Annotated in this window: 45 protein-coding genes and 1 pseudogene (1 of these 46 running past the window's edge); 25 read left to right on the top strand and 21 right to left on the bottom strand. The window is 72.5% G+C overall.

The genetic code is table 11. The annotated features are described in order from the left end of the window. From ACCP09_RS01270 to ACCP09_RS01250, 5 genes and pseudogenes are all read left to right on the top strand, one after another. Positions 1 to 554: pseudogene (locus tag ACCP09_RS01270) on the top strand (glutamate synthase subunit alpha); the annotation flags it as partial. Continuing rightward, the gene (locus tag ACCP09_RS01265; protein WP_378333947.1) at positions 547 to 2,055 is read left to right on the top strand and encodes a glutamate synthase subunit beta; all 1,509 of its coding nucleotides are present in this window, start codon (positions 547 to 549) and stop codon (positions 2,053 to 2,055) included. The pseudogene ACCP09_RS01270 and the gene ACCP09_RS01265, both read left to right, overlap by 8 nt. A 134-nt stretch (positions 2,056 to 2,189) precedes the next feature. Beyond that, complete coding sequence (locus ACCP09_RS01260; protein ID WP_378363391.1) at positions 2,190 to 3,119, top strand: trypsin-like serine peptidase; 930 nt, start codon at positions 2,190 to 2,192, stop codon at positions 3,117 to 3,119. 40 nt (positions 3,120 to 3,159) lie between these two features. After that, positions 3,160 to 3,693 (top strand): GNAT family N-acetyltransferase, encoded by a 534-nt coding sequence (locus ACCP09_RS01255; RefSeq protein WP_433742590.1) that lies wholly within the window; start codon positions 3,160 to 3,162, stop codon positions 3,691 to 3,693. Between the two features lie 223 nt (positions 3,694 to 3,916). Continuing rightward, the gene (locus tag ACCP09_RS01250) at positions 3,917 to 5,308 is read left to right on the top strand and encodes a class II 3-deoxy-7-phosphoheptulonate synthase (protein WP_026153352.1); all 1,392 of its coding nucleotides are present in this window, start codon (positions 3,917 to 3,919) and stop codon (positions 5,306 to 5,308) included. Positions 5,309 to 5,536: 228 nt separating this feature from the next. Here the strand turns inward: ACCP09_RS01250 and ACCP09_RS01245 are convergent, their stop codons facing one another. From ACCP09_RS01245 to pknB, 3 genes are all read right to left on the bottom strand, one after another. Beyond that, complete coding sequence (locus ACCP09_RS01245; protein WP_123685397.1) at positions 5,537 to 6,115, bottom strand: 2'-5' RNA ligase family protein; 579 nt, start codon at positions 6,113 to 6,115, stop codon at positions 5,537 to 5,539. A gap of 32 nt (positions 6,116 to 6,147) precedes the next feature. After that, positions 6,148 to 7,467: a wax ester/triacylglycerol synthase family O-acyltransferase gene (locus ACCP09_RS01240; RefSeq protein ID WP_433742586.1), complete on the bottom strand. Its 1,320-nt coding sequence runs from the start codon at positions 7,465 to 7,467 to the stop codon at positions 6,148 to 6,150. 167 nt (positions 7,468 to 7,634) lie between these two features. Further along, the gene (gene pknB, locus ACCP09_RS01235; protein ID WP_123685398.1) at positions 7,635 to 9,629 is read right to left on the bottom strand and encodes a Stk1 family PASTA domain-containing Ser/Thr kinase; all 1,995 of its coding nucleotides are present in this window, start codon (positions 9,627 to 9,629) and stop codon (positions 7,635 to 7,637) included. 125 nt (positions 9,630 to 9,754) lie between these two features. On the opposite strand from pknB, the gene ACCP09_RS01230 reads away from it, so the two are divergent. Next, positions 9,755 to 10,123 carry an Rv2175c family DNA-binding protein gene (locus tag ACCP09_RS01230; RefSeq protein WP_017983985.1) on the top strand — a complete coding sequence of 123 codons (369 nt, stop codon included), beginning with the start codon at positions 9,755 to 9,757 and terminating at the stop codon, positions 10,121 to 10,123. A 45-nt stretch (positions 10,124 to 10,168) separates the two neighbouring features. On the opposite strand, the gene ACCP09_RS01225 is transcribed toward ACCP09_RS01230, so the two are convergent. Together ACCP09_RS01225 and ACCP09_RS01220 are read right to left on the bottom strand one after the other, a co-directional pair. Next, positions 10,169 to 10,954: an LLM class F420-dependent oxidoreductase gene (locus ACCP09_RS01225; protein WP_433742583.1), complete on the bottom strand. Its 786-nt coding sequence runs from the start codon at positions 10,952 to 10,954 to the stop codon at positions 10,169 to 10,171. A 109-nt stretch (positions 10,955 to 11,063) separates the two neighbouring features. Next, on the bottom strand, positions 11,064 to 12,134 hold the full coding sequence (locus ACCP09_RS01220) for a polyprenyl synthetase family protein (RefSeq protein WP_027934850.1): 1,071 nt from the start codon (positions 12,132 to 12,134) through the stop codon (positions 11,064 to 11,066). 78 nt (positions 12,135 to 12,212) lie between these two features. Between ACCP09_RS01220 and ACCP09_RS01215 the strand changes: the two genes are divergently transcribed. Next, positions 12,213 to 13,007, top strand: coding sequence for a PIG-L family deacetylase (locus ACCP09_RS01215; RefSeq protein ID WP_027934851.1), 795 nt, complete (start codon positions 12,213 to 12,215; stop codon positions 13,005 to 13,007). Here ACCP09_RS01215 and ACCP09_RS01210 read toward each other — a convergent pair. Continuing rightward, complete coding sequence (locus ACCP09_RS01210) at positions 13,004 to 13,441, bottom strand: VOC family protein (RefSeq protein ID WP_027934852.1); 438 nt, start codon at positions 13,439 to 13,441, stop codon at positions 13,004 to 13,006. The two genes, ACCP09_RS01215 and ACCP09_RS01210, sit on opposite strands and share 4 nt — an antisense overlap. A 9-nt stretch (positions 13,442 to 13,450) precedes the next feature. On the opposite strand from ACCP09_RS01210, the gene ACCP09_RS01205 reads away from it, so the two are divergent. Continuing rightward, positions 13,451 to 14,203: a helix-turn-helix domain-containing protein gene (locus ACCP09_RS01205; RefSeq protein ID WP_433742580.1), complete on the top strand. Its 753-nt coding sequence runs from the start codon at positions 13,451 to 13,453 to the stop codon at positions 14,201 to 14,203. A 40-nt stretch (positions 14,204 to 14,243) separates the two neighbouring features. Here ACCP09_RS01205 and ACCP09_RS01200 read toward each other — a convergent pair whose 3' ends face one another. After that, the gene (locus ACCP09_RS01200; protein WP_027934854.1) at positions 14,244 to 14,801 is read right to left on the bottom strand and encodes a helix-turn-helix domain-containing protein; all 558 of its coding nucleotides are present in this window, start codon (positions 14,799 to 14,801) and stop codon (positions 14,244 to 14,246) included. Between the two features lie 69 nt (positions 14,802 to 14,870). Between ACCP09_RS01200 and ACCP09_RS01195 the strand changes: the two genes are divergently transcribed. Together ACCP09_RS01195 and ACCP09_RS01190 are read left to right on the top strand one after the other, a co-directional pair. Beyond that, a complete protein-coding gene (locus tag ACCP09_RS01195; protein ID WP_378333956.1) occupies positions 14,871 to 15,533 on the top strand; it encodes an AzlC family ABC transporter permease in 663 nt (220 codons plus the stop codon). Next, on the top strand, positions 15,530 to 15,841 hold the full coding sequence (locus tag ACCP09_RS01190) for an AzlD domain-containing protein (RefSeq protein WP_027934856.1): 312 nt from the start codon (positions 15,530 to 15,532) through the stop codon (positions 15,839 to 15,841). Before ACCP09_RS01195 ends, ACCP09_RS01190 begins: the two co-directional genes overlap by 4 nt. Here the strand turns inward: ACCP09_RS01190 and ACCP09_RS01185 are convergent. Further along, a complete protein-coding gene (locus ACCP09_RS01185) occupies positions 15,838 to 16,590 on the bottom strand; it encodes a group II truncated hemoglobin (protein ID WP_433742577.1) in 753 nt (250 codons plus the stop codon). The two genes, ACCP09_RS01190 and ACCP09_RS01185, sit on opposite strands and share 4 nt — an antisense overlap. Before the next feature lie 53 nt (positions 16,591 to 16,643). Between ACCP09_RS01185 and ACCP09_RS01180 the strand changes: the two genes are divergently transcribed. Continuing rightward, positions 16,644 to 16,991, top strand: coding sequence for a winged helix-turn-helix transcriptional regulator (locus ACCP09_RS01180; protein ID WP_400991195.1), 348 nt, complete (start codon positions 16,644 to 16,646; stop codon positions 16,989 to 16,991). Positions 16,992 to 17,013: 22 nt separating this feature from the next. On the opposite strand, the gene ACCP09_RS01175 is transcribed toward ACCP09_RS01180, so the two are convergent. Next, on the bottom strand, positions 17,014 to 17,868 hold the full coding sequence (locus ACCP09_RS01175) for a LysR family transcriptional regulator (protein WP_208722416.1): 855 nt from the start codon (positions 17,866 to 17,868) through the stop codon (positions 17,014 to 17,016). Between the two features lie 84 nt (positions 17,869 to 17,952). Between ACCP09_RS01175 and ACCP09_RS01170 the strand changes: the two genes are divergently transcribed. The 4 genes from ACCP09_RS01170 to ACCP09_RS01155 all read left to right on the top strand — a co-directional run bounded on the left by ACCP09_RS01170 (position 17,953) and on the right by ACCP09_RS01155 (position 22,829). Further along, the gene (locus tag ACCP09_RS01170; RefSeq protein WP_378363397.1) at positions 17,953 to 18,960 is read left to right on the top strand and encodes a bile acid:sodium symporter family protein; all 1,008 of its coding nucleotides are present in this window, start codon (positions 17,953 to 17,955) and stop codon (positions 18,958 to 18,960) included. Between the two features lie 59 nt (positions 18,961 to 19,019). Beyond that, positions 19,020 to 19,904, top strand: a complete 885-nt coding sequence (locus tag ACCP09_RS01165; RefSeq protein WP_017983972.1) for a methylenetetrahydrofolate reductase — start codon at positions 19,020 to 19,022, stop codon at positions 19,902 to 19,904. 31 nt (positions 19,905 to 19,935) lie between these two features. Then, on the top strand, positions 19,936 to 21,597 hold the full coding sequence (locus ACCP09_RS01160; protein ID WP_433742573.1) for a DUF885 domain-containing protein: 1,662 nt from the start codon (positions 19,936 to 19,938) through the stop codon (positions 21,595 to 21,597). Between the two features lie 338 nt (positions 21,598 to 21,935). After that, a complete protein-coding gene (locus tag ACCP09_RS01155; protein WP_027934862.1) occupies positions 21,936 to 22,829 on the top strand; it encodes a DMT family transporter in 894 nt (297 codons plus the stop codon). On the opposite strand, the gene ACCP09_RS01150 is transcribed toward ACCP09_RS01155, so the two are convergent. Then, positions 22,814 to 23,383: a GNAT family N-acetyltransferase gene (locus ACCP09_RS01150; protein WP_027934863.1), complete on the bottom strand. Its 570-nt coding sequence runs from the start codon at positions 23,381 to 23,383 to the stop codon at positions 22,814 to 22,816. The two genes, ACCP09_RS01155 and ACCP09_RS01150, sit on opposite strands and share 16 nt — an antisense overlap. Beyond that, entirely contained in the window at positions 23,380 to 23,880 is a 501-nt protein-coding gene (locus ACCP09_RS01145) for a YbaK/EbsC family protein (protein WP_020419640.1), read from the bottom strand. The genes ACCP09_RS01150 and ACCP09_RS01145 overlap by 4 nt, the downstream gene beginning before the upstream one ends. A gap of 170 nt (positions 23,881 to 24,050) precedes the next feature. Between ACCP09_RS01145 and ACCP09_RS01140 the strand changes: the two genes are divergently transcribed. Further along, the gene (locus tag ACCP09_RS01140) at positions 24,051 to 24,635 is read left to right on the top strand and encodes a DUF5134 domain-containing protein (protein WP_400991192.1); all 585 of its coding nucleotides are present in this window, start codon (positions 24,051 to 24,053) and stop codon (positions 24,633 to 24,635) included. Between the two features lie 43 nt (positions 24,636 to 24,678). Then, positions 24,679 to 25,581 (top strand): DUF2268 domain-containing protein, encoded by a 903-nt coding sequence (locus ACCP09_RS01135; RefSeq protein ID WP_123685411.1) that lies wholly within the window; start codon positions 24,679 to 24,681, stop codon positions 25,579 to 25,581. Here the strand turns inward: ACCP09_RS01135 and ACCP09_RS01130 are convergent. Continuing rightward, entirely contained in the window at positions 25,550 to 26,098 is a 549-nt protein-coding gene (locus ACCP09_RS01130) for a copper resistance CopC family protein (protein WP_433742569.1), read from the bottom strand. The two genes, ACCP09_RS01135 and ACCP09_RS01130, sit on opposite strands and share 32 nt — an antisense overlap. A 421-nt stretch (positions 26,099 to 26,519) precedes the next feature. Between ACCP09_RS01130 and ACCP09_RS01125 the strand changes: the two genes are divergently transcribed. The 4 genes from ACCP09_RS01125 to ACCP09_RS01110 all read left to right on the top strand — a co-directional run bounded on the left by ACCP09_RS01125 (position 26,520) and on the right by ACCP09_RS01110 (position 29,759). Continuing rightward, positions 26,520 to 27,032: an SAV_6107 family HEPN domain-containing protein gene (locus ACCP09_RS01125; RefSeq protein ID WP_123685413.1), complete on the top strand. Its 513-nt coding sequence runs from the start codon at positions 26,520 to 26,522 to the stop codon at positions 27,030 to 27,032. Then, positions 27,029 to 27,793 carry a maleylpyruvate isomerase family mycothiol-dependent enzyme gene (locus tag ACCP09_RS01120; protein WP_378333967.1) on the top strand — a complete coding sequence of 255 codons (765 nt, stop codon included), beginning with the start codon at positions 27,029 to 27,031 and terminating at the stop codon, positions 27,791 to 27,793. Before ACCP09_RS01125 ends, ACCP09_RS01120 begins: the two co-directional genes overlap by 4 nt. Positions 27,794 to 27,836: 43 nt before the next feature. Beyond that, the gene (locus ACCP09_RS01115; protein WP_027934870.1) at positions 27,837 to 28,565 is read left to right on the top strand and encodes a VOC family protein; all 729 of its coding nucleotides are present in this window, start codon (positions 27,837 to 27,839) and stop codon (positions 28,563 to 28,565) included. 117 nt (positions 28,566 to 28,682) lie between these two features. Further along, positions 28,683 to 29,759 carry a GNAT family N-acetyltransferase gene (locus ACCP09_RS01110; RefSeq protein ID WP_433742599.1) on the top strand — a complete coding sequence of 359 codons (1,077 nt, stop codon included), beginning with the start codon at positions 28,683 to 28,685 and terminating at the stop codon, positions 29,757 to 29,759. A 180-nt stretch (positions 29,760 to 29,939) separates the two neighbouring features. On the opposite strand, the gene def is transcribed toward ACCP09_RS01110, so the two are convergent. Both def and ACCP09_RS01100 read right to left on the bottom strand, forming a co-directional pair. Next, positions 29,940 to 30,440 (bottom strand): peptide deformylase, encoded by a 501-nt coding sequence (gene def, locus ACCP09_RS01105; protein WP_017983961.1) that lies wholly within the window; start codon positions 30,438 to 30,440, stop codon positions 29,940 to 29,942. Between the two features lie 81 nt (positions 30,441 to 30,521). Continuing rightward, positions 30,522 to 35,138 carry an ATP-dependent helicase gene (locus tag ACCP09_RS01100; RefSeq protein ID WP_433742565.1) on the bottom strand — a complete coding sequence of 1,539 codons (4,617 nt, stop codon included), beginning with the start codon at positions 35,136 to 35,138 and terminating at the stop codon, positions 30,522 to 30,524. Between the two features lie 112 nt (positions 35,139 to 35,250). Here ACCP09_RS01100 and ACCP09_RS01095 point away from each other — a divergent pair, with 112 nt between their 5' ends. Continuing rightward, positions 35,251 to 37,101, top strand: a complete 1,851-nt coding sequence (locus tag ACCP09_RS01095) for an Hsp70 family protein (protein ID WP_433742563.1) — start codon at positions 35,251 to 35,253, stop codon at positions 37,099 to 37,101. Here the strand turns inward: ACCP09_RS01095 and ACCP09_RS01090 are convergent, their stop codons facing one another. Next, the gene (locus tag ACCP09_RS01090; RefSeq protein ID WP_267283917.1) at positions 37,102 to 37,227 is read right to left on the bottom strand and encodes a hypothetical protein; all 126 of its coding nucleotides are present in this window, start codon (positions 37,225 to 37,227) and stop codon (positions 37,102 to 37,104) included. A 42-nt stretch (positions 37,228 to 37,269) separates the two neighbouring features. Here ACCP09_RS01090 and ACCP09_RS01085 point away from each other — a divergent pair, with 42 nt between their 5' ends. The 3 genes from ACCP09_RS01085 to ACCP09_RS01075 all read left to right on the top strand — a co-directional run bounded on the left by ACCP09_RS01085 (position 37,270) and on the right by ACCP09_RS01075 (position 39,249). Continuing rightward, a complete protein-coding gene (locus ACCP09_RS01085; RefSeq protein WP_017983957.1) occupies positions 37,270 to 37,464 on the top strand; it encodes a DUF3046 domain-containing protein in 195 nt (64 codons plus the stop codon). Positions 37,465 to 37,668: 204 nt separating this feature from the next. After that, the gene (gene recA, locus ACCP09_RS01080; RefSeq protein ID WP_017983956.1) at positions 37,669 to 38,709 is read left to right on the top strand and encodes a recombinase RecA; all 1,041 of its coding nucleotides are present in this window, start codon (positions 37,669 to 37,671) and stop codon (positions 38,707 to 38,709) included. 3 nt (positions 38,710 to 38,712) lie between these two features. Then, positions 38,713 to 39,249: a regulatory protein RecX gene (locus ACCP09_RS01075; protein ID WP_020419628.1), complete on the top strand. Its 537-nt coding sequence runs from the start codon at positions 38,713 to 38,715 to the stop codon at positions 39,247 to 39,249. A 218-nt stretch (positions 39,250 to 39,467) separates the two neighbouring features. Here the strand turns inward: ACCP09_RS01075 and ACCP09_RS01070 are convergent, their stop codons facing one another. The 6 genes from ACCP09_RS01070 to edd all read right to left on the bottom strand — a co-directional run. Beyond that, positions 39,468 to 39,728, bottom strand: coding sequence for a transposase (locus ACCP09_RS01070; RefSeq protein WP_433742560.1), 261 nt, complete (start codon positions 39,726 to 39,728; stop codon positions 39,468 to 39,470). Between the two features lie 291 nt (positions 39,729 to 40,019). Further along, positions 40,020 to 41,105 carry a pyridoxal phosphate-dependent aminotransferase gene (locus ACCP09_RS01065; protein WP_433742558.1) on the bottom strand — a complete coding sequence of 362 codons (1,086 nt, stop codon included), beginning with the start codon at positions 41,103 to 41,105 and terminating at the stop codon, positions 40,020 to 40,022. Next, on the bottom strand, positions 41,023 to 42,540 hold the full coding sequence (locus ACCP09_RS01060; RefSeq protein WP_433742556.1) for a PLP-dependent aminotransferase family protein: 1,518 nt from the start codon (positions 42,538 to 42,540) through the stop codon (positions 41,023 to 41,025). The genes ACCP09_RS01065 and ACCP09_RS01060 overlap by 83 nt, the downstream gene beginning before the upstream one ends. A gap of 10 nt (positions 42,541 to 42,550) precedes the next feature. Continuing rightward, positions 42,551 to 43,987 (bottom strand): lipase maturation factor family protein, encoded by a 1,437-nt coding sequence (locus ACCP09_RS01055; protein WP_433742554.1) that lies wholly within the window; start codon positions 43,985 to 43,987, stop codon positions 42,551 to 42,553. A 211-nt stretch (positions 43,988 to 44,198) separates the two neighbouring features. Further along, a complete protein-coding gene (gene eda, locus ACCP09_RS01050) occupies positions 44,199 to 44,822 on the bottom strand; it encodes a bifunctional 4-hydroxy-2-oxoglutarate aldolase/2-dehydro-3-deoxy-phosphogluconate aldolase (protein ID WP_378333976.1) in 624 nt (207 codons plus the stop codon). Between the two features lie 8 nt (positions 44,823 to 44,830). Continuing rightward, positions 44,831 to 46,078: the 3' portion of a phosphogluconate dehydratase gene (gene edd / locus ACCP09_RS01045; protein WP_123685423.1), read on the bottom strand. 621 nt of this gene lie beyond the right edge of the window; 1,248 of the gene's 1,869 nt are visible here — the last part of the coding sequence; the start codon falls outside the window, past its right edge; the stop codon is at positions 44,831 to 44,833.

The following is a 46,078-nucleotide window of genomic DNA, read 5'->3' as shown; positions in this document are numbered from 1 at the left end:
GCCGCATCATCGTGCGGCCGCACCCGGACGCGACGTTCGCCGCCGAACGTCAGGTCATCGCCGGCAACACGCTGGCCTACGGCGCCACCGCGGGGGAGATGTTCCTGCGCGGGCACGTGGGCGAGCGGTTCTGCGTACGCAACTCGGGCGCCACCGTCGTCGCCGAGGGCGTGGGCGACCACGCCTTCGAATACATGACCGGTGGCCGTGCCGTGGTGCTCGGTCCGACCGGCCGCAACCTCGCCGCGGGCATGTCCGGCGGTATCGGCTACGTCCTCGACCTCGACGAGGGCAGCGTCAACCGCGAGATGGTCGAGCTGCTCCCGCTCGAGCCGGAGGATCTGAACTGGTTGAAGGACATCGTGACCCGTCACCACGAACTCACCCGCTCGGCGGTCGCCGCGTCGCTGCTCGGCGACTGGCCGCGCCGGTCGGCGAGCTTCACGAAGGTCATGCCGCGCGACTACAGGCGCGTGCTGGAGGCGACCAAGGCCGCGAAGGCCGCAGGCCGCGACGTCGACGAGGCGATCATGGAGGTGGCGTCTCGTGGCTGACCCCAAGGGCTTCCTGAAGTACGAGCGGGTCGAGCCGCCCAAGCGCCCCAAGGAGCACCGCGCCGAGGACTGGCGCGAGGTCTACGTCGACCTCGAACCGGCCGAGCGCGACCAGCAGGTGCGCACCCAGGCCACCCGCTGCATGGACTGCGGCATCCCGTTCTGCCACTCGGCCGGTTCCGGATGCCCGCTGGGCAACCTGATCCCGGAATGGAACGACCTGGTGCGCCGCGGTGACTGGACCGCGGCCAGCGACCGGCTGCACGCCACCAACAACTTCCCGGAGTTCACCGGGAAGCTGTGCCCGGCGCCGTGCGAGGCGGGCTGCACGCTGTCCATCTCGCCGCTGTCCGGCGGGCCGGTCGCGATCAAGCGCGTCGAGGCGACGATCGCGGAGAAGTCGTGGGAGCTGGGCCTGGCCCAGCCGCAGGTCGCCGAGGTGGCCAGCGGTCAGCGCGTCGCCGTGGTCGGGTCCGGCCCGGCCGGGCTCGCCGCCGCCCAGCAGCTCACCCGCGCCGGGCACGACGTGACGGTCTTCGAGCGGGACGACCGGCTCGGCGGGCTGCTCCGCTACGGCATCCCCGAGTTCAAGATGGAGAAGAAGCACCTCGACAAGCGCCTGGCCCAGCTCAAGAAGGAGGGCACGCAGTTCGTCACGGGCTGCGAGGTGGGCGTCGACATCACCGTCGAGGAGCTTCGGGCGCGCTACGACGCGGTCGTGCTCGCCGTCGGCGCGCTGCGCGGCCGCGACGACACCACCACGCCCGGCCGGGAGCTCAAGGGCATCCACCTGGCGATGGAGCACCTGGTGCCGGCCAACAAGCAGTGCGAGGGCGACGGCCCGTCGCCGATCCACGCGCACGGCAAGCACGTGGTGATCATCGGCGGCGGTGACACCGGCGCCGACTCCTACGGCACCGCGATCCGCCAGGGCGCGGCCTCGGTGGTCCAGCTGGACCAGTACCCGATGCCGCCGACGACCCGCGACGACGAGCGGTCGCCGTGGCCGACGTGGCCGTACGTGCTGCGCACCTACCCGGCGCACGAGGAGGGCGGCGAGCGGAAGTTCGGCGTCGCCGTGCGGCGGTTCGTGGGCGACGAGAACGGGCACGTCCGCGCGATCGAGCTGCAGCAGGTCAAGGTCGTGAAGGACCCGGAGACCGGGCGCCGCGAGGTGCTGCCGGTGTCGGACGAGATCGAGGAGATCCCGGCCGACCTGGTGCTGTTCGCCATCGGATTCGAGGGCGTGGAGCACATGCGGCTGCTCGACGACCTGGGCATCCAGCTGACCCGGCGCGGCACCATCTCGTGCGGCCCGGACTGGCAGACCGAGGCCCCTGGCGTGTTCGTCTGCGGTGACGCCCACCGCGGCGCCTCGCTGGTCGTGTGGGCGATCGCGGAGGGCCGCTCGGTGGCCAACGCCGTCGACGCCTATCTGACCGGCGCGTCGGACCTGCCCGCCCCGGTGCACCCGACGGCTCTGCCGCTCGCTGTGGTGTAACTCTCCGGGTAACGCAACCAAATAACGCGCATCGGCCGTTCGGGCTCACCCTGGGCCCGAACGGCCGATTGTTCACCCCGTCGCACCCGCCTAACTTTCGGTGACAACGGATCGACCGGCAGACGGGTGGCGTCATGAAGCGAACAGGTATCCGGGCACTGGTCCTCGCGGCGGTCGCCGCGGTCACCACGGCAGTGTTCAACGCGCCCGCCACGGCGGCGCCCGGCCCGGCGGTCCACGTCCACGGCGCCGGTGCCGCGGAGTACTGGACGCCGGAGAAGATGCGCTCCGCCAAGCCGCTCGACGGCCTGGTGACCGCCGCGCGGGACCTCAGCGCCGACGTCCGCGCCGCGGTGCCGCGCCTGCTCCCGTCGCGGACCTCGAAGGTCAGCACCGGCGACCCGTGGACCGGCGGCGGCGCGGTCACGCACACCGCGGGACGGGTGTTCTTCACCTTCAACGGTTCCCCGGCCTCCTGCAGCGGGGACGCGGTGACCAGCGCCAACCGCAGCGTCGTCATCACCGCCGGGCACTGCGTGAAGTACCAGGGCAGCTGGCACACCAACTGGGTCTTCGTGCCGGGCTACGACAACGGCAACGCCCCGTACGGCGAGTGGGCGGCCACCACGACCCTCACCACGCCGCAGTGGCAGGCGAGCGAGGACCTCAACTACGACGTCGGCGCCGCGGTCGTCGCCCCGCTCAACGGCCAGTACCTCACCGATGTCGTCGGTTCGCAGGGCATCGCGTTCAACCAGCCGCGCGGCCAGGCGATGTACAGCTTCGGCTACCCGGCCGAGCCGCCGTACGACGGCAGCGAGCTGACCTACTGCGCCGGCCGGACCTTCAACGACACGTTCGGCAGCAACGACCTCGGAATGCGCTGCAACATGACCGGTGGCTCCAGCGGCGGCCCGTGGTTCCTCAGCTTCAACGAGGCGACCGGGACCGGCATCCAGAACTCGGTGAACAGCTTCGGCTACACGTTCCTGCCCGGCGTGATGTTCGGCCCGTACTTCGGCGCGGACGCCGAGGCGCTCTACAACGCGGCGGCCGCGCGCTAATCGGTTGCCGCGGGCCCGGCCGGTCGGATAAGAAGCCCGCATGCTGAAGGGCGAGAAGGTCGGGCTGCGGGCCCGGTACGACGAGGACATCCCGATCCTGCGGACCGAGCTCTACGACGACGTCGTCAACGGTTCCCGGGCCGAAAGCCGGCCGTGGCGGCCGATCTCGCCGAGCTCGAAGGACCAGCGGCTGCACGTCGACGACAGCGTGACGGACCACGTCCCGTTCTCGGTCGTCGAGCTGGCGGGCGACACGCTGATCGGCACCGCGACGCTGTGGGGGATTGACACCCACCACCGGTCCGCGCACGTCGGGCTTGGGCTGCTGCCGTCCGCGCGCGGCAAGGGTTACGGCAGCGACGTGGTCGCGGTGCTGTGCCACTACGGCTTCGTGGTGCGCGGCCTGCAGCGGCTGCAGATCGAGACGCTGGCGGACAACTTCGCGATGCTGCGCGCGGCCGAGCGGAACGGCTTCGTGCGGGAGGGCGTGCTGCGCAAGTCGGCGTGGGTGATGGGCGAGTTCCTGGACGAGGTGCTCCTGGGACTCCTCGCCCACGAGTGGAAGGCGCGCTAGGGCTTCCTGTCGATGGCCCGAGTCCGGACGCGGCGATCGACACCGGGGCGGGCCAGCTGCGGACGGCCGCCCACGACGGCGCCCCACCCGGGACTCGCGCCGGGGAGCGTGGGACTCGCGGGCGGGACGGCGAGTTCAGCACTCGGGCGCGCGAGTTCCACGTTCGGGGTGGCCCCCGCCACCTCGGGGCGGATCGTCCCAGCGCACCCCATATCCTGGGGTGGTGAACTGGACCGTGGACGTGCCCGTCGACACCCTTCCCGAGCTGCCGCCCCTGCCGCCGGAACTGCGTGCCCGGCTGGACGACGCCCTGTCCCGCCCCGCCGCCCAGCAGCCGGAGTGGCCCGACGCCGACGCGGTCGGCCGGGTCCGCCACCTGCTCGAGGCCGTGCCGCCCATCACCGTGCCCGCCGAGATCGACCGGCTCCAGGACCGCCTCGCCATGGTCGCCCGCGGCGAGGCCTTCCTGCTCCAGGGCGGTGACTGCGCCGAGACGTTCGAGTCCAACACCGAGCCGCACATCCGCGCCAACCTGCGCACGCTCCTGCAGATGGCCGTCGTCCTCACCTACGGCGCCAGCCTGCCCGTCGTGAAGGTCGGGCGCATCGCAGGCCAGTACGCCAAGCCGCGCTCCAACAGCACCGACGCGCTCGGCCTGCCCGTCTACCGCGGCGACATCGTCAACTCGCTCGTCGCCAAGCCCGAGCTGCGCGTCCCCGACCCGGGCCGCATGATCCGCGCCTACGCCAACTCCGGCGCGGCGATGAACCTGGTCCGCGCCCTCACCGGCGCCGGCATGGCCGACCTCGCCCAGGTGCACGACTGGAACAAGGACTTCGTGCGCACCTCGCCCGCCGGCGAGCGCTACGAGGCGCTGGCCGGTGAGATCGACCGCGGCCTGCGGTTCATGTCCGCCTGCGGCGTCAGCGACACCTCGCTGCACTCCACCGAGATCTTCGCCAGCCACGAGGCCCTGCTGCTCGACTACGAGCGCGCCATGCTGCGGATGGACAACGCCAACGCGGCCAACCCGAAGCTGTACAACCTCTCGTCGCACTTCCTGTGGATCGGCGAGCGCACCCGCCAGCTCGACGGCGCCCACATCGCCCTCGCCGAACTGCTGGCCAACCCCATCGGCGTCAAGATCGGCCCGACCACCACGCCCGAGCAGGCCGTGGAGTACGTCGAACGCCTCGACCCGCGCAACCAGCCCGGCCGCGTCACCCTCATCTCCCGCATGGGCAACGGCAAGGTCCGCGACGTCCTGCCGGCCATCGTGGAAAAGGTCGAGGCCACCGGCCACAAGGTCATCTGGCAGTGCGACCCGATGCACGGCAACACGCACGAGTCGTCCAGCGGCTACAAGACCCGCCACTTCGACCGCATCATCGACGAGGTCCAGGGCTTCTTCGAGGTGCACCACAAGCTCGGCAGCTACCCCGGCGGCATCCACATCGAGCTCACCGGCGAGGACGTCACCGAGTGCCTCGGCGGGGCGCAGGAGATCTCCGACTCCGACCTCGCCGGGCGGTACGAGACGGCCTGTGATCCGCGGCTGAACACGCAGCAGTCGCTGGAGTTGGCGTTCCTGGTGGCTGAGATGTTGCGGGGCTGACGCTACGCGGGTTTTTCAATCGCCGGCTTCGCTTCGCTACGCCCCGATTGAGCCCTCCCGAACCCGATCTTTCAGTGTTCGGTTGCCGAGACACCGCGTCAAGGCGGGAAAGCGTGCCTTGACCCGGTGGCTCGGCAACCGATTTGGCTGGGGATCGGGTTGCGGGAGGGGGCTGGCTCGGGGCGTGGTTGTCTTGCGTTGCCGGCCGGCGGTTCTGGTGCTGCGTTTTCAAGAAGCGAAGTAGTCTTCGGCGGCTTCCCTCGGGCGCTGTAGCGGTGCGGGCAGCTCGAAGGTCGCCACCGTGCGCCACGGGCCGTGTTCGTCCTCGCCCGCCACCAGGTGCACGCGGTCGATCCAGGCCCGCACCGGGAGCGCCGCGGCCAGTTCCGCCGCCGCGCGCCGCCGGGTGTGGGCGTCGCCCGTGCGGTGGTCCACCACCGTCAGGTGGGGGACCGTGTCGGGGTGCTCGCCGCCGTAGGGCGGGTGCGCCGGGAAACGTTCGCACACCGCCTGCGTCAGCGCCCGGAAGTGCTCGTCCGGCTCCGGCGCCAGCCACACCACCTCCGAGCCGAACCACCCGACCTGCGAAAACTCGCACTCGAACGCCTCGATGCCGACCAGCGCGGCCTCCAGATCGGCCACCGTCCCGGCGTCGATGTCCCGCGGCGCGACGAACGGGTACAGCACGGTCACGTGCGCCGGCACGGTCCGTCGATGCCGGGTGACCAGGTGGTCCGTCTCGGGGACGGGGACGACGATGGCACTCTTCGTGGCACGGCGAAGCCACTGCGCGTCGGGGACCGGCATGGCTTCATCATGACTGAAACCGCGCCGGATGTTTAGATCGACCGCTCGTACAGAGCAGCGGCCGACTTCAGCACGGCGTCCCGCAGCGAACCGGTGTCGGACACCGCGTCGCCGTTCATTTGCAGTCCGATGTGGACGTGGTCGGCGTACGTGGCCGCCGCGATGCCCACCGCGTGCCGCGGCGCCAGCGGCACGAACGGGTAGATCTCGCACAACCGCGCGCCGTCCAGGGTCAGATCCAGCTTCGGCAGCGGCACGTTCGTGATCACGGTGTCGAACAGGGCCCCCGCGGCCTTCCCGGCCACCTTCGTCGCCAGCCGGTGCAGCCCCGGCGGCAACCGGTCGGCCAGCACCGGCAGCGCACCCGCCCCGCGCTGCGGCCCCGCCGCCTTGTTCCGGTTCATCGACCAGCGGATCTCCCGCAACCGCCGCACGGGATCGTCCAGGTGCACCGGCAGATCGCACAGATAACCGGACAACTGGTTCGCGCCCCAGCCACCCTCACGCGCCCGCATGCTCACCGGGATCAGAGCCCGCAACGTGCGCGCGTCCGGGCGCTGCCCGCGGTTGATCATCCACTCCCGCAGCGCGCCGGCCAGGACGGCGAGCACCACGTCGTTGGGCGTGCCGCCGTGCGTGCCGCGGATGGTGCGGATGTCGGCGAGCGGCAACCGGACGAACCCGAGCCGTCGGCTGGCCGAATCCGGCGCCCCCAACGGGGAGAACGGGTACGGCCGCGCGGCACGCAGGACCGCCGACGCGATCGCCGCGTTCTCCCCGGCCTGGCTGACCGCCTCCACGACCCCGTCCCGCAGTGCCGCCAGCGGCGAACGGGGATCGGCCGGCCGGTCGGCCGCCTCGATGAGCATGCGGGTGATCGGCAGCTCGTCCAGCAGCCCGGCGGCCACCGCGAACGCCCCCGCGCCGTCGGTGAACGCGTGGTGCAGCTTGAGCAGCAGCGCGAACCGGCCGTCCGCCAGGCCGGTCACCACGTGCAGGTCCCACAGCGGCCGGTCCATCGGCAGCGGCTGCTCCATCCACTCGGCCGCGTGCGTGGCGAGCGGATCGTCGGCGTAGAACCCGGTCAGCCGGTGCACCTGGATGTGCCGGCGCGGATCGAATTCCGGGTCCTCCACCCAGGTCGCTCCCCCCGGCGGGAACAACGACGAGCGGAACCGCTGGCGCAGGCGCGGGATACGTCTCGCGCGCCCGGCGAGCAAATCGGCCACCCGATGCGGGTCAACGGGTGCATCCGGTTGGAAGATCACCGCTGCCCCCATGTGCATGGGGGTCGATTCCCCTTCCAGGCAAAGGAAAGCCACGTCCAGCCCACTGAGCTGACGGCCAGCCATAGACGACCCCTCTACGGTCGGTGACATCGGGATTGCCTGCTACTTGAGCAAACGGACGTGACGAAACGGTAGTCCATTTGTTTCGGCAGCGCTAACGGCTCCCAATTCTCACTCGAATGGGGTACTGGTCCTTTGTGGACGTGAAATCGCGTGGATCTCCTTGTCGATCAAGGAAATACTTGCAATTTCACCTTTTTGCCGCGTTCGACGTGCTCGCCGGGCTGGGGATCCTGGCCGACGACGATGGAGAAGTTCCGCGTGCGGCCCTTGACCTCGGCCTGCAGGCCGGCGTCGGTGAGCAGCTGGATCGCGTCCTGCACCGGGCGTCCGAGCACGGACGGGACCTGGACCGCGGTGGAGGTGAACACGCCGACCCGCTTGTCGCCATGGCCGTCGATGGTGGTCCCTGCTGCCGGAGTGGTGCGGGTGACGCTGCCGCTCGGCACGTCCGCGGAGAACTCGGTGCCGGCATCGTAGGGCTCGAATCCGGCCTCCCTCAACCGCTGGAAGGCCTCATTCCGGCTCAACCCGACGACGCTGGGCACCGGCGACGGCGGCGGGCCCTGCGACAGGCCGATCCGCACCGGCGAGCCGATGGTGAGCTGCGTTCCGGGCTTCGGGTCGACCACGAGCACCTTCCCGGCGGGCACCGTACTGCTGTAGGTGTCGATGCTCTCGTCCCGCCGGGGCGTGAGCCCGGCCGCCTTCACGGCCGCCTCCGCCTGCGCCAGCTCGGTGCCCGGGCTGATGTCGGGCACCGTCGGCCGGCCCGAGGACAACACCAGGGTGACCGAGCTGCTCTTCTGCACCGACGTCCCGGCCTGCGGATCGCTGCCGATCGCCTTGCCCGCCGCGACGGTGTCGCTGAACTGGCGGGTCACGGTCACCGACAGGCCGGCGTCGTGCAGCGTCTTCTCCGCCGTGGCCTGGTCCAGGCCGGCCACCGGCGGGATCGCGATCGAGTCGGCGGCGTCCTCGCCGACGCTGAACCACCACACCCCGGTGCCGACCAGCGCCACCACCAGCGTGGCGATGACCGCCCACAGCACGACCGGGCGGCGCTGGACGAACGTCTTCAGGTCCTCGCGCGGCGGCGCGGGCGGGGGCGGCGGCACGGGCGCGGCCTGCGGGCGGACCATCGCGCGGGTGCCGCGCGGGCCTGCGATCGGGTCCGTGGTCGCGACCGGCGAGAACGCGGGCACGGTCTTCTCCGGGTCCACCGACGGGGCGGGCGCGGCAGGCGGGGCGGGCACCTCCTTCGGCGGCAGCACCGGGATCGGCGCGGGCGCGATGCCCAGCGCCGCCCGCACGCGGCGCAACTCCTGCAGGAACGCGGCGGCGTCGGCCGGCCGCGCTTCCGGGTCGCGCCGCGTGGCGCGCAGCACCAGGTCGTCCAGCACCGCGGGCAGACCGGGCTCGACCGTGCTGGGCGCCGGGACGTCGTCGTTCACGTGCCGGTAGGCGACCGAGATGGCGGTGTCGCCGGTGTAGGGCACCTGGCCGGTGAGCATCTCGTAGAGCACGATGCCCGCCGAGTAGACGTCGCCGCGCTCGCCCGCCATGCCGGTCGTGACCTGCTCGGGCGCCAGGTAGGAGACGGTGCCCAGGATGATGCTCGAACTGGTGGTGCCCGCGCTCGCGACGGCCCGCACGAGGCCGAAGTCGGCGACTTTCACCACCCCGGTCGGCGGGTGGCCGGTGGCGCCGATCAGCACGTTCTCCGGCTTCACGTCGCGGTGCACCAGGCCGGCCTGGTGCGCGGCCGACAACGCGGCGAGCATCTGCTCGGCCACGCTCAGCGCCAGCGGCACGTCGAGCTTGCCCCGCTGGTCCAGCAGATCGCGCAGCGTTCCGCCGTCGACCAGCTCCATCACGAGGAACACGTGCGAGCGGTCGCCTGCCACGTCGACGCCCTGGTCGTGCACCGTGACCACGTTCGGGTGGTGCAGCTTCGCGGCCAGCCGTGCCTCGCGCTCGAAGCGCTCGACGAACGACCGGTCGTCGGCGAAGCGCGGGTCCATGATCTTGATGGCGACCGGACGGTCCAGCCTCGTGTCCGACCCCCGGTAGACGGCCGACATGCCGCCCCGCGCGAGGAGGCCGTCGACCCGGTAACGCCGCTCCAGGAGCGTCCCGGCCAGGCTGGTTTCCGTGCTCGTCACGCGCCCGATCGTACGGACTTTGCCGGAGTCGGTGGAGCCGCCCCGGGACTGCCGTGGTTGAGCTTTCGTTACGCCGTTCGCGCGACATTGCGGACAACCAGGCCTGATGTGGCACCCTGTCTTGCGTGAGTGCGATCCCAGTCGCTGATGACATCCTCGACGCCGACGTGGCCGTGCTGTCGCTGGCGCAAGTGGCGGAGCAGATCGGCCTGTCGGTGAACAAGGTCCGGCAGCTGCTCCGGGACGGTCAGCTGCTCGCCGTGCGGCGCGACGGCGACCTGATGGTCCCGGCCGACTTCTTCGTCGGCGGGCAGCCGGTGAAGGGGCTGACCGGACTGCTGACGGTGCTCGCCGACGCCGGGTTCAGCCGCACCGAGATGCTGCGCTGGCTCTACGAGGCGGACGAGACGCTGCCCGGCAGCACCCCGATCAACGCCCTGCGCACCAACCACGGCACGGAGGTGAAGCGCCGCGCCCAGGCCATGGCGTTCTAGCGAAGAGGCGGGTGCGGAGTCGCACCCGCCTCCGCCCGGCAGGTGTCAGCCGTTCTGCGCGTCGCGCCAGGAGATCCACTTCTTCAGCAGGCCCAGGTCGTAGTCGGGGCCGCCGACGCCGACGGTGAACAGGCTCACGCCCAGCCCCCGCAGCTTCGGGCCCAGCTCGTCCGGCTCGCCCTGCACACCGGTGGAGATCTCGATCTCGCCGGCGTCGCGGCCGACGTCCGCGCAGTGCTGCTTCAGGATCCCGACCTTGCGCTCGACGGTCTCCGGGTCGCCGAAGCCGTGCCAGATGTCGGCGTGCTTCGCGACCAGCTTCAGCGTCTTCTTCTCGCCGCCGCCGCCGATCAGCACCGGGATCTTGCGGGTGGGCGCCGGGTTGAGCTTGTCCAGCCGCGACTCGATGCGCGGCAGCGCCTCGGCCAGGTCGTCCAGCCTGCCGCCCGCGGTGCCGAACTCGTAGCCGTACTCGTCGTAGTCCTTCTCGAACCAGCCGGAGCCGATGCCGAGGATCAGACGGCCGTCGCTGATGTGGTCGACCGTGCGCGCCATGTCGGCGAGCAGCTCGGGGTTGCGGTAGCTGTTGCAGGTGACCAGCGCGCCGATCTCGACCCGCGACGTCGACTCCGCCCAGGCGCCGAGCATGGTCCAGCACTCGAAGTGCTTGCCGTCGGGGTCGCCGTACAACGGGTAGAAGTGGTCCCAGTTGAAGATGATGTCGACGCCGAGGTCTTCGGCGGCGGAGGCGGTTTCGCGGATGGTCCGGTAGTCGGCGTGCTGCGGCTGGAGCTGCAGCCCGATCCGGATCGGCCTGGTGGTGTCGGTCATACCGCCAGCCTAGCCACACCCGGGACACCCGCGCAGTGTGGCGGAAGTGCTTGCCCCGCATGGACTTCCACCTGGATCGCGCTCCAGGTGGAAGTCCACTGTGTACCGGTCAGAAGGTGCGCTGAGTGGCGAGCTCGGCCAGCTCGGCGAGCCGGGTCGCCGCGGGTTCGGCCAGGCGGGCGCGCTCCAGCGCGGCCAGCGCGGTGCCGGTGAGCGCGGTGATCCGCTGCTCGACCGCGTCCACGGCGCCGACCTCGGTCAGCGTCCGGCGCACCCGGTCCACCTCGTCGTCGGCGAGGTCGGCGCCGATCGCGTCGGCGATGAGCTTGTGCTGCTCCGGGTCCTCGGCCAGCTGCAGGCCCAGCGCGACCAGCAGCGTGCGCTTGCCCTCGCGCAGGTCGTCGCCCGCCGGCTTGCCGGTGACCGACGGGTCGCCGAACACGCCGAGCAGGTCGTCCCGCAGCTGGAACGCCACGCCGAGGTCGTCGCCGAACTCGCGCAGCGTCGCGATGCGCTGCTCGTCCGCGCCTGCCAGCGCGGCGCCCAGGTGCAGCGGGCGCTGCACGGTGTAGGCGGCGGTCTTGAGGCGCGACACCCGCAGCGCGGCCTCCGGCGAGGTGTCGCCGGTGGCCTGCGTGCGCACGTCCAGGTACTGGCCGGCGAGCACCTCGGTGCGCATGGCGCGCCACGCCGGGCGCGCGGCGTCGAGGGTCGCGGCGGGCAGCGGGGCGCTGTTGAACATGTCGTCCGCCCAGGCCAGCGCCAGGTCGCCGATCAGCACCGACGCGGCCAGGCCGAACGTCTCGGGTGCGCCGAGCCAGCCGTTCGCCCGGTGCTCGCGGGCGTAGGAGACGTGCACGGTGGGGCGGCCGCGGCGCGAGTCGGAGGAGTCGATGAGGTCGTCGTGGATCAACGCGCACGCCTGCACCAGTTCGAGGCTGGCCACGGCCCGCAGCACGCCCTCGGCGTCGGGGCCCTCCGGGTCGCCGCCCGCGCCGCGCCACGCCCACCACGCGAACGTCGGCCGCAGCCGCTTGCCGCCGCCGAGCACGAAACCGGTCAGCGTGTCGACGCCGGAGCCGAACGCCGGCTGGGCCGCCCGGACGGCCGCGCCCGCCTCGGTGAGGAACGCGGCCAGGTGGCGTTCCAGGTGTTGGGGCAGGTCGGCGTCGAAGTCCATGCGCCTATCGTCGACGACATGCCCAAGGCGCGCTTGGCGGGGTGGCCGCGATGTGATCGGCGCCCGTAGGCTCGGTTCGTGGCGACCTTGGTGACGTTTCACGCCCATCCCGACGACGAGTGCATCGCCTGCGGCGGGATCATGCGCAAGGCCTTCGAGGAGGGGCACCGGGTCGTGCTCGTCGTCGCGACCCGTGGCGAGCACGGCGAGGTCCCGCCGGGCTTCCTCGCCGACGACGAGCCGCTGTGGCGGCGCCGGGTCGAGGAGACCAGGGCGGCGGCCGAGATCCTCGGCGCGAAACGGCTGGAGTTCCTCGGCTACACCGATTCCGGGATGATGGGCACGCCGGAGAACGACCTGCCCGGCTCGTTCTGGCGGGCGCCGGTGGAGGAGGCGGCGGCGAAGCTCGCCGCGATCCTGCGCGAGGAGCGGGCGGACGTGCTGACCGTCTACGACGACAACGGCACCTACGGCCACCCGGACCACATCCAGGTGCACCGCGTCGGGATGCGCGCGGCCGAGCTCGCCGGCACGCCACGGGTGTACCAGAGCACGGTCAACACCGACCACATGCGGGCCGGCCTGGCGGAGTTCGCCGCGCGGGCCGCCGAGTCCGGCATCAAGATCCCCGGGGTCGAAAATCTCGGCGAGCTGGGCAAGCCGGCCGCGGAGATCACCGCCGCGGTCGACGTGCGGCCGTGGCTGAACGTCAAGCGCGCGGCGATGCGCGCGCACGCCAGCCAGATCAGCGAGCAGTCCCTGTTCCTGGCGATGCCCGAGGACGCGTTCACCCACGCCTTCGGCACCGAGTGGTTCATCCGCGCGGGCCAGGGGCCGGGCATCACCGAGACCGACCTGATGGCGGGGCTCTAGGACTCCACCAGGCCGAGCCGCACCCGGCCGTCCGGGTCGACCGACCACGCCGGGTTGTGCGCGACCTCCCAGATCAGCCCGTTCGGGTCGCGGAAGTGGCCGTGGTAGCCGCCGAACGCGGCCTGCTGGCCGGCCTTCACGATCTCCGCGCCGGCCCCGGCGGCCTTCGCGAGGCAGCGGTCGACCTCGTCCGGGCTGCCCACGTTGTGCGACAACGTCAGCCCGGCCGGCCCGGTGATGTCGGTGCTGTTCATGTCGGCGGCGAACTTCACCGCGTCGAACAGCCCGAGCGTGACGCCGGGGGCGATCTGGAAGAACAGGATTTCGCCCGGCACGTCCAGCAACGGCTGCCAGCCCAGCCCGGTCACGTAGAACGCCCTGGCGGCGTCGGTGTCCCGGGTCGCCACCGTGATGAAGTGCACGCCTTGTTCCATACTCGGAGCATGGCAGCCGCGCCCGGGGACGGCTTGAACGAAACGGACACCTACCGCGAACAGGTGGGTTCCGGCGTCGTGCGGTGCTGGTGGGCGCAGCGGGCGCCGGGCGAGTACGTGCAGCGGGTGGTGCCGGACGCGGCGGCGGACGTGATCGTGGCGTCGACCGGCGCGGCCTGCCTGGTGGGGCCCACGCTGGCGCCCGCGTTGCACCAGTTGCCACCCGGCGCGGAGCTGCGCGGGCTGCGGCTGCGGACCGAGGCGATCGCGGCGGTGCTGGGCTTGCCGGGCCACGAGGTGCGGGACGCGGTGGTGCCGTTGGGCGCGGTGCTGCCGGACGCGGCCGCCCGGACGGTCGCGGAATCGGTGTGGCGCGGCGCTTTCCCCTCGGCGCTGCGTCCGCGGCCGGGTGATCCGCGGGTGCGGCACGCGGTGAGCCGGATCTGGCGGGGCGCGCCGCTGGACTCGGTGGCGGACGAGGTGTCGCTGACGGGCCGCCAGTTGCGCCGGCTGTTCACCGAGCACGTCGGCCTCGGGCCCAAGGCGCTGCAGCGGATCGTGCGGTTCCAGCGTTTCCTGCGCAGCGCGGACGCCGTGCGCCCGTCGTCGCTGGCGGACTCCGCGGCGGCCGCCGGCTACGCCGACCAGGCCCACCTGACGCGCGAGACGCGCGACCTGGCCGGGGTGACGCCCACGGTGCTGATCCGGGAACGCCACGGCCTGGCGACGCCGGACGCCGCGGGCGCGATGGCCGTCTTCTGACGCGGCGGGAGGAGCCGCTCGTCCGTCGTCGAACCGGGCACTACGTGTGCTCGGAGACCAGCACCGCGCGGGTGCCCGGCTCCAGGGCCTGGAAGATGTGCTCCACGTCGCCCGGGTAGGCGATGTAGTCCCCGGGGGCGAGTTCCACCGGCTCGTCCACCAGGCCGACCAGGGCCCGGCCCGAGCTGAGCACCACGTGCTCCACCACGCCGGGCATGTGCGGGTCGGAGCGGCGCGGCGTGCCCGGCTCGGCCGCGATGCGGAAGATGTCGCGGCGCGCGTTCGGCGGGCAGGACGCCACGAGTGTCGCCACGTAGTCCGAGCGCTCCGAGTAGAACGTGGGCCCCTCGTCGGCGCGGATGACCTGCACCTGCGGCCGCACCGGCTCGACCAGCCGCGCGAACGGCACGTCGAGCACCACACTGAGCGCCCACAGCGTCTCCACGCTCGGATTGCCGCTGCCGGATTCCAGCTGGGACAACGTCGATTTGGCGATGCCCGCCCGCTTGGCGACCTCGCTCAGGGACAGCCCGGTGCGGGCGCGTTCCCGTCGCAGGGAGGCTGCGATGACGTCCAGTGGTGCGCCGCGCTCGGCCATGCGTGTTCGCTCCAGAAGTCCGGTTGTTCGCCTTGACGAACGCTTTGTCGGTGTTCAGTATGGAAGGTGATGCGTACGATATACCGAACACTCGACCGTCGCCTGCTGCGCGACGTCGCCCTGGTGGCGCTGGCCGACGGGGTCGTCGGCGTCTCCTACGGCGCCATCAGCACCGGCTCCGGCTTCGGCGCGTGGCTGCCGGTGGTGATGTCGCTGGTGGTGTTCGCAGGCGCCGCCCAGTTCCTGTTCGTCGGGCTGGTGGCCGCGGGCGGCAGCCCGTTCGCGGCGGCGGTCGCCGGGCTGCTGGTCAACAGCAGGCACCTGCCGTTCGGCATGGCGGTCAGCGAGGTGCTCGGCCGCCGCGGGCGCATCCTGGGCAGCCACCTGATGACGGACGAGAACGTGGCGTTCGCACTGGCGCAGGAGGACGCCGCACGCCGTCGCGCCGCCTACTGGGCCTGCGGGATCGGCATCTTCGTGTGCTGGAACGTGGGCGTGCTCGCGGGGGCCTTCGCGGGCACGGTCATCGGCGACACCGACGCGTTCGGTCTGGACGCCGCCTTCCCGGCCGTGCTGCTCGCGCTGGTGCTGCCGTCGCTCAAGGACCGCGACACCCGCCACGCGGCGGTGGCCGGCGCGGCGGTCGCGCTCGCGGCCACCCCGTTCCTGCCCGCGGGACTGCCGGTGCTGCTCGCGCTGGCCGGCGTGCTGGTGCTGGTGGTGCGGCGATGACCCTGCTGATCGCGATCGCGGTGCTCGCCGTGGGCACCTTCGCGTTCCGGTTCGCCGGGCCGGTTCTGCAGTCGAGGATCCAGCTCTCGGCCAGGGTGCAGAACCTGATGGCGGTCTCGGCGACGGTCCTGCTGGTCGCCGTCGTGGCGACGGGCGCACTCGCGGAGGGCCACGGCTTCGCCGGGTTCGCCCGCCCGATCGGCGTTGCCGTCGGCGGCGTGCTCGCCTGGCGGAAGGCGCCGTTCCTGGTGGTGGTCGTCGCCGCGGCGGCGGTCACCGCGCTGCTGAGGCTGGCCGGCGTGCCCTAGCCCTGCCAGGGACGCACCGAACCCCAGCGCCAGACCGGCATCGGCTCGTCGGCGGCGGGGCGCGCGCCGGGACGCGAGAAGAACACCGCCAGCCGCGTGCCCCACTCCAGGTAGGCGACGAACGCGGAGCGGAACTCCGGGTCCGACGGCAGGCCCACCTCGTCCGCGGTCTCCAGCAGGAGGCCGATCCAGCGGCGGCGCTGCTCCTCGGTGATCGCCTTGCCGAGGTGCTTCGACACCATGTGGCGGTGACCGCCGCGGTGCGTGCTGTAGTCCTTCGGGCCGCCGAACACCTCGCCGACCCACTGCGCGACGTGCTTCGCGTGCTCGGGGTCCATGCCGGCGAACAGCGGCGCGAGCAGGTCGTCCGCGGGCACTTTCTGGTAGAACGCGGTGAACAGCTTCTCGAACGCCTCGGCGCCGCCCGCCCACTCGTACAGGCTCGGCAGGGGACTGCCGATGTCGACGGGTTCGTAGTGGCGCATTTCCTCGATGGCGTCGACGAAGCCGCGGACCTCGGCGAAGAAGGGCGGGAAGTGCGGGCCCTTCCGGAAACCGGTCAGGTGCGCGTCCGCGGAGGTCCAGGTGAGCCGGACGACGTAGCACTCCGGTTCGTCCACGCAGCGGGTCATCTCGAAGTCGTGGCACTCGGGAGCGGCGGCCAGATGCGCGGAGGCGCGCCGGTAGGCGTCCTCGAACTCCGCGCCCTGCCCGGCGGGAATCCGGTAGCGGATGTATTCGGTGAGCACCGGTCAAGTCGAGCACCTGTGCCGTGGCCCGGCAAGTACGTACTTTGTGGTGCGTGAACACGATCCGCACGCGCTACCACTGCCCGGTCGAACTCGCCGTCGACGTCATCGGCGGCAAGTGGGCCGTGGTGGTGCTGGCGTACTTGAAGGAGCGCGACCACCGGTACGGCGAGCTGCGCAGGCGCATGCCGGGCATCAGCGAGAAGGTGCTGACGACGCGGTTGCGGGAGCTGGAGGCGGCCGGGCTGGTGGAGAGGTCCGTGCAGGACGGCGCGATCCGGTCCGTCACCTACCGCCTGTCCGCGGAGGGCGCGGAGCTGGCCCCGGCGCTGCAGATCCTGCACGACTGGGGACAGCGCCGGGCGCAGCGGGAGGGGGTGCGCATCGAACCGGCCGGGTAGCGGCGGCTCCGGAAGTCCGGGCCTAACCGTGCAGCCGGCTCGCCTCCGCGCGGATCGCTTCCGACAGGGCCGCGGTGGGGCCCCTTGGCGTGGCCGACCGGGTGGTCAGCAGGAACTGCACCTCGCCCGGATCGGGCAGTCCGTGGCCGGCCGGGAGTTCCACCAGTCCGGCCGGGATCAGGCTCCGGGCGAACACCACGACGCCGAGGCCGGCGAGCGCCGCCGCGCGCAGGCCGTTCAGGCTGCCGCTCGTGCAGACGATCCGCCACGGCTTTCCGTTGTCCTGCAACGACTCCAGCGCCCTGGCGCGGGTGATGCTCGGCGGCGGGTAGGCGATCAGCGGCACCGGCGCGCCGGGCTCCAGCTCGAACCCCTCGCGCCCCACCCACACCAGCGGGTCCGTCCACAACGGACTTCCTGTCTCGTCGCCCGCGCGCCGCTTGCCCAGCACCAGGTCCAGCTCGCCCGCGCGCAGCTTCTCGTGCAGCACACCGGACAGATCCACGGTCAGTTCGAGGTCGACCAGCGGGTGCAGCCGCCGGAACTCGCGCAGAATCTCCGGCAGCGGCCCGACCACGAAGTCCTCCGACGCGCCGAACCGCACCCGGCCGCGCAACTCCGGCCCGGCGAAGTAGGCCAACGCCCGCTCGATGTCCTCCAGGATCGTCCCGGCGAACCCGATCATCGCCTCGCCGTCCGGCGTCAGCGACACCGAATGCGTGTCGCGCAGCAGGAGTTGCTGCGAGGTCGCCTCTTCGAGCTTGCGCACGTGCTGGCTCACCGTCGACTGCCGCAGCCCGAGCCGCTGCCCGGCGCGCGTGAAGCTGCGGGTCTCGGCCACCGTCAGGAACGTCCGCAACCACACGGGATCGAGCACACCGGCCTCCATCGCGAATCGCGATAGCAGTTATGCCCTTCATCATACTTCACAATCGGCGCAGCACGGCGGACCATCGGGAGCGTGAAAAGTCCCGCCGCGCTCCTCGCCAAGCTCCGCATCGACCCGTTCATCATCGGCATTCTCGCCGCGGTCGGGATCGCCTGCCTGGTGCCGGCGCGCGGCCAGGGCGCGGAGATCGCGTCCTGGGTCACCTCGATCGGCGTCGGCGCGTTGTTCTTCCTCTACGGCGCGCGCCTGTCCACCGCAGAGGCCGTGGCCGGCTTCAAGCACTGGCGGTTGCACCTGGTGATCCTGGCCACGACGTTCGTGGTGTTCCCGCTGCTCGGCCTGACCACGAAGCTGCTCGTGCCGTCCGTGCTGACCCCCGCGCTGGCCGCCGGTGTGATCTTCCTGTGCACGCTGCCCTCGACGGTCAACTCCTCGATCGCGTTCACCTCGATCGCCAAGGGCAACGTGGCCGCCGCCATCTGCGCCGCGTCGTTCTCCAGCCTGCTGGGCATCGTCGTCACGCCGCTGCTGGTCGGCCTGCTGCTGCACAGCACCGGCAACGGCTTCTCGCTCGACGCGGTCACCTCGATCGTGCTGCAGCTGCTCGTGCCGTTCGTCGCCGGGCAGATCGCGCGCCGCTGGATCGGCGGGTTCATTACGCGTCACAAGAAGGTTCTCGGCCGTGCCGACCGCACCGTGATTCTGATGGTCGTCTACGCGGCGTTCAGCGAGGGCGTCGTGGCCGGGATCTGGCACCAGCTGACCCCGCTCGCGCTCGGCGGGCTGGTGGTCGTCAACCTCGCGTTGTTCTACGTCGTGTTCTGGACCCTCAAACTGGTCACGCCGAAGCTGGGCTTCGGCCGTGCGGACCGCGTGGCGATCATCTTCGCCGGGTCGAAGAAGAGCCTCGCCAGCGGACTGCCGATGGCCGCGGTCCTGTTCCCGGCGCAGACGGTCGGCCTGATCGTGCTGCCGCTGATGCTGTTCCACCAGGCCCAGCTCATGATCTGCGCGGTGCTGGCCAGGCGGTGGGGCGCCAAGGCCGATGCGGACCAACCCGCTGCGGCCGCGGTGCGTTAGCCGTTCCCAGGTGGCGGACCTCATTTCCCACCTTTCGGACACCGGTTACCATTGCCCGCATGACGTCGGTGATCGAGCGCCTGCGAGGGGAGTCCCCGGCGTTCTCCATTGAGTTCTTCCCGCCCCGCGACGCGGCCGACGAGGCCGTGCTGTGGCGGTCGATCCGCGAGCTGGAGCCGCTGGACCCCGCCTACATGTCGATCACCTACGGCGCGGGCGGGTCGAGCCGGGACGGCACGATCCGCAGCATCGCGCGGGTGGCGACCGAGACCACGCTGGTGCCGATGGCGCACCTGACCGCGGTGGACCACTCCGTCGCCGAGCTGCGCAACGTCATCGGCTGGTACGCGGCCGTCGGCGTGCGCAACATCCTCGCGCTGCGCGGCGACCCGCCCGGCGACCCGTACGGCGAGTGGGTGCCGCACCCGCAGGGCCTGAGCTACGCCGAGGAGCTGGTCGCGCTCGTCCGCTCGCTGGGCGACTTCTGCGTCGGCGTCTCCGCGTTTCCCTACGGCCACCCGCGCTCGCTCGACCTGGACACCGACACGAAGTACCTGGTGCGCAAGTTCCGCGCGGGCGCCGACTTCGGCATCGCCCAGCTGTTCTTCGAGGCCGAGGACTTCCTGCGGCTGCGCGACCGGGTCGCCGCCGCGGGCTGCGACGCGCTGGTCATCCCCGGCGTGATGCCGCTGACCACGCCGCGCACCCTGCACACCACGATCCGGCTGTCCGGCGCGCCGGCGCCGCAGCGGCTGCTGGACCGGCTCGAACCGCTGGCCGACGACCCGAAGGCGTTCCGCGCCGAGGGCCTGGACGTGGTCACCGAGCTGTGCGAGCGGCTCATCGCCGAAGGCGTGCCGGACCTGCACTTCTACACCTTCAACCGGTCCAAGGCGACCCGCGAGGTCGTCCACCGGCTCGGTCTGGTGCCCGCGCGCGCGTAAACCCGGTTGCCGGATTCGGTAGGTTGCATCCATGGGCGTGCACCAGATCTGTGACCAGTTCGTCGAGGACTTCGCGGCCGCGCACCCCGTCGCGGCGACCGAGATGGGCATCCCGGGCTACGACGACCAGCTCACCGACTACTCGCCGGAGGGCTACGCCGCCCGCGCCGCGCTGGAGCGGCGCGCGCTGGAGGCCGTCACCGCCGCCGAGCCGGCCGACGCGGGCGAGCGCGCGGCCAAGGCCGTGTTCACCGAGCGGATCGGGCTGGACCTGGAGATCCACGACGCCGGCCTGGACGTCGCGTCGCTGAACGTCATCGCGAGCCCGGTGCAGGACCTGCGCATGGTGTTCGACCTCATGCCCACCGACACGCCCGAGCAGTGGGCGACCATCGCGAAGCGCCTGGCGAAGGTTCCGGACGCCGTCGACGGCATCCGCGCGTCCCTGCTCGCCGCCGTCGAAGCCGGCAACGCGCCCGCGCTGCGCCAGGTCACCAAGGTCGCCGAGCAGGCCGAGACGTGGGCCGGGCTGTCCGGGGAGACCGGTTTCTTCCAGACCATGATCGCCGGCGCGCCCGACGGTGCGCCACGCGCGGACCTCGACCGCGGGGCGCGCGCCGCCCAGGAGGCTTACGCCGAGCTCGCCGGGTTCCTGCGCGCCGAGCTGGCGCCGAAGGCCCGCGCGAAGGACGCCGTCGGCGAGGACGCCTACCGGCTCTGGTCGCGCTACTTCATCGGCGCGAAGCTCGACCCGCGCGAGTCCTACGAGTGGGGCTGGGCCGAGTTCCTGCGGCTGGAAGCCGAGATGAAGGCCGTCGCCGAGCGCATCGCGCCGGGCGGCACTCTCGCCGACGCGGCCGCCGCGCTCGACGCCAACCCGCGCTACCAGGTGCAGGGCCGGGACGCGTTCCAGCGGTGGATGCAGGAACTGTCCGACACCGCGCTCGCCGACCTGCGCGGCACGCACTTCGACATCCCGGACCCGCTGATGGCCCTGGACTGCCGCATCGCCCCGCCCGGCGGCGGCGCCGGCGCGTACTACACGGGCCCGAACGAGGACTTCACCCGTCCCGGCACCATGTGGTGGTCGCTGCCGCCGGGCCGCGACGAGTTCACCACCTGGCGCGAGGTCAGCACCGTCTACCACGAGGGCGTGCCGGGTCACCACCTGCAGATCGCCACCGCCGTGCACGAGCAGTCGCTCAACCGGTTCCAGCGTCTCCTGGCGTTCACGTCCGGGCACGGCGAGGGCTGGGCGCTCTACGCCGAGCGGCTGATGCAGGACCTCGGCTACCTCGCCGACGACGGCGACCTGCTCGGCATGCTGTCCGAGCAGCTGTTCCGCGCCGCGCGGGTGATCGTCGACTTCGGCATGCACCTGGAGCTGGAGATCCCGTCCGGCACCGGGTTCCACGAGGGCGAGCGGTGGACGCCCGACCTCGGCCTGGAGTTCATGCTGACCCGCACCATCACCGACGAGCCGCTGGTGCGCGACGAGATCAACCGCTACCTCGGCTGGCCGGGCCAGGCCCCGGCGTACAAGCTGGGGGAGCGCCTGTGGATCGAGGCGCGTGAGGAGGCGCGCAAGCGCCAGGGCGACGCGTTCGACCTCAAGGACTTCCACACCAAGGCCCTCCGCCTGGGCGGCATGGGCCTCGACACCCTCCGCGAACAGCTCGCCGAACTCGACTAGGGGAGTTTCAACCATGGCTTGCGTGGCGGTGCGGGTAGTGGCCCCACCCGCCAGCCCACCACCACCCTCGACGGACGCGCTCCGCGCGCGGCGTCGATTCAAACCCGCGGCGGTGCCGGCTGACGGCCCCACCGCAAGCGGCTCCGCCGCTTAGGAACAACGACTGAAGGATGTGCTGATGCACCGGGTCTTCCTCGTCACCCCGCCGCCCCCGGCCTAGCGGGGCGGTCGCTTCTCGCCGCACTTGTGCGGCGCCACAAGGCACCACGGGTTTGCGTGGTGCCGCATCGCCCCGCGTCCACGGCACTGTCCACACAAGACGCTGGAGCGAATTTCCCATGTCCGTTTCCGTCGAGGCGCCCGCGCGCGCCCGATCGTCGTTGACCCTGCTCGTCGCCGGGGTGCTGTGGGGCACCGGTGGTCTGTCCGGGTCGCTGCTCGCCACCCGCGGTGGTCTCTCCGCGATTTCCGTTGCCACGTACCGGTTGCTGCTCGGCGGCGCCGCGCTCGTGGTGTTCCTGTGGCTCTCCCGCGGCCTGCGCGGGATGGTCTGGACCAAACCGGTGGTCCGCCGGATCGCGCTGGCCGGCGGGCTCCTCGGCTCGTTCCAGGCGGCGTACTTCGCGGCGGTCACGCTGACCTCGGTCGGCACCGCGACGATGGTCACGATCGGCAGCGTGCCGGTCTTCGTCACCGCCGCCACGGCGATCCGCGCCCGCCGCCTGCCCGGCCCGCTGACCCTGGTGTCGGTCGCACTCGGGCTGGCCGGGCTGGCGCTGCTGTCCGCCACCCCCGGCCACGGCGGCTGGCGGCTGCTCGGTGGCGTGGCGTTCGCGCTGGCCGCCGGCGCGGGCTTCAGCGTGCTGACGCTGGCGCTGCGCCGTCCCGTCGAAGGCCTGGACTACCAGCGCACCACCGCGTTCGGGCTGCTCACCGGCGGGTTGCTGCTGCTGCCCGCCGGGCTGGTCCTCGGCATGGCGCTGCCGCTGCGGCTGGACGTCCTCGCGGTCGCGCTGTACTTCGGCGTCGTGCCGACCGGGCTGGGGTACGTGCTGTACTTCCGCGTCCTCGGCGCCGCGCGGCCCGTCGTCGCGGCGCTCGCGACCCTGCTGGAACCCCTCACCGCGGCGATCCTGTCCGCCGTCGTCCTGCACGAGGACCTCGGCGTCCAGGGCTGGTGCGGCGCCGCGCTGCTGGGCGCCGGACTGCTGGTGGGCTACCTGCGGTCCTGAGGCTCCAGCGGCAGGGTGCGGCCGAGGATGGCGAACGGGCGTGGATCACCGGCGAAGTGGTAGTCGCGCAGCGCGTCGACGAAACCCAGGCGCCGGTACAGCTTCCACGCCCGGCTCGGCCCCTCCGGCGTGGACAGCAGGACGTGCCTGCTGTCCACGCCGTCGAGCAGGCGGCGCAGCAGGTCCTCGCCGATCCCGCGGGCCTGGCTCGCCGGTCGGACGTGGATCTCGGTCAGCTCGAAGTAGTCGGCCAGCCACCGCTCGGCGAGCTGCTCGCCGCCGGCGGAGGTCAGCCCGCGCCGCACCTGCTCGTGCCACCACTGGCCGGGCGCGCCCCGGTAGCCGTAGGCGATGCCGAGCATCGTGCCCTCGGCGTCGAACGCGGCGATGCAGCGCCAGCCCTCGCGCAGCGCGTGCGTGAGCCACATCGGGGCGCGCTGCTCGGCCGTGCCCGGCGGGTACCGCATCGCCTCGACGTAGATGGCGAGCGCTTCCCGCAGCCGGGTGCGGAAATCGTCGGCGGACAGCTGCGTGTAGTGCAGGGACGTGGTCATGACGCGACGTCCGCGGGCTGTCCGCCGGTGACGGCGACGAGGTCGGCGAAGGTGGTCGGGAAGACCGACTTGGCGTGCCCGGCCGCCGCCCACACGGTGTCGTAGGCCTGCAGCGCGGTGTCGACGAGGGTGAGCACCGGGGCCGGGTGCCCGACCGGGGCGACGCCGCCGATGGCCTGCCCGGTGTGCTCCCGCACGAACGCCGGGTCGGCTTTCTCGACCGACTCGGCGCCGACCAGCGCGGCGAGCGTGTCCGTGTTGGCCCGGTGGGCGCCCGAGGTCAGCGACAGCAGCGGGACGGTGCGGTCGGCGAACACCGCGCGGAAGACGAGGCTGTTGGCGATCGCGCCGGTCTCGACGCCGAGGGCCTCGGCGGCCTGCGCGGCCGTGCGTACCTCGGCCGGCAGGATGCGGATGCCGGCAGCGGCGTCGTGCTTGCCCGCCTCGGCGAGCGCGGCAGCGACCTTGGCCACCGCCGGATGGTCCAGGCTGCTCATACCGATATGAGATCACGGGCCGCGACCGGTGGCGACGCGTATCCCCGCCCAGTCGTCCGGAACGGCCCGGGAGTTCCCGGCCGTGGGACTTTTCACGCCCGCCCGGTGAGCGTGTTTTTCCTTGCCCGCCAACGATATCGTGATCCGATCCGCGCGAAAGGTGGCCCCGCATGTTCTCGTCCCCGGCATGGCTCGGCTGGTCGCTGGCCGGCCTGTTCACGGTGCTCGCGGTCTTCTCCCTGATCCAGGTCCTCGCCCCCGCGGCCCGCTCGTGGGCGGCGTGCTGCGACGGGGTGACCGGCGACCGCGAATCCGCGCTCGCGCATTCGGTGATGGCCGTGGCGATGGCGCTGATGTTCGTGCCGTGGGGCAACTCCGTCCCGGCGATCGCCTGGAACGTCGTGTTCGTGGCGGTGGCCGCCTGGTTCGCGGCCACGCTGTTCCGCGCCGCGCCCGGGCTGCCGCGGTGGCGCTCCGCGGCGACGCACCACCTGTTGGGCGCGGTGGCGATGCTGGCGATGGTCAGCGCCATGGGCGGCGCGCCGGCGGCGAGCGGTGATCATGGCGGCCACTCCAGCGCGTCCGCCGGGTTCCTGCTGCCCGCCGTGATGACCGGTCTGGTCGTGTACTTCGCTGCCGACGTCGCCTTGTCCGGCTGGCGTGCGGTGCGGGGCGGGCCGGGCGGCCGCGGCTCCGGCGCCGCGCGGGCCGTCATGGGCGCCGGAATGGCTGTGATGCTCGTGCCGATGCTCTAAACGGGTTGAGTCTCCAGTAACTGGAGGCTTTAGCGTCGGGCTCATGACGATCACGGTTCTGGACACCTACCCCGCCATGCGGCGGATCCTGCGCGCCCCGCGGGAGGAGCGGGCCGCGCTGCTCGAAGAAATGCTGCGGCCCGCCGCCGGCATGTACCGCTACTTCCCCGGCGAGGTGGACCTCGTCGCGATGCACCGCATGGGCTCGGGTTTCCCGCTCGACCGCGACGAGGACCGGTGCCTGGAGGCGCTGGAGGCGCTGCACGACGCGGACGCGTGGGGCCGGATCGAGGGCGCGCTGCGCGACGCCGTCGCCGTGCAGCTGGAGGCGACCCCGGACCTCGCGGTGCCCGACATCACCGTCCTGATCGTCCTCGGCGACCCCGGCGACGAGCACTTCATGGGCACGAGCCTGGGCATGACGGCCAACGGCAGCGTGTCGGGCTACCTGTTCCTCAACTTCTGGCCGTTCCCGGAGAACCTGGCGCGGCTGGAGGCGACGGCGGTCCACGAGCTGAACCACAACCTCCGCTACTCCAGTGGTGGTGTGGTCTGGAATCCGGCGACGGTCACGGTGGGGGAGCAGGTGGTGTCCGAGGGGCTCGCGGACGCGTTCGCGCGCCAGCTGTACGGCGACGAGCTCGGCTACGCCCGCGTCGGCGTGCCGCACCTGCACGACGACGCGGTGTTCGACAAGGTCGTCTCCGGCCTCGAGGTGACCGGCATGCAGAACTTCACCGCGTGGGTGCACGGCGACGCGCACGCGATCCGGTACGGCGCCACCCCGGTCGGACTGCCCACCGGCGCCGGTTACGCCGTGGGCAACCGTCTGGTCGACGCGTACCTGGCCGCGACGGGACGCACCGCGGCGCAGGCGCTGCTGGTGGACAGCCGGGAGGTCATCGACACCGCCCTCAGCTCGATGAACGCCGCCCCCGGACGATGACCGCGACGGCGGCGGCGACCACGGCCACGGCGATGACGATCCACGCCCAGGCCGGGAAGCCGCCGTCGTCCGACGTCTGGGCCGCCTGCGACGGCGCGGGAGCCGGGGCAGGCGATGAGGGCGCCGCTGAGGACGACGGCGTCGAGGCGGGCGCCGTGAGCGAGAAGTTGATCCGGCCGGTGATCGGGTCGCCATCGGCCGCGACGATCGACCAGGTGAGCACGTAGGCCCCGGCGGGACCGGACGGCTGGACCGGCGCGGTGACGGTCCGCTCGGTCACCGTCGCCGGGCCGACCGACCACTGCGCGCCGTCCGGTCCGGTGATCCGGATCGGGTCGGCGGGCAGCGTGAACGCGCCGCCGAACTTGAGGCTCACCTGCTGCGGCGCGGCGGACAGCGCCGCGCCTTCGGCCGGATCGCTGCTCTGCAGCGTGGTGTGGGCCGATGCGGCGGGCGCGGCGGCCAGCAGCACCGTGCCGGCCAGTGCGAGCGCGACGGACAGACGCCGGACGAGCATGGGCGCACCTTCCTGGGGAGTCGGGTGTGGGGAGGCCCCTGGTCCAGGTCGTCCGGGGCCGCGGTGAAGTTCCCGCGGGCCGCAGTCTTCCGCATGCCGGTTTTCCGGAGGTTGTGACACCGGGCAGGTGGGCTGGGCGGCGGACCGGCCCGGCGTGACGTCGTGCAGGTCGCCGGGCTCCCGGCGTGAGTTCCGCGGAATTTTCCTTCTGCCCCGATCGTGTGATCGAACGCGGTTGGGTGCGGCACACCACGTCATTCGAGGACTTGAACGAACAGGTGTTCGAAGCTACGCTGGAACTCGCTCGAACAAGAGTTCGACATCCGGTGAGCGCTCGCCGGTCAGGCCACCCGGTGCCGGAGCGGGGGAAGCGTTTCGGCACCGGGGGCCGCCACCAGCACGTTGTTCCGAGGGAGGGGCAATGTCCATTGCCGTCGAATCCCACGCCGAGGAGAGGCAGCCGGCGCTGCCGCTACCGGTCCGTCCTCCGGCGGCACCCGCCGCCACGGCCCTGCTCGCCGACGCCCGGCGGGGCCTCGCCGAGGCCCGGCACGCCGCCCAGCCGGCGCCCAGGTTCATCGCGGCGTACCTGGCCGCGCTCCGCGCGGGCGCCGCGGTGCTCGCCGCGAGCGGCCGTCCGCACCGTGGCCGGGCCCGCCCGGCCAGCGTCTGGGTGCTGCTCGAGGCGGCGGCGCCGGAGCTGACCGACTGGACGGCGTACTTCGCCGCGCACTCGGCGGCGCGCGCCGCCGCGCAGGCGGGCAACACCCGCCGGATCACCCCCGAACGGGCCGACGAGCTGCTGCGCCAGTCCGTGTTGTTCGTCGAGCTGGCCCGCGACCTCGTGCACGGGCGGACGCCCGTGACGGCGCCGAGCCGGGTACGGCAGTGCGACGCGCCGCCGACCCTGGGGAAGGCGTCCCGAAGGCGATGACCGGGCAAGCACTCGTCGACCACGGCCGCCTGCTGGACGTGCTGGGCGCCGAGGTCGAACGGCTCACCGCGGCGGCGCGGGAGGCGGCGCCGGACACGCCGGTGCCCACCACGCCCGGTCTCACGATCGGCGAGGTGGTCCGGCACCTCGGCGGTGTCTACCGCGTCGCCACGGGCTGGATGACCGAGGGCAGGCGACCCGCGGGCTGGCAGCGGGACCCGGCGGACGGCCAGAGCGGCGAGGAGTACCTGCGGGAGGGGTTCGCGGCCCTGCACCGCGAACTGACCGCGCACGACCCCGCCGAGTACGCGGCGGGCTGGTGGCCCGCCGACCGCACCTACGGGTTCTGGTGCCGCCGGATGGCGCACGAGACCACGGTGCACCGGATCGACGTCCAGAACGCCGCGAACCGGATCGTCACCGAGGTCGACGAAGACGTGGCGATCGACGGCATCGACGAGATCCTGGCGCTGTGGTTCGGGCAGCGGCTGCCGATGCTCGGACTGTCCGGCACGTTCACCGGATCGGTCGGGATCCGCACCGGCGGCCACGACTGGATCGCCCGCGCGGGGCCTGGTGAAACGGTTGCCTGGCGCTGTTCGGCCGCCGACACCGACCGGGCCAACGGACTGGTCACCGGTCCGCCGATGGCGGTCTACCAGTGGCTGTGGGGCAGGCTCGGGCACGGGTCGGTCACCTGGGAGCGGAGCGAGGATTCGATCGGGCAGTTCTGGGCGCTGCTGCGCCTGGCGACGAAGTGAAATTCCAGGACGTGGGGAAGCGTTGCTGGATATCGTCCCGGGCATGGCGACACGACTGGACAGCCTCGTGATCGACGCGAACCGGCCCCGGGAGCTGGCGGAGTTCTGGGCACAGCTCCTCGGCTGGACGATCACCTTCGCCGACGACGAGGAGATCGACGTCGAGGCGCCCGGGGACGACGGCCTCCTGCTGGTCTTCGGCACCGTGCCGGAGGCCAAGGACCCGGCCGTGAAGAACCGGGTGCACCTCGACCTCGCCAGCACGTCGCCGTCGGACCAGGCGGCCAAGGTGGACCGGGCCCTGGCCCTGGGCGCGCGCAAGCGCGACATCGGCCAGGGCGCGGTCCCCTGGGAGGTGCTGGCGGATCCGGAGGGCAACGAGTTCTGCGTGCTCGAACCACGGCCCGGCTACACCACGACGGAGGCCATCGCGGCGGTCGTCGTGGACGCCCGCGATCCCTTGTCGCTGGCCGGTTTCTGGGCCGAGGCCGCGGGGTGGCGGATCGGCAACCAGGAGCCGGTGATCGTCGGGCTGCGCGCGCCGACCGGGCGCGGGCCGTGGCTGGAGTTCCTGCGCAGCGACGAGGCGAAGGCCGGCAAGAACCGGCTGCACCTGGACGTCGCGCCGTTCGCGGACGGCGACACCGCGGCCGAGGCGGACCGGCTGTGCGGGCTCGGCGCGCGGCGGATCGACATCGGTCAGGGCGACGTCCCGTGGGACGTGCTGGCGGATCCGGAGGGCAACGAGTTCTGCGTGCTCTCGCCACGCTGAGTGTTTCGGCGCCGTTGCGGCGGCGGCCGGAGCCTGACACGGGTGAAACACACGCGTCCACGGTCGGCAACAACCGTCCGCGATCGTTATGGGATGTTGATTAGCACGCGAAGAGCGGTGCCGCAGGTGGTCGTCGAGGACGAGGTCTCGTCGGTCGTCTGGCGGGTCCGCATCCGGATGGACGACCACCCCGGCATGCTGGCGCGCATCGCGATCCGGATGGCCGACCTGGAGTGCAACATCCTGGGGCTGAACGTGCTCCCGGTGCCGGGCGGGGTGCTCGACGAGGTGGTGATCCGGCCCGCGACCGGGCTCACCAAGGAGCAGCTGGTCACGGCGATCCAGGCTGAGGGGTGCGAATGCTCGTGCATCACCGACGCCGACGTGCGCGAGCTGGTGGACGCCTCCGCCGCGACGCTCACCGCGGCCGCGCGGGCGGTCGACGACCCGTCGCGACGGGCCGAGGTGCTACGCGAGGTGCTGACCGCGGACCTCGTCACGGTCGTGCCGCTGGCCGAGGCCAACCCCGCGCGCGTCGAGGGCGGCCACCGGGTGGTGTTCGCCGTGGACGGGGAGACCGCGCTGGTGGCCCGGCGCCGGTGGGCCCCGTTCGTGCAGCTGGAACTGACCCGCGCGGAGGCGCTGCTGGCACTGCTGGACGGCGCGCGGCGCAACGTGTCCAGCCCGCTGGCCCTGACCTGCGCCGACGGCGCGGCGGTCGTGCTGCGCGAAGGCAAGCCGGCCGACGCCGAGGCGGTGTCCGCGATGCACGCGCGGTGCTCGATGACCACGCTCTTCGCGCGCTACCACACGGGGATGCGCACCATGCCGCGCCGCTGGCTGCACCGCCTGCTGGTGCCGCCGCGCGGCATGAGCCTGCTCGCGGTGTGCGGGCGCGAGGTGATCGGCGTCGGGCAGCTCATCCCCGGCGCGACGGGCGAGATCGCCGAGGTGTCGCTGCTCGTCGAGGACGGCTGGCAGCGAAACGGCGTGGGCACCGCGCTGATGGGACGCCTGGCGGAGATCGCCGCGGCGCGCGGCTGCCGCAGGCTGGTGGCGGTGTCACTGCCCGGGCGGGACGGCATCTACCGGACCGCGCAGCGGGCGGGGCTGGCGCCGGAGCCGCCTGAGGAGGAGGGACTGTTGCGGATCGATCTGGAGGCCGCGGGTGCTCGCGTGCTGAGCGAGCTGTAGCTCCGCCGCCGCGACATTGCTTTCCGGCAACGCGCGGGGTCGCTCAAGGCCGCCGCGCAGGGAGGCTCGGGGCCGCGCTCGTCGCGGCCCTCACGACGCCCGGGGAGCGCCCGGCACGGCGATGCCACCGTGGCTCGTAGGGCAACGCTCACCGGGCTCGCGACCGCCTCTGCGCGAGGGTCAGCGGTTCCAGAACCAGTCCTTGTCGCGCGCCTGCTTGAGCGCCTGCCGCTTCCGGTCCTTCTCCAGCCGGTCGAGGTAGAGCATGCCGTCGAGGTGGTCGGTCTCGTGCTGGAGGCACTGCGCCAGCACATCCTCGCCCTCCACGGTGACCGGCTCGTTCCGCAGGTCGACGCCGCGCACCACCGCGCGCTTCGCGCGGCGGGTCGGGAACCACAGCTCCGGCACGGACAGGCAGCCCTCGTTGATCTCGTGCGTCTCCTCGGACAGCTCGACGATCTCCGGGTTGATCACGTACCCGAGCAGGTTGTCCACCTCGTAGCTGAACACCCGCAGGCTCACCCCGATCTGCGGCGCGGCCAGCCCCGCGCGCCCGTCCGGCCGCACGCTGTCCAGCAGGTCGGTCACCAGCTGCTCGAGCGTCTTGTCGAACTTGGTCACGGGATCGCAGACCGTCTTGAGCACCGGGTCGCCGAAGTACCGCAGCTCCCGCAACGCCATCGGGGTTGTCCTCTCACTCGTTCGGGTCACGAAAAGTAAATCGTGCTCGCCTGGAGTGAGCCAACGGAGGGTGGCGTGATCTCAGGCTCGTAGCCGCAGCCCCTTCGGGGTGGCGCGGAACCCGGCGTCCCGGAGGACGTCGGCCAGCGCGGACGTCAGGGCCTGCTCGCCGTCCGCCCGCTGGACCGCCAGCTGCCCCAGCCAGCCCTCGCGGACGGCGCGGGACAGGGCGTGCGCGGCCGCCTTCAGCGTCGGCTCGTCCTCGGTGAACGACAGCAGCGACCGGCCGCCCCGTTCGACGTACAGCGCGGGCACGCCGTTGACCAGCACCACCAGCGCGCCTGCCTTGCGCGCCGGGCGGTGCTTGGTGTCGCCCAGCGCCGCCGGCCACGACAGCGCCGCGCCGTACGGCTGGGCCGGGTCCGTCGCCGCCAGCACGACGGCGTCGGCCATCGCGTCCGGCCGCCGCGTGCCGCTCGGATCGGACATCGCTCGCAGCCGGTCGACCGCGCCGCGCGCGGCGAACTGCGCCGCGCCCAGGCCCTCCACGACGTAGCCGCGGATCACCTGGCCCGAGTCCTCCATCGCCCGCAGCACCTTGTAGATCCCGGAGAACCCACCGGTGACCCGCTCGGTCTCCAGCGCGCCCCGCGTCAGCACCCCGTGCCGCTCCAGGAACGCTTCCGTCCGCGCGTGCGTGCGCCGCGTCGGGTCGGATTCGCGGACCGGCGTGAGCGCCCACCGGCCGGCCACCGTCGGCGGCCCGGTGCGCGACGGCATCGCCGGCCGCCCCGCGCGCATCCGCCCGTACCGGCTGCGTGGCGTCGCCTGGCGGGGTTTGTGCGCCGCGCCTTTGCCCGACACCAGGGCCCGCAGCGGGGCCAGCGTGTCGCCGGTGACCGTGCCCGCCCACACCAGGTCCCACAGCGCGCCCACCACGTCGGCGTCGTTGGGCGCGCTGTCCAGCAGCGGCGTCACCCGGTCGACGAGCTGGCGGAAGAACAACGCGCCGCCGTCGAGCGCGGCGAGGATCGCCTCGTGCAGCGGGCTGGTGGGCGGCTCCTCGTCGGCCTCGGGCAGCAGCAGGTCGGCCACGTCGGCGGGCGCCAGCGACACCCATCCGTCGCCGCCGGCCAGCGCCCCGGCGCCGCACCACACGACCTCGCCCGCGGTCATCAGCTCGTCCATCAGGGCCGGGTAGTACCCGGGCAGGCGGCTCGGCAGGATCAGCGACTCCAGCGCGCTCGCCGGCAGCGGCGCCCCCGCCAGCTGCTCGACCACCGACAGCACGTCGTCGACGCTCGGCGCGGCCCGCATCCGCGCCCCGATGCCGTGCCAGGACGGCAGGAACCGGCCCAGCGCCGCGGGCTCCACGGGCTCGACCTCGGCCCGCAGCCGGGCCAGCGACGCCCGCCGCAACCGCCGCAGCACCGCCGCGTCGCAGTACTCGGTGCCCGCGCCGTGGGTTTCCGGATGCCCCACCGGACGCAGCTCGCCGCGCACCAGGCGGCCTTCGGCGGTGAGCCGGTCGAGCACACCTGTCACCACCGCGGGCCCGAGGCCGAATCGCTCCGCCGCCTGGTGCGCCGAGAACGGCCCGCGGGACCGCGCGTACCGAGCCAGCAGATCGCCGAGTGGATCAGCGACCGGCTCGGTGAACGCCTCCGGCACCCCGATCGGCAGCGCCACCCCCAGCGCGTCCCGCACCCGGCCCGCGTCCTCGATGGACAAGTTGCGGTCCGTGCCCGCGATGCGCACCCGGATCACCCGTCGCTGCGCGACCAGCTCGTCCAGCCACTCCCGCCGGACGCCGCGCGCCGCGGCCTCCTCATCGGACAGATCGCCGAGGAACCGCAACAGGTCCGCGGTCTCCTCCGCGTTGCGCGCGTGCCGGTCCGGCTCCAGCCGCTGCAACGACCGCTCGACCTCGTCGACCACCTCGGCGTCGAGCAGCTCCCGGATTGCCTCGGTGCCCAGCAGTTCGGCCAGCAGCGTCGAGTCCAGCGACAGCGCGGCCGCCCGCCGCTCGGCCAGCGGCGCGTCCGTCTCGTACAGGAACATCCCGACGTAGCCGAACATCAGGCTGCGCGCGAACGGCGACGGCGACGGCGTCTCAACCTCGGCGACCTTCACGCGCCGCGCCCGCACGTCCGCCATCAGCTCACGCAGGCCGCCCACGTCGTAGACGTCCTGCAGGCATTCGCGCATCGCCTCCAGCACGACTGGGAACCGCTCGTACTTCGCGGCCACCGAGAGCAGTTGCGAAGCCCGCTGGCGCTGCTGCCACAACGGGGTGCGCCGCCGCGGATCCCGGCGGGGCAGCAGCAACGACCGCGCCGCGCACTCCCGGAACCGTGCGGCGAACAGGGCCGAACTGCCGACCTCGGCGACGATGACCTGCTCGACCTCCTCCGGGTCGACCAGCACGTCGTCGGTGCCGATCGTGACCTCGGCGCCGTCGCTGTCCAGCGCTTCCGGCAGGCGCAGCACGATGCCGTCGTCGGAGTGCATCACCTGGGCGTCCACCCCGCGCTGCTCCCGCAGCCGCGCCGCGATCGCCAGCGCCCACGGCGCGTTGACCTGTGCGCCGAACGGCGAGTGCAGCACCACCCGCCAGTCGCCCAGCTCGTCGCGGAAGCGTTCGAGCAGGATCGTGCGGTCGTTGGGCACGTGCCGCGTCGCCGCCTTTTGCTCGGTCAGGTAGGTCAGCAGGTTGTCGCACGCCAGCTCGTCCAGGCCCGCCTGCCGCGCCCGCTCACGCGCCTTCTCGTCGTCCGAACTGGACAGTTCGCGGACGAACGCGCCCAGCGCCCTGCCGAGTTCGAGCGGCCGCCCCGGCGCGTCGCCCTTCCAGAACGGCATCCGCGCCGGCTCACCCGGCGCGGGCACCACGATGACCCGGTCGTGCGTGATGTCGGTGATCCGCCAGGACGAGGTGCCCAGCAGGATCGTGTCGCCCACCCGCGACTCGTAGACCATCTCCTCGTCGAGCTCGCCGACCCGCGAGCCGGGGCTGCCGTCGCTGCCCGGCGTCATCACGGTGAACAGCCCGCGGTCGGGGATCGTGCCGCCGGAGGTGACCGCGAGCCGCTGCGATCCGGGCCGCCCGCGCAGCTCACCCGACACCCTGTCCCAGGTGATGCGCGGGCGCAGCTCGCCGAACTCCTCGCTCGGGTAGCGCCCGGCCAGCATGTCCAGCACCGCCAGCAGCGCGTCGTCCGGCAGCGCGGTGAACGGCGCGGCCCGCCGCACCGTCGCCGCGAGGTCCTCGACCGACCACGGCTCCAGCGCCACCATCGACACGATGTGCTGCGCCAGCACGTCCAGCGGGTTGCGCGGGTAGCGCACCGCCTCGATCGCGCCGGCCGTCATCCGCTCCGACACCACCGCGCAGGACACCAGGTCGCCCCGGAACTTCGGGAACATCACGCCGGTGGACACCGCGCCGACGTGGTGCCCGGCGCGGCCGACGCGCTGCAGCCCGGACGCGACCGTCGGCGGCGCCTCGATCTGCACCACCAGGTCGACCGCGCCCATGTCGATGCCCAGCTCCAGCGACGACGTGGCGACCACGCACGGCAGCAGCCCGGACTTCAGCTCCTCCTCGACCCGGGTGCGCTGCTCACGCGACATCGAGCCGTGGTGGGCCTTCGCGACCGTCGCCGCCGCGCCCGTGGTGAGCCCGGACTCGCCGATCGCCTCGGCGGGGAACCGCTGGTCGGCAGCCAGCTCCGTCTGCTCGGCGGCCAGCTCGTTGAGCCGCGCCGTCATCCGCTCGGCCAGCCGCCGCGAGTTCGCGAACACGATGGTCGACCGGTGCTGCCGGATCAGCTCCAGGACCCGCTGCTCCACCGACGGCCAGATCGACGGCCTGCGCACCGCGGCCGGCTCGTCCGGCGGGCCGTCGTCCGGCAGCATCGCGTCCAGCCGCTCCAGCGGGCTCGGCGCGGGCGCGTCCAGGTTCGCCATGTCCTCGACCGGGACCTCGACCCGCACCTCGATGGTCTTCGCCGTCTTCGGCTGCACCACCCGCACCGGGCGGCCGCCGGTGAGGAACGAGCCGACCTCGTCGATCGGGCGCACGGTCGCGGACAGGCCGATGCGCTGCGCCGGCTTCGGCAGCAGCGCGTCCAGCCGCTCCAGCGACAGCGCCAGGTGCGCGCCGCGCTTGCCGCCTGCCACCGCGTGCACCTCGTCCAGGATCACCGTCTCGACGCCGCGCAACGACTCACGGGCCGACGAGGTGAGGATCAGGAACAGCGACTCCGGTGTGGTGACCAGGATGTCCGGCGGGGTCTTGAGGAACGTGCGGCGCTCGGCGGCGGACGTGTCGCCGGTGCGCATGCCCACCGTGATCTCCGGCGGCGTCTGCCCGAGCCGGTGACTGGCCTGCCGGATGCCCGCCAGCGGCGCCCGCAGGTTGCGCTGTACGTCGACCGCCAGTGCCTTCAGCGGCGAGACGTAGAGCACCCGGCAGCGGCGCTGTGCGTCCGCGGCCGGTGGCCCGGCGGCCAGCCGGTCCAGCGCCCACAGGAACGCCGCCAGCGTCTTGCCCGAGCCGGTCGGAGCCACGACCAGCGCGTGCTCACCCGCCTGCGCGGCGCGCCACGCCCCCGCCTGCGCCTCGGTGGGCGCGGCGAAGGCACCCGCGAACCAGGCGCGGGTGGCGGGCGAGAACAGGTCGAGCACGTCGGTCACGCATCCATGATGACCGGGGGGTACGACAATTTCTCGCGGGTGCCGCACGCGCGGTCCCGGGCAGCGTGGCAGCATCACGTCCTGGCCTGGGTGGATCGTGAGGGGAAGAGCTGTGCGCATCCTGTCGGTGGATCTCGGTACGTCCAACACCGTGGCGGTGCTGTCCGCGCACGGGCGGCCACCGCGCGTGGTCGAGGTGGACGGCTCGGCCACCATGCCCTCGGCGGTGTTCGCCGAGGAGGGCGGCGCCCTCGTGGTCGGCCGCGACGCCGAGCGCCGGGCGCGCCTCGACCCGACCCGCTTCGAGCCCAACCCCAAGCGCCGCGTCGACGAGCAGACGCTGCTGCTCGGCCAGGACGTCGTGCCGGTCAACGAGGCGCTGGCCGCGGTGCTGCGCCGCGTGCTCGACGAGACCACCCGCCAGCTCGGCGGCGACCTCCCCGACGAGGTCCGCCTCACCCACCCGGCGCAGTGGGGCCCGACCCGGCGCAACGTGCTGCTGTCCGCGGCGCGGCTGGCCGGCCTGACCGGCCCGCTGCTGCTCGTGCCCGAGCCGGTCGCCGCGGCCGCGCACTTCGCGTCCTTCCCCGGCCGCGCGCCCGCGCCCGGCCAGGCGCTCGCGGTGTACGACCTGGGCGCGGGCACCTTCGACGTCGCGGTCGTCGGCGCCACCCAGAACGGTTTCACCGTGCTGGCCGAGGACGGCCTGCCCGACCTCGGCGGGCTCGACGTCGACCAGGCGCTGATGGTGCACGTCGGCCGCGAGGTCTCGCACTCGGACCCGCAGCGCTGGCAGCGGCTGCTGCGCCCGGAGTCGACCGCCGACCGGCGCACCCGTCGCGCGCTGCAGGAGGACGTCAAGGCCGCCAAGGAGGCGCTGTCCCGGCTGCCGCAGACCGAGGTGCCGATGCCCGAGCCGTTCAACGACGTCCTGGTGACGCGCGGCGAGCTGGAGGCGCTGGTGCGCCCGGCGCTGCTGCGCAGCGTCGAGCTGCTGGGCCGCACGGTCGCCGCCGCCGGGCTGTCCCCGGACCGGCTGGCCGGCATCTACCTCGTCGGCGGGTCGAGCAGGCTGCCGCTGGTCGGGTCGATGATCGCGGAGAAGCTCGGCATCGTGCCCACCAGCCTGGACCAGCCGGAGACCGCGGTCGCGCTGGGCGCGCACCACGTGGCCCGCGACGGCATCAGCATGCGCACCCAGAACGTCGAAGGGCAGGTCGCCGCAACCGGGACGCCTCCGGGTTTCCCGCCGCCCCCGGTCGCTACCGTGCCGGGCACCCCGCCGGGCGGCTACCCGGGCGCGTCGCCGTACCCGCAGGCCGGGTACCGGCCCGCGCCGTCGAACTTCCCGAGCCTGCCGCCGGCCGCGCCGCCGAAGAAAGACCGGAAGAAGCTGGTCACCGGCGTCGCCGCGGTCGTCGTGGTGCTGCTGGCCGCGGTCGCCACCTACCTGTTCTGGCCGTCGTCCAGCTCGTCGGCGACGACGTTCAGCGCGGCCGAGTGCCAGCAGCCCGGCGCCACCGACCCATCAGGCTTCACCGGCTGCCTGCGCCAGCTTGCCGGCACGATCGCCGACGGCCAGTGCGCGCCGGGCGCCGGCACCGGGGACATCGCCCCGCCGGAGGACGAGAACATCGGCGTGCTGACCACCTGCTCGGCGCCCGCGCTGGCCGGGGCGCAGGTCACCTACCTGCACGGGGTGTCGGCGGCGAAGGTGAAGGAGTACACCGACCGGCTGCTCGGCGCGGTCGGCGGCAACCAGGTGCGGGCCGCGTGGAAGGGCAACGGCCTGGACGGCAGCTACTCGTCGGCGTCCGCGCGGAGTTCGGCGGTGCTGGTGTTCACGGTCGCCGACCGGCCGCTGGCCGGGATCGTCTACCAGAAGGCGGGCACCGGGCAGGCGCCGCTGTCGGCCGGCGACCTGGCCACCTACTTCGAGCAGCACGTGCAGCCCGGGGAGTAGCTACTTCCGGTTGCGCATGTTCCACAGCGCCCGCAGCGCCACGACGATGGCGGCGACCAGGACGGCCGCCGAGGCCACGGCCATCGCGGTGGGGCCCCAGGACGGCATCTCCTGCGCGGAGGTCATGCGGACACGGTACCCGGCGCGCCGGTCGCTACCCTGGGTTCGATGCGCATCACCGTGTTCCGCCAGCTGATGGCCGACGAGTTCGGGCCCGGCCGGGCGGAGATCCTGGCGAAGGACCACGTCTTCAGCGGCCTCGGCGGCCGCACCGTCGAGCAGGCGCTGGCCGAGGGGACCCCGGCGAAGGAGATCTGGCGGGCGGTGTGCGCGGAGTTCGACGTGCCGCCGGAGCGCCGGTGACCGTTTCCCGGAAAATCCGCGCCCTCGGGTGTGTCGCTCTTGCCTCGAACACGTGTTCGGCTATTGTGTTGTCCACATCGGGGTCAACGATCCACAGCCTCGTCTCGGCGCCCGGAATTGTCGGACCCCGCCCGTAGTCTCGGGCCACAGCGAAAACAAACTCGAACACCAGCCCCACAGGCTCTGACGACGAGGTGGATTTCCATGCCAGCAGCACCCGACAAGGACAAGGCGCTCGAGCTCGCCCTGGCCCAGATCGACAAGCAGTACGGCAAGGGCTCCGTCATGCGGCTGGGCGAGGAGACCCGCCCGCCCATCGGCGTGATTCCGACCGGCGCCATCGCACTCGACATCGCACTCGGCATCGGCGGCCTGCCGCGCGGCCGCGTCATCGAGATCTACGGCCCGGAGTCCTCCGGTAAGACGACGGTCGCCCTGCACGCGGTCGCCAACGCCCAGAAGGCGGGCGGGATCGCCGCGTTCATCGACGCCGAGCACGCGCTCGACCCGGAGTACGCCAAGGCGCTCGGGGTGGACACCGACGCGCTGCTGGTGTCCCAGCCGGACACCGGTGAGCAGGCGCTGGAGATCGCGGACATGCTGATCCGCTCCGGCGCGCTGGACATCCTGGTCATCGACTCGGTGGCCGCGCTCGTGCCGCGCGCCGAGATCGAGGGCGAGATGGGTGACTCGCACGTCGGTCTGCAGGCCCGGCTGATGAGCCAGGCGCTGCGGAAGATCACCGGTGCGCTGTCCAACTCCGGCACCACCGCGATCTTCATCAACCAGCTGCGCGAGAAGGTCGGCGTCATGTTCGGCTCGCCGGAGACCACCACCGGTGGCAAGGCGCTGAAGTTCTACGCGTCCGTCCGGCTCGACGTGCGCCGCATCGAGACGCTCAAGGACAGCGGCGAGGCGGTCGGCAACCGCACCCGGGTGAAGGTCGTGAAGAACAAGGTCGCGCCGCCGTTCAAGCAGGCCGAGTTCGACATCCTGTACGGCGTCGGCGTGTCTCGCGAGGGCTCGCTGATCGACATGGGTGTCGACCAGGGCATCCTGCGCAAGTCCGGCGCCTGGTACACGTACGAGGGCGACCAGCTCGGCCAGGGCAAGGAGAACGCGCGGAAGTTCCTGCGCGACAACCCGGACATCGCCAACGAGATCGAGAAGCGCATCAAGGAGAAGCTCGGCATCGGGCCGCAGGTCGACGCCGAGGCGGCCGAGCCCGCCCCGGTCGACTTCTGATCGATGCCCAGGTTCGACCCGAAGGAGCTGTCCCGGGACGAGGCGTGGAAGAAGGCCAAGGAGGTCTGTTTCGACCTCCTGGCCATCCGCGCCCGCACCAAGGACGAGCTGCGGCAGGCGTTGCGGCGCAAGGGTTTCGACGACGAGATCCGCGAGCAGCTGCTCGGCAAGCTGGACGACGCCGGCCTGATCGACGACGCCGCGTTCGCCGAGCAGTGGGTGCGGTCGCGCCACGCCTACCAGGGCCTGGCGCGCACCGCGCTGGTCGCCGAGCTGAAGCGCAAGGGCGTCGACGCGGAGGTGGCCGCACAGGCGGCGGGCGAGATCGACCGCGAGTCGGAGGAGCAGCGGGCGCGCGAGCTGGTGCGCAAGCGGCTCCGCACGATGACGACGCTGGACGAGCAGACCGCGACCCGCCGGCTGCTCGGCACGCTCGCCCGCAAGGGCTACCCGCAGGGCCTGGCGTACACCGTGGTGCGCGACGAGCTCCGCAACGCAGGCGCGGACGCAACCCCCCTGGACGACGCGACGCTGGACTGAGCCCGGCGCCCTTTTCTGGACCCACGACTGAGCCCACCGCAGATCTCTGTGGTGGGCTTCGTCGTGGGGCAGCTTTGTCGTGGGTTCGCTCTGCGTGGGTCGCGTCGGCTAGCTGCCGTGGCGTGAAACACGGCAGCCTTGCAGGGAATCGCCGCTGCCGCGGGCTCATCCGGAGACACCCCTCCCGCACCCGCCAAGCCCACCCCACAGGAGTGCGGCTAGGGCGTGTCTGACAATGCCTTGGTCCAGGTGACTACGGCATGCAGGACGATCGCTGATCGGTAGGCGATGGCGAGCTTGTCGTAGCGAGTGGCCAGGCCACGCCAGTGTTTGAGCAGGTTGAAGTGGCGTTCGACGGGGTTGCGGCCGTGGTGGTCGACCGTGTGGAAGGCGGGTGGTCGCCCGCCGCGGGAACCGCGGCGTTTGCGGTGTCCGGCCTGGTCGGCGGGTTCGGGGATCGATCGACGCCCACCGAGCATCCGAGAGCAACTGAAACCGCGAAACGGCCAGCACCATTCCAGCCACCAACCCGAACATTTGTCAGTCAGGCCCTAGGCGGGCATAGGGGCGGCTGGAGTCACGATCGCTCCGGCCTCGCCCTCTGCACAATCCGGCGCACCCAGCGACCGGCGTCCCACGGTCCGCCGCATCGCCCAACAGTTCTCCGCGAGAATGACTTTCGTGCGGTCGCTGTGGACAACTCGCACCACGAAATGCGTCTCTGGCAGCCGCACGAAATGGCGACTTCGCGCACTCACCGCTGGGTTCTCTCACCCGCCCGCGACTCGGATCAGCGCCTGGCTCATCAGCTCGAGCGCTTCGCGCAGGCGCTCGACCGGTTCGTGGGCGAAGCCGAGCCGGAAGACGGCCGGGTCGTCGCCGAACCAGTCGCCGGGGGAGACGGCCACCCCGGCCGCCATCAGGCGGTTGTAGAACTCCGGCGCACCGGATTCCACGCGCAGGCAACAGAAAGCTCCCGCGTCGGGGCGGAGCCAGGTCACCCGGCCGTCCTGACGCGGCACCCAGGCGGCCACTTCGGCGAGCCCGGCGCGCATCCGTGCCCGCTTTCCGGCCAGCACGTCGTCCGCGCGCCGCAACAGTTCCAGCGCCAGGAACTCGTCCAGCGTGCCGCACGACACCGCGCTCGTGAACTTCGCCCGGCGCAGCTCCTCGTACCACTCGGGGTCCCGTGCGGTCAGCCAGCCGATCCGCAACCCGGGCGCCCCGTGCGCCTTCGAGAACGACCCGCACGTCAGCACCCGCGGCGACACCGCGGCGAACGACTCGATCTCCGAATACGCCGCCTCCCGGTAGGTCTCGTCGACCAGCACCATCGCCTCCGGGCACACCTCGGCCGTCGCCGACAACACCGCGTCGATCTCGTCCCGGGTGAACGCCACCCCGGCCGGGTTCTGCGGCGTCGCCAGCATCACCAGCCGCGTCCGCGGGGTCAGCGCCGCCCGTAGCGCCGCCACGTCCAGGCGGTACCCGGTCTCGAACCGCAACCGCACCGTCCGCACCCGCTCCGCGAGCCCACGCGCCAGCCCGAGCATCGGCGGGTACCCGGGCTGCACCACCACGACCTCCCCGTCGGCGACCAGCCCGACGAGGAACAACGCGGCTCCGGCGCCCGCCGTGACCAGCACCTCGTCCGCGGCCACCCCGAGCCGCGCGCCCAGCAGCGCCCGCAGCTCCTCGTCACCGGCGGACGTGCCGTACCCGAGCGGGAACTTCGCCAGGCGGCCGACATCGACCAGCTCGGCGACCGTCAGATCACCGCAGGTGCTCTCGGCCAGGTCGTACCGGGGACTCTCGTCCAGCAGACTCGTCATCGCGCTCGGCGGGAAACGTCGCATGCCGATCACCCTCGCCGGTCCCGGCCCCGCCCGACAGAGCCAATCCCGCGTGATTGGCTCCCGGATAGTCGTCCCACGCCTTCCGCAACCGCCGCACCGCCTCGGACAACGCCGCCGACGGCAGCGTGAACGGCACCCGGATGTGCTCGCCACTGGACTCGTGCGCGGCCAGCGACGTGCCCTCCAGCAACGCGACGCCGTACCGCAACGCGAACTGCGCGAACCGCCGCGAATCGGCCCCCGGCAACCGGATCCACAGCGTCTGGCCGCCCGGCGGCGTCCGGAACTCCCACGACGGCAACGCCGCGCGCAGGTCCCGCACCACCTGGTCCCGCCGCTCCCGCAGTTCGTCCTGCCGCTCCGTCCGCACCCGGCCGAGCCGCGCGAACAACGCGACCCCGATCGCCTGCGCGACGACGTCCGTCCCGAGGTCGGCGACCGCCTTGAGCCGCGCCAGATCGGCCGCGGTCCGCGCATCGGCCCGGACCCAGCCGATCCGCACCCCGCCCCAGATCAGCTTGCTCAGCGACCCCACGCTGATCACCCCGCTGCCGTGCCGGGCGAGCGGCGCGGGCCGTGGACCGTCAAGCGTGAGGTCGGCGAGCACGTGGTCGTCGACCAGCGGCACCTGGTGGGACTCGCACAGCGCCACCACCTGCCGCGCCGCGTGCGGCGGCAGCACCGAGCCGGTCGGGTTCTGGAACGCCGGCACCAGGTACACCAGCTTCGCCCCGCCGACGACCTCCGCCAGGTGCGGCACCGACACGCCGTCCGCTGTCAGCGGCACCCCGAGGATCCTTGCCCCGCCGCCGCGGAACGCGTCCAGCGCGCCCGGATACGTCAGCTCCTCGACGGCCACCGCGTCGCCGGGCCGCAGGAACAGCTGCGCCAGCAACGAAATCGCCTGCTGGGCGCCCGAGGTGACGACGATCTGCGCGGGCTCGGTGGGCACCCCCAGCGCGGCGTAGTAGTCCGCGATCGCCTGCCGCAACGCCGGGATGCCGGACGGGTGGTAGCCGATGCCGAAGTCGCCCACCGCGGCCTCGGCGACGACCTCGGCGAGGTACGCGGGCTGCGGCGGCGCGGCGCAGGTGAGGTCGATCAGGTCCGGCACCGGGTCGAGCAGGTGCAGGAACATCGGGTTGAACTCCGCGACCACCCCACGTCCCGGCCGCGGTGGCCGTCGCACGAAGGTGCCGCTGCCGCGGCGGCGCTCGACCAGCCCACGGTCACGCAGCACGTCGTAGGCGGCGACCGCGGTGTTGCGGCTGACCGCCAGCTCCGCGGCCAGCGCACGCTCGGTCGGCAGACGCCCGTCGGCCGGGATCTCACCCCGCTCGACCAGCCCCTCCAAGCGCGCGGCCAGCTTCAGGTAGAGCGGCTCGCTGCCACTGGACCACCGGCCGAGCAGCTCCGCGAGCCGACCAGCGTGCATCCCGTCCTCCTCAGTCGACGGCGACCACCGCGCCGTGCGGCCCGAGCTTCGTCGTCGGCAGCACCGGGCCCCGCGGTTCACGCACCCACCACGCCCCAGTCTCCCTGCGCTCACGTGGGGTCGTGAAGCGGTACCGGTAGAGCCGCGCCCGCAGGTAGGCAGGCCGCCTGCCGTCGAACGGGTCGCGCCGCAACAGCTTCAGCGTGCCCGGATCCGCCGCCAGCAGCTTCTCCGCCAAACCGGGCAGCCACGATTCGGCGTACCGGGTGGACAGCGCGGCGAACCACATCAGCCAGTCCAGCCGCAGGTGGTAGGGCGCGAACTGCGCTGGGCGCCGCCGCGGGTCGCCGGGCTTGCCCTTGAACTCGTACTCGCGCCACACCGTGTTCTCGTCGGGCGCGGGATCGTCGGTCGCCTCGATGACGATCTCGTGCCGCACCTTGGTGACGCTGCCGAACGCGCCGTAGGTGTTGACCAGGTGCAGCCGGTCGAAGCTGGTGTTCATCACCTGCTCGCGCGACACGAGGTTGCGCGCCGGACGGTAGCTGAGCCCAACGACCAGCACGGTCAGCCCGAACACGAGAACGTGCTGCCACACCGGCGGTTCGGCCAGTTCCGGCACCGGCGCCGGAATGATGTCCACAACGGACACCGCGATGGCGATGGTGAGAAAGTTCAGCCAGGAGAAGTTCCCGCTGGCGACCAGCCACAGCTGGGTGAGGATCATCAGCAGCGCGGCCGCGCTCGCGGCGGGTTGCGGCGCGAAGAGCGCGAACGGCACCACGAGCTGGGTGAAGTGGCTGGCCGCGGCTTCGACCTTGTGCAGCGGCTTGGGCAGGTGGTGGAAGTGCCAGCTCAGCGGTCCGGGCATCGGCTGGGTTTCGTGGTGGTGGTAGAGGCAGGTCAGGTCGCGCCAGCACGCGTCGCCGCGCATCTTGATCAGCCCGGCGCCGAATTCGAGCCGGAACAGCACCCAGCGCAGCAGCCACAGCACGAGCACGGGCGGCGCGGTGTCGGCCGGGCCGAGGAAGATCGCCAGGAACCCGACCTCGAGCAGCAGCGACTCCCAGCCGAACGAGTACCAGATCTGGCCGACGTTGACGATCGACTGGTACAGCAGCCACGGCACCAGCCACGCCAGCATGGTCGCCCACACGGGGGTGTGGTCGAACAGGCCGAGGACGAGCGCGGCCGAGATGACGACGCCGATCCAGGCGACGCCCGCGAACAGCCGGTCCGAGTAGCGCCAGTGGAACAGGCTGGGGGCGCGGCGGAACGGCACGCGGCGGGTGAACCGGGGGATGGGCAGCAGGCCGCGCTCGCCGATCAGCGGCCGGAACTGCAAGGCCGCGCCCAGGAACGCGACGAGGTAGATCGCGGCGAGCGCCCGCTGGAACAGCAGCCGGGGCGCCCAGTAACCCGGGTCGGCGAGCCACTCCCATCCCACGGCGATCTCCTTCGCCAGACGAGGTGCCGTGAGGCTAGTACCCGGGCGAGGCGATCCTCAATCAGGAGGCTGGGCGCTGGTGCATCTTCGGGACCACCGATGCCACCGGCGGCCTGTTCATCAGCAGCGAAGTGTGCCGCGAGGGCGCGGTAACGCCGCTGAATTCGCAACCGCCGTCCGCGGACTTCACGGGCGGCGGTTGCGAAACCGTTCAGCGCAGCGCCGCGGCCTCGCGCGCCAGCTGCTCGATCCGCCCGAAATCGCCCGCCGCGACGGCGTCCTTCGGGGTCAGCCAGGTGCCGCCGACACAGCCCACTGTGGACAGTGCGAAGTAGGACGGCGCGTTCTGCACTGTGACACCACCCGTGGGGCAGAACCGCAGCTGCGGCAACGGCCCACCGAGCGCCTTCAGGTACGCCACCCCGCCGCTGGCCTCCGCCGGGAAGAACTTCAGCGCCGTGATGCCGTGTTCAGCGACGCGCATCGCCTCCGAGACCGTGCTCACGCCGGGCAGGAACGGCAACCCCGTCCCGGACACGGCCTCCAGCAGCCGGTCCGTGCAGCCTGGCGTCACCAGGAACGCCGAACCCGCGTCCGCCGCCTGGCGAGCCTGCTCCGGCGTCACCACGGTGCCCGCGCCGACCACGATCTCCGGCACCTCGGCCGCCACCCGCTCGATCGCGGCCAGCCCGGCCGGTGTGCGCAGCGTCAGCTCGATCGCGCGGATCCCGCCCGCGACCAGCGCCTTCGCCAGCGGCACCGCGTCCGCGGCGTCGTCCACCACGACCACCGGCAGCACCGGCGACAGCTCGAGCACGTCATGCCCTGTCTTCACGTCTCTCCTCACACTCGCGCTGGGGCGCCGAAGTGCCCCGGGGTCATCGGCCCGAACACGCCGGCGCCCTGATCGGCCGGCCCGACCGCGCGGCGCAGCGCGGTGAACAACTCCCGGCCGGTGCCGACCCAGGATGCCTCGTCCGGCGGCGCGTCCCGCAACGGCCGGGCCGCCAGTGTGACCTCGTCGACCAGCACGTCCAGCCGCCCGGCGACCGCGTCGACCACCACCTCGTCACCATCGGCGACCCGCGCCAGCGGACCACCCGCCGCGGCCTCGGGGGTCACCTGGATCGCGGCCGGGATCTTGCCCGACGCGCCGGACATCCGGCCGTCCGTGACCAGTGCGACCCGGTGCCCGCGGTCCATCAGCACGCCCAGCGCGGGCGTCAGGCCGTGCAGCTCCGGCATGCCGTTCGCCTGCGGCCCCTGGTTGCGGATGACCACGACCACGTCCCGGTCCAGCTCACCGGCGCGGAACGCCTCGGTGAAGCCCTCCTGCGAGGTGAAGACCCGCGCGGGCGCCCGCACCACACGGTGCTCCGGCGCGACCGCCGACACCTTCATCACCGCGCGCCCGAGGCTGCCGGACAGCATCCGCAGCCCGCCGTCGGCCGCGAACGGGTTGTCCACCGGTCGCAGCACGTCCTCGTCCAGGCTGCGCGCCGGCACCTCGCGCCAGGTCAGCGAGCCGCCGTCCAGCACCGGCTCCGACCGGTACCGCGACAGCCCGTCCCCGGCCACCGTGCGGACGTCCTCGTGCAGCAGCCCGGCGTCGAGCAGCGAGCCGACCAGGACCTGCACCCCGCCCGCGGCGTGGAAGTGGTTGATGTCCGCGCTGCCGTTCGGGTAGACGCTGGCCAGCAGCGGCACCACCGACGACAGGTCGGCGAAGTCGTCCCAGGTCAGCTCGATCCCGGCCGCCGCGGCGATCGCGACCAGGTGCATCGTGTGGTTGGTCGACCCGCCGGTGGCCAGCAGCGACACCACGCCGTTGACCACCGAGCGTTCGCTGATCACCTCGGCCAGCGGCGTGTACTCGGCGTCCCGCGACAACGCGACCACCCGCCGCGCCGCCTCTTCGGTCAGCGCGCGGCGCAGCGGCGTGCCCGGGTGCACGAAGCTCGCGCCGGGCAGGTGCAGGCCCATGACCTCGACGACCAGCTGGTTGGAGTTCGCGGTGCCGTAGAACGTGCAGGTGCCCGCCGAGTGGTAGGACGCGGACTCGGCCGCCAGCAGCTCCTCCCGGGTCGCGCG

This window comes from Amycolatopsis sp. 3B14 (assembly GCF_050958625.1).
GTDB classification, from domain to species: domain Bacteria; phylum Actinomycetota; class Actinomycetes; order Mycobacteriales; family Pseudonocardiaceae; genus Amycolatopsis_E; species Amycolatopsis_E thermoflava.
This window is presented reverse-complemented; position numbering and strand designations above follow the sequence as displayed.

Excerpts from the sequence above, each read along its gene's own strand:
- ACCP09_RS01125 (WP_123685413.1), top strand. The coding sequence starts at position 26,520 with ATGTCCATTGCCGTCGAATCCCACGCCGAGGAGAGGCAGCCGGCGCTG.
- ACCP09_RS01115 (WP_027934870.1), top strand. The coding sequence starts at position 27,837 with ATGGCGACACGACTGGACAGCCTCGTGATCGACGCGAACCGGCCCCGG.
- ACCP09_RS01155 (WP_027934862.1), top strand. The coding sequence starts at position 21,936 with ATGTCCGTTTCCGTCGAGGCGCCCGCGCGCGCCCGATCGTCGTTGACC.
- ACCP09_RS01190 (WP_027934856.1), top strand. The coding sequence starts at position 15,530 with ATGACCCTGCTGATCGCGATCGCGGTGCTCGCCGTGGGCACCTTCGCG.
- ACCP09_RS01075 (WP_020419628.1), top strand. The coding sequence starts at position 38,713 with ATGCCCAGGTTCGACCCGAAGGAGCTGTCCCGGGACGAGGCGTGGAAG.
- ACCP09_RS01260 (WP_378363391.1), top strand. The coding sequence starts at position 2,190 with ATGAAGCGAACAGGTATCCGGGCACTGGTCCTCGCGGCGGTCGCCGCG.
- ACCP09_RS01165 (WP_017983972.1), top strand. The coding sequence starts at position 19,020 with ATGACGTCGGTGATCGAGCGCCTGCGAGGGGAGTCCCCGGCGTTCTCC.
- ACCP09_RS01160 (WP_433742573.1), top strand. The coding sequence starts at position 19,936 with ATGGGCGTGCACCAGATCTGTGACCAGTTCGTCGAGGACTTCGCGGCC.
- ACCP09_RS01065 (WP_433742558.1), bottom strand. The coding sequence starts at position 41,105 with ATGCGACGTTTCCCGCCGAGCGCGATGACGAGTCTGCTGGACGAGAGT.
- ACCP09_RS01205 (WP_433742580.1), top strand. The coding sequence starts at position 13,451 with ATGGCAGCCGCGCCCGGGGACGGCTTGAACGAAACGGACACCTACCGC.
- ACCP09_RS01130 (WP_433742569.1), bottom strand. The coding sequence starts at position 26,098 with ATGCTCGTCCGGCGTCTGTCCGTCGCGCTCGCACTGGCCGGCACGGTG.
- ACCP09_RS01090 (WP_267283917.1), bottom strand. The coding sequence starts at position 37,227 with ATGACCTCCGCGCAGGAGATGCCGTCCTGGGGCCCCACCGCGATGGCC.
- ACCP09_RS01210 (WP_027934852.1), bottom strand. The coding sequence starts at position 13,441 with ATGGAACAAGGCGTGCACTTCATCACGGTGGCGACCCGGGACACCGAC.
- ACCP09_RS01255 (WP_433742590.1), top strand. The coding sequence starts at position 3,160 with ATGCTGAAGGGCGAGAAGGTCGGGCTGCGGGCCCGGTACGACGAGGAC.
- ACCP09_RS01195 (WP_378333956.1), top strand. The coding sequence starts at position 14,871 with ATGCGTACGATATACCGAACACTCGACCGTCGCCTGCTGCGCGACGTC.
- ACCP09_RS01240 (WP_433742586.1), bottom strand. The coding sequence starts at position 7,467 with ATGGCTGGCCGTCAGCTCAGTGGGCTGGACGTGGCTTTCCTTTGCCTG.
- ACCP09_RS01120 (WP_378333967.1), top strand. The coding sequence starts at position 27,029 with ATGACCGGGCAAGCACTCGTCGACCACGGCCGCCTGCTGGACGTGCTG.
- ACCP09_RS01145 (WP_020419640.1), bottom strand. The coding sequence starts at position 23,880 with ATGAGCAGCCTGGACCATCCGGCGGTGGCCAAGGTCGCTGCCGCGCTC.
- ACCP09_RS01225 (WP_433742583.1), bottom strand. The coding sequence starts at position 10,954 with ATGACCGACACCACCAGGCCGATCCGGATCGGGCTGCAGCTCCAGCCG.
- ACCP09_RS01150 (WP_027934863.1), bottom strand. The coding sequence starts at position 23,383 with ATGACCACGTCCCTGCACTACACGCAGCTGTCCGCCGACGATTTCCGC.
- ACCP09_RS01220 (WP_027934850.1), bottom strand. The coding sequence starts at position 12,134 with ATGGACTTCGACGCCGACCTGCCCCAACACCTGGAACGCCACCTGGCC.
- recA (WP_017983956.1), top strand. The coding sequence starts at position 37,669 with ATGCCAGCAGCACCCGACAAGGACAAGGCGCTCGAGCTCGCCCTGGCC.
- ACCP09_RS01245 (WP_123685397.1), bottom strand. The coding sequence starts at position 6,115 with ATGCCGGTCCCCGACGCGCAGTGGCTTCGCCGTGCCACGAAGAGTGCC.
- ACCP09_RS01200 (WP_027934854.1), bottom strand. The coding sequence starts at position 14,801 with ATGGCCGAGCGCGGCGCACCACTGGACGTCATCGCAGCCTCCCTGCGA.
- ACCP09_RS01085 (WP_017983957.1), top strand. The coding sequence starts at position 37,270 with ATGCGCATCACCGTGTTCCGCCAGCTGATGGCCGACGAGTTCGGGCCC.
- ACCP09_RS01060 (WP_433742556.1), bottom strand. The coding sequence starts at position 42,540 with ATGCACGCTGGTCGGCTCGCGGAGCTGCTCGGCCGGTGGTCCAGTGGC.
- ACCP09_RS01070 (WP_433742560.1), bottom strand. The coding sequence starts at position 39,728 with ATGCTCGGTGGGCGTCGATCGATCCCCGAACCCGCCGACCAGGCCGGA.
- ACCP09_RS01135 (WP_123685411.1), top strand. The coding sequence starts at position 24,679 with ATGACGATCACGGTTCTGGACACCTACCCCGCCATGCGGCGGATCCTG.
- def (WP_017983961.1), bottom strand. The coding sequence starts at position 30,440 with ATGGCGTTGCGGGAGCTGCGGTACTTCGGCGACCCGGTGCTCAAGACG.
- ACCP09_RS01140 (WP_400991192.1), top strand. The coding sequence starts at position 24,051 with ATGTTCTCGTCCCCGGCATGGCTCGGCTGGTCGCTGGCCGGCCTGTTC.